Source organism: Paenibacillus sp. An7, from assembly GCF_009870785.1.
Lineage (GTDB): Bacteria > Bacillota > Bacilli > Paenibacillales > Paenibacillaceae > Paenibacillus.
Window position 1 is genome coordinate 614,091 of sequence record NZ_WTWX01000001.1, and the last position, 45,071, is coordinate 659,161.

The window sequence follows — 45,071 nt, forward strand, 5'->3', positions numbered from 1 at the left end:
GTTGAAGAAGTGAAAGAAGATGAGCAATGATTCGAAGTGAATAATTATAAGTGTATTGCTAGAACTATAACTAATTTACATGCCGATCATGTTCAACTGAATCAATATCAGCGAACATTTCATTAGTTAAACGATTGCCGCGCTCCAAGCGCACGGCAATCGTTTTTATCTAAGTCGCTGATTTATCCTCCAATACGGACCATTATCACAGCGCCTCATTCCTTACTTTTCTATGTAATTCGAAAGAGGTTCTCTCTTCTGCTCCACTACTACACTCTTTCAGCAGAAAGTTTTTGTTCTTTTGTTAACAACGGTTCAAATTCATATACCCATACTCCGTTGTCAGCTACTTTTATTTTTACGAGTCCTTTTTTACGCAATTCTTCTAGAACCTGCTCTGCCGTTTTCTGGTCCATCTCTGTATACAATACAATTTCAGAGATTGTAAGCAGCTGGTCCTGCTCCATAGCGAGCATTAAGAGTTGCTTTTCCATCCTTCTATTTTTGGTTTTCTTCATACGAGATTGTTCATATAAACCCATGCTGAGGGGAAGTACGCCAAAGATTAGAAACCCGAAATCAAGACCTGAATGGTATACGCTAAAGGAATAGATATATAGAACAGTCGAAAACAAACCAAGACAAATGAGCGTCCATAAAATCCATGCTTTGCTGTTTCCCATAGCTCTCCTCCTTCTTCCTATATCATAAGTTTACCCAAAAAAAGCGAATCAGACCATTTCTCAAGGGAATCCATTTTGTTTTTTCCGCAGTATTCCGGGGAATACTGGCATGAAAACATAGAATTGTTGTACAATAGTATCTAAATGTTAAAAACGAAGGATGGATTAATTACATGTACGCAGCTCAAGATTGGAAAGACTATGAAGTTATTGATACTGGCGGCGGAGAGAAATTGGAACGCTGGGGAGATATCATCCTTAGAAGACCCGATCCGCAAATTATTTGGCCCCTAAAAAAAGAGACCGGTGCATGGCGCGATGTGCATGGTCATTATCATCGCAGTTCTTCTGGCGGAGGAAACTGGGATATGAAAAAAACGATCCCGGACCGCTGGACGATTTCATATGATCAGCTTAAATTTTATATTAAACCTACAAGTTTTAAACATACAGGTTTGTTTCCAGAACAAGCAGCCAACTGGCGCTGGATGATGGACAAGATTCAAAATGCTGGAAGACCTATTTCCGTGTTGAACCTGTTTGCTTATACAGGTGGGGCTACGGTTGCTTCTGCCTATGCAGGTGCAAGTGTTGTTCACGTAGACGCTGCAAAAGGCATGGTACAGTGGGCTAAAGAAAACGTTCAGCTCTCCGGCCTCGCAGATCGCCCTGTTCGATTCATAACTGATGACGTATTTAAGTTCGTACAACGTGAAAAACGCCGTGGAAACCGTTATGATGCCATTATTATGGATCCTCCATCCTATGGACGCGGTCCAAACGGGGAAACTTGGAAACTGGAACAAAACCTATATCCATTCCTTGAATCTTGTACCGAAATTCTGTCGGATAACCCCTTGTTTATGCTGATTAACTCCTATACAACAGGAATCTCTCCTACGGTTCTGTCTAACATGCTGAACATGACGATGACAGATAAGTATGGCGGTAAAATATCAGCAGGTGAGATCGGTCTTCCGATTACGAAATCCGGTATGACCCTGCCATGCGGTATACTGGGACGCTGGGAATCATAAATGATGGTACATGGTCGTAATTTACCTCCAATCACCATTCTTTACGAGGACAATCACCTATTAGGTGTCGAGAAGATCGTTAATGTCCCTACACAGGCAGATGTATCGGGTGATATGGACATGCTGAATCTGCTAAAAGAAGATATAAAAATCAGGTTTAACAAACCGGGTAATGTTTATCTTGGACTTGTTCACCGATTGGACAGACCTGTTGGAGGTGCTATGGTTTTTGCAAAAACCTCTAAAGCGGCTTCCCGACTATCTGATGCAGTTCGGACCAGAAAATTTGATAAGACCTACGTAGCCGTTGTTCATGGTCATCCCCCTGCCTCCCAGGGCAGGCTCGAACATACTTTACTTAAGGATGAGAAGACGAATATCGTTAAGGCTGTTCCTAAAGGAACACCAGGCGGTAAAGATGCTGTGCTCGATTACTATGTATTAGGCCAAAATGATCGTTACAGCTTAATTCAAGTCGTTCTCCATACAGGGAGATCTCATCAAATTAGAGTGCAGTGTAAAGAAATGGGCTGTCCTTTATATGGGGATCAGAAATATGGTTCTTCTGTTAATAAGCCAGGACAGCAACTTTGCTTGTGGTCTTGTTCTGTCGGTTTTCCACATCCGGTAACAAAAGAATATACACAGCTGATCTCGATTCCCCCAAGGGAATATCCATGGAGTGAATGGCAAGAAAGTATATATCAAAGTGCTGCACTTCAGCCCTTTGTTTAAAAGGAATCAACAAAAAACCGCTCTGCTTTAGCAGAACGGTTTTTTTGTGTAGTTTTTAATTGGATTGACTTGTACTAACTTCCGGCTTACCAATAGGGAAACCTTTACTATCCTTAGGAACAGACTTTTTAATGAAGAAAGCAAAAACAAGAGCCACTACGGTAAGGACGGTAGCAATAATAAAGGCAAAGTTAATGCCATGAATGCTGGCATCCTTCATTAATTTAGCTGCAGCTGCTGCATCATTCATATTTACATCTGTATGATCAATAACATATTGTTTGAGCGAACTGCTATAAAGGGTTACGAAAACCGCTGTACCAATCGCACCGAATACGGTACGCATCGTATTCAACATTACCGTACCATGTGCATTTAACTTTTGCGGAATATCATTAAGCGCTGCCGTCTGAATTGGCATCATAAGGAGTGACATACCAAACATACGGAATGTATACATCAGAATCAGATGATTATAGGAAGTATCCATTGTTAATTTACTGAATTCGTAGGTAGTTACTACAGTAATCACTAAGCCAATAATACTCAGCCATTTCGCGCCGAATTTATCAAATAATCCACCCGTAATCGGGGACATAATTCCCATTACAATCGCACCTGGCAACATGAGAAGACCAGAATCTAATGCACTGATCCCACGTGTGGTTTGAAGATAAATGGGAAGCAAAATCATACCAGAGAACATCGCCATATTTACTACAACTAGAATTAAGGTATTCAGCGAATACATTCTGTTCTTAAAGACACGGAACTCTAGCAACGGTGTTTCTAGTTTAAACTGTCTCAAAATAAATATAAGCAGTGCAATTGTTCCGACAATAAGACAGGAAACCACAATCGGATCTCCCCAACCGCTTGAACCAGCATCACTGAATCCGTACAGCAAACCACCAAATCCAATCGTTGATAAAATAACGGATGGGAGATCTAGCTTAGGATTGCTTATAGGCGTTACATTTTTAACAAAACGCATACCGACAAGGATAGAGATCACCGCAATCGGCAAAATGATCCAGAATAAAGTTCTCCAATCATAATTTTCTACAACATAACCCGAAAGCGTAGGACCTATAGCTGGAGCCAAAATCATGGCAACCCCAATCATCCCCATTGCTTTACCCCGTTGTTCAATTGGAAAAATGTTAAGAACAACAACAGAAAGTAAAGGCATGATTATAGCAGCACCCGCTGCTTGAATGACACGCCCCGTCATCAGAATAGCAAACGTTGGACTTATTCCACATAATAGTGTACCGATCGTAAATAGACTCATACCCGAAATAAAAATTTGTCTGGTAGTAAATTTAGCCATCAGATAGGCAGTTACCGGCATTAATACACCATTAACGAGCATAAACCCGGTAGACAACCATTGTACAGTCGTTTCTGTTATATCCAAACTTCCCATAATGCTTGGCAGGGCAACGTTAAGCAATGTTTGGTTCAAGAATGCAACAAACGCACCAAGCAGCATTGCAAGTAGAATAGGACCTTTCTTTACATCACCAGCTTGAGAAGACTGGTTCACAGCAATACTACTCATAAATACAAATCATCTCTCTTTCTCCATCTTTTGAATCATAAGTGAATGAATGCGTAAAAGGCTTTCTATATCTTCCTTTGGTAAGTCCATCATTGGAGCTACCCGCTTCATAAACAAATGATACATCTTTTCTTGGGTTTCTTTGCCTTTCTCCGTTACTTGAAGCTCGAGTGACCTTCTATCCTGTAAACATCTTTCCCTCACAACCATTCCTGCTTTTACCAGACGATCTATGACTCCACTCATCGTACTGTTTCCCATGTGACAAAGTTCAGCGAGTTCCGAAAGACCAATATTCGGATGTTCAACCAGAATGGACAATACGAGGAGTTGGATCCTGGTTACTTCGATCTCCCCAGTACCCTCATCAACCCAAAAGTTACGATGAAACGTTTGTGATACTTGGCGGAAAGAGTTGAAAATATGGTACATCTCATCATAAGCCATCATTAAATTCACCCTAATTAGTTATTATATATAATATTTCGTATACGAAATATAAGGGTTACAAAGTAATATTATAACCCGATAACAAAAATAGTCAACTATTTTCATATGTAATTACTTTCTTAATTAAATATATACATAAATAAAACCAGGAATATAATATATCCCTGGCTTCAGACCATAATTTATTTAAGAAGATTGCTTCGTTGTTGCCGTTTGTGTTGTGATTTTTGTCAAAAGGTACACCAGCAATTGCTGATTATGCGATGAAATCTTACTTAATGTCTGATCAATAAATTCTTCTCTAATCGTTGTCCCGCGTACCGCTTCGAGCCTCCCTTTTTCACTTAACGTGATCCACACGACCCTTCGATCGCGGTCATCTCTTCTTCGTTCTATTAGCTCATGTTTCTCCATTCGATCAAGCAGCATCGTAACCGCTGCAGGTGTAGTAGCTAAATAAGGCGTAAATTCAGAAGGTTTCATTCTTGGGTGTTCCAGCAAAAGTTCCAGTACAGTAAGCTGAGCTTCCGTGAGTACAGGAGCCAGTTCCTGTTCCATATGTGATTTGTAATCCTTCGTTAGTATGGACCACAATTTTACAAACTCGGAAGAATGCATTCATTTCCTCCCCTTTCCATGGATTAGGTCAAATGTACATAAGTGAACTTTGATTTACATGGTCTACTATTCACCAGCTGAATTATCTTTGCTAGATGAACATTTCGCTGTTTTAGATAAGAATCCTTCCCCATTTTTGGCACTCGACCCTTATCGACGAAGGTTCTTAATCTTCCCAAAAAAGCATCAAAAAAAGTCCTCCATGCCGTAATTTGGCATATGGAGGACTTGTTATGACATCTATTTTAGTCTACTCAGATAATTGTAGAATTTTCACAATCAAATTTGTCTTATCAGCGCCTGCAATCGATTTACCGACACTTTTCTTGTCAGATATCGGTGCTGACTCTGTCGAGAACGAAAGTGTTTTTCCTTGTTCCGTCCAAGCTAGTAATGATTTCGGATCTTTCACATGATAAGCCCCAACAATTCTGGTTCCATTGGATCTTACTCTTTTTCCTTCTTTGAATTCAAAGGTAATGACTCCCTTACCTCCACGGGTTTGCAGAGGATAATCAAGCAACAAGGAACGCTTACCATACCCAAGTTCCGTAATGGTAAAGATTTCACCCTCATCTTCGTCGACCCATAGGGCTGCTATTACTTCATCATCGTCTTTTAACTGAATACCTTTGACTCCGCCAGATACACGGCCCATAGAATTAACTTCACTTTCTAAGAAGCGTATGCTCATTCCATTCTTCGTCACGAGGAGAATATGTCTATTTCCAGTACTTAATTGTACTTGAATGATCTCATCCCCTGCTGCTACTTTACAAGCTGCTACTGCGGAAGAGCGCTTTGTTGCATATTCCTTAAGCTCGGTACGTTTGACTTGACCGCGTTTCGTAACAAATACAAGACTGGTTTCTTCTTGTTCAAAATTACGAACAGGAATAACACTAATTACTTTGTCTTCTTTTGATAGGGGAATTACATTGACAATGGCAGTCCCAGGTTCCTTCCACTTAAATTCAGGAATCTGATGGACGGGAAGCAAGAAGTATTGGCCCCGCTGTGTGAAAACAAGCAAGTTATCAAGTGTATTCACGTCAAGAATGGAGGTGATCAGATCACCCTCTTTGACCCCTGAACTTGTGCGTTCTGCTCCTGATCTAGTATATGACAGCATACTGGTCCGTTTAATATATCCGTCATTGGACAAAGTTACCAACACATCTTCTGAATTTACCAATACTTCAAGATTTACTTTCAATTCTTCTACCTGTTCTTGGATGGTTGAACGACGATCGATTCCGTATTTATCACGTATTTCTTTCAGTTCCTTGCGGATGATACCAATCAATTTGCGGTCGCTCTCCAATATACTACGTAACTCTTTCACTTTTTTCTGGATTTCATCCAGCTCTTTTTGAAGCGTTGTAATTTCAAGATTTGTTAATCGGTATAATTGCAAGGTTAAAATGGAGTCCGCTTGTCTTTCAGAGAATCCAAACATCCATTCCAGATTGTTTTGTGCATCTTGGCGATTCTTGGAGGCTTTGATTGCAGCAATCACTTCATCAAGGATATTCAGAGCCTTTACCAGTCCTTCAAGGACGTGTGCTCTGTCTTCTGCTTTTTCTAAATCGTATTTGGTACGATAGGTTACCACTTCGCGTTGATGCTTAATGTAAGCTTCCAATATTGGTTTCAAGCCAAGTTGATGCGGCGCTTTATTAACAATCGCCACCATATTGAAATTATAAGTGACTTGTAGATCTGTCTTTTTGAACAGATAAGCTAAAATACCTTGTGCATCTGCATCTTTTTTTAGTTCAACAACAATTCGCAAACCTTCCCGGCCGCTCTCATCCCGTACTTCGGCAATCCCCTCGACTTTTTTCTCTAAACGGATTGTCTCCATCGCTGTAACAAGACGAGATTTAACGACTTGATACGGAATTTCCGTAATCACAATTTGTTGCTTACCGCCGCGAAGATTCTCGATATCTGTCTTGGAACGGATATAGATACGACCTTTTCCGGTACGATACGCATCAAGGATTCCTTCGCCGCCCATAATAATGCCGCCTGTCGGAAAATCTGGACCTTTAATGAAGGTCATGATCTCATCAAGCTCGATCGAAGGTTTCTCCATCACCGCAATACAAGCATCAATAACTTCTCTTAAATTGTGAGTAGGAATCTCGGTGGCAAAACCTGATGAGATCCCGCTCGCTCCATTAACCAACAAGTTTGGATAGCGAGAAGGAAGCACCACAGGTTCCTTCGCCGTATTATCGAAATTGTCTTTAAAAAGAACGGTTCGTTTCTCAATATCACGCAGGATTTCCATGGCAATGGGTGATAATCTGGCTTCCGTATAACGCATTGCTGCAGCCGGATCATCATCTTGTGAACCCCAGTTACCGTGCCCGTCAACCAGTACATGGCCCATTTTCCATGGCTGTGCCATACGTACCATCCCATCATAGATGGAGGAATCACCATGGGGATGATAATTTCCCATTACGTCCCCTACTGTCTTGGCTGATTTCCGGTACGGTTTGTCAGGCGTATTGTTGGAATCATACATCGCATACAAAATCCGTCTTTGTACAGGTTTTAGTCCATCTCGTACATCGGGAATGGCTCTATCTTGAATTATATATTTAGAATACCGGCCAAAGCGATCACCAACGACTTCTTCTAAAAATGCCGGTAAAAATTGTTCTGGTAAACTCATTCAAAGCACCTTCTATTCTTCGTACTCTGTAAAATCAACATTTTCTACAATCCAGCGTTTACGTGGATCTACTTTGTCACCCATCAGGGTGGATACTCTTTTTTCTGCTTTTGCTGCATCTTCGATCTGCACTTGCAATAAAGTTCTGGACTCCGGATTCATTGTCGTTTCCCACAATTGATCTGGATTCATTTCACCGAGCCCTTTGTATCTTTGCAGTTCAAAACCTTTTCCAAATTCTTTTAAATAATCTTGTAGTTGTTCGTCAGTCCATGCGTACCTTGAGGTCTGCTGCTTACCGGATTTACGAGAAATTTTATAAAGCGGCGGCTGAGCAATATATACTTTGCCTGCATCAATGAGCGGTTTCATGTAACGATAGAAAAATGTAAGTAAGAGGACCTGAATATGCGCTCCATCCGTATCGGCATCCGTCATAATGATAATTTTGGAATAATTGCTGTCTTCTACGGCAAATTCTGTTCCAATGCCTGCACCAATTGCTGCTGTAATGGCACGATATTCTTCATTTTTCATAATGTCGGCAAGTTTCGCCTTCTCGGGGTTCATCGGCTTCCCTTTTAGCGGCAATATCGCCTGGATCTTCGAATCTCTTCCCTGTTTGGCGGAACCACCGGCAGAGTCTCCTTCAACGATAAACAGTTCGTTTTTTGTAAAATCTTTGGACTGAGCTGGAGTCAGCTTGCCTCCTAGATTTGAACTTTCACTGCGTTTTTTACCGGTACGCATATCGTCTCTTGCCTTACGAGCAGCCTCGCGTGCTTTTGATGCCTGTACTGCTTTTCTAATCAGTGTCTGTGCAACTTGTGGATTTTCTTCTAAAAACCGCTGTAAATTCTCGGTCACGACCTGATCTACTGTACTTCTTGCTGATGCGCTTCCGAGCTGGTCTTTGGTCTGTCCTACAAATTCAACTTCAGACATCTTGACGCTGATCACCGCCATCATGCCTTCTCTTAAATCATTACCTTCTAAATTCTTATCTTTTTCTTTAATCATACTTGTTCGACGAGCATAATCATTCATCACCCGTGTGTACGCTGTTTTAAATCCCGTTTCGTGCGTACCTCCGCCTCTGGTTGGAATGGAGTTTACGAACGAAGCTATGGTTTCGGTATATCCCGCATTATATTGAATCGCAATTTCGACTTCGATATCATCCTTTTCCGCATTGAAATGGATAACTTCGTTTAAGACATCTTTGCCTTCATTCAAATATTCAACAAACTGCTTTGCTCCACCTTCGTAATAGAACTCATCCATTTTGCCAGAACGATCATCCTTCAGTACGATCCGCAGACCTGAATTCAGAAAAGCAATCTCCTGAAGACGCTCCGACAACGTATCATAGCTAAGTGCAATCCCGTTTTTGAATACCTTGCTGTCCGGTTTAAATGTCACTTTCGTTCCGGTACGGTTCGTATTTCCAAGCACCTCAAGCCCTGTTACCGGTTCACCGACATGCTCTTTACCCTTCTTGTCTACCCAGTATTCAAAGCGCATCCGGTGAATTTTACCTTCACGATAAATCTCAACTTCAAGCCATTCAGACAAAGCATTGGTAACCGATGCGCCTACTCCGTGCAAGCCACCCGATTTTTTATATCCGCCACCGCCAAATTTACCGCCTGCATGAAGAATCGTGTATACGACCTGCGGAGTAGGTACTCCTGTCTTGTGCATCCCTGTCGGAATACCGCGTCCATTATCAGAAACGGTAACTGAACCATCCTTATGTAGCGATATTTCAATTTTGTTACAATACCTAGCTAAATGTTCATCGACAGCATTGTCGACAATCTCCCATACTAAATGGTGCAAGCCTGAATTACTTGTGCTACCAATATACATCCCTGGTCTTTTCCGTACTGCAACAAGTCCTTCCAGCACCTGAATATCATCAGCGCCATAACCGGCTTCTATATCTTTGCCGGAAACTCCAGCAGATAGATCCATTTCCTGGGCCATAAATGCTCCCCCTCTTATGCCTTCACTCATTTATGAATGATCACACTTTTAGAATATTAATATATTTCACAGTACAAGCGGATCTTCTCTATAGAAATCCTTCAGAACGTCTATAGACAAATTATGGAAACCTATTCTGTTTTTACCTTAAAACTTCGAAAAATGCAAACAGATGTTTTCTTATCCTTGTCCATTTTAATTCAAGATATCCCGTTTCGTAAAGACAAGGAATGAAACAACCAGTGAAGTGAGTCCCCAAACGGTAAGAACTCCAAGTGAAAATACCAAAGTCATTCCTTCAATCGGCGGCAAAGTACCCGATAAGTAACCGGTGAGACCAAGGTTCACCATGAATAAATATTTGGCAGTGCTCCAAGAAGAAGCCATATTCGTTAAAATACTTCCTGCAATTAGTGCAGCCATCATAATGACAATACTCGCAGAAGTACTTCTTACTAGAGTAGACACCATAAAAGACAGGATCGCTACGATGATGCTGACAAACCATAAGAGCCCAGACTGCATCAGTAAATACTTCCACTGGGGCACCATATGGACCTTTGACATATCCACATCAGAACCATGGATTTGAAAACCGGTAAAGATGGGCATCGTAAATCCTTTATATCCAAAAAAGAGCCCTGCTATAAGATAGCATATAACAAATACAGCAAGAACAAGAAGAGAAACGAATAAAAATAAGGTGAGGAGTTTACTCAATAATATTTTCCATCTCCGAACAGGTCTCGTTAGTAGCATTTTAATCGTTCCCGATGTTCTCTCTCCAGATACAAGATCTGAGGCCATTGCAACCACAAGCAAAGGAATAAACAAGTTTATGGAATTGTTCATAAATACTCTTGTAAATGTAACCCCGCTAGGCTCATTCGGATTGAGATCATGCTCAAGATAATATTGAAGCTGTTGAATATAAATTCTGCGATATTTCTTCCATTCCTCCGGTACCCGGTCACTTCCGAGTGAATTCTGATTATCCGTGATTGCTTGCTGCATTTCAAGCCGCCAGTCATTTCCAAACTTTTCGCGCTTTGATTCAGACTCTTTCATCTGAGCATAGGTAAACATCGGCGTTAATACAAGCAAAACAAGTATAATTACGTAAAATCTTTTTTTCTTGATCATTTTAATGGTCTCGTTCTTAACCAAGGGCAAGAGACTATTCAATAGATTCACCTTCTGTCATTCGTAAAAATAACTGTTCAAGTGTAGGATGTACTCTTTGTACTCCCTCCACTTTCACTCCCGCAATGACCATGGTTTTCACCATTTGTGATACGAGTTCCTCCGGCATCTCAGTAATGATCGCATTAGGTCCAAGATTTGCGATCAACGTGTCATCTAACATGGTTGTATCTCGCAGTCTCTTAATTTTCGGATGATTCGTTAACCAGCGAGCTCCCTCATCCAGTGGATTTAAGTGCCAAACCGTGATATTACTATGTTCTCCAATTAGTTCATCGACTTTACCTACCGTGAGCACTTCACCGTTATTAATAATAGCCACTCGATCACACAGAAGCTGAATTTCACTAAGCAAATGACTGCTGACAAGAACGGCTAAACCTTCCTCAGCCAGTTTTTTAATAAAAGCCCTCAGTTCCTTGATCCCTTTGGGATCAAGACCATTCGTCGGTTCATCTAATATAAGTAGTTTTGGATTTCCTAGAAGCGCTTGAGCGATACCTAAGCGTTGGCGCATCCCCAAAGAGTATGTGCTTACTTTATCATGTATTCGCTGATCCAGTCCCACTGTCTTCGTAACATCATAGATCCGCTCCTCCGTAACGTCCGGAAGCATTCGTGCAAAGTGTTCTAAATTCTCAAACCCTGTTAAATAATTATACATCTCGGGGTTTTCGACTATAGATCCTACATACCTTAGTGCTTGCTCAGGTTTTTGGTGGACAGGGTATCCACATACCTCCACAACCCCTTCTGTCGGTTTAATCAAATCAACAAGCATTCGGATGGTCGTTGTCTTCCCCGCTCCATTTGGACCTAAAAACCCGAAGATTTCGCCAGCATGCACTTCAAAAGTAACATCTTTAATAATCCACTTACGCCCTATCTTTTTTTTCAGATGCTTTACAGATAATACGATTTCCTCTGACAGATATTCACTCATCGCCCATCTCCACCTTTTTTCCATGTTGATCAGTGATGCCAAGTACCTCTACGATTCGTTCTGCCATCTCTTCATAGCCCTGTGCATTCGGATGAAAATGGTCACTGGCAAGCAGCTGCGGCACATTGTTCTCAAACAGGTCAAATGTAGGCGCAAGTGCCATCTGATCATAGGTGCTTATCAGCTCAAGCACTTTACTATTCCATGTGGTTACTACAGCATTCCCAACTTGTTTCAGATCTTTCAAATCATTAAAAGGATTATATAAACCAACATAAACAATCTTGGCATTAGGATTAATCTCCGCTATTTTTTTCAGCACTTTTTCGAGCGAATCGGAAGCTTTGGTTAAAAGCTCAAAGAGTGCAGCCGTGTCCGGAATATTGATATCTGCTGCTTGACCCGCCTGAGCACCTTGAAACAGATCATTTGCACCGATGGAGAGCAGAATAAGGTTAGATTGTTCCAGCGTATATTTCACCCCTGCTTCGTCTAGCTCAGGAAAAAGTTTCTCCGCTGTAAGTCCGTTGATCGCTAAATTTGCTGTTACTCTAACTTCTTTTCCATCTTCTTTAAGCATACTGACAACCCGGCGAACAAATCCCTTTCCCTCATCATCTCCTGTACCTTTGGCAAGCGAGTCACCAATAGCAGCAATTTTAATTTCTGTAGATTGTTCGATAGGGGAAGTGGTAGTTGTCTCTTTTTGTTCAGATATAAAATCAGTGTTACCTGAAGGGTTCACTATATCCTGAACGGCTATAATAAAGCCATAAATAAGCACGCATGTCACAATGATGGATACCGTACTCACAGTGATCCAAATTCTATTTGATGACTTCACAAAAACATTCCCTTCACGCTGTATTTACTTACAGTAACCATAAAACTTCCCGTCCTTATTTGCAAATCAATGCCTTTCTCCTCTTTACTATCTGCCATTAAATGAAAAAAAGACCTCCAACAATCGTGGAGATCTCAAAATAACTTCAAAATAGGATAGCACCTAAAAAATATGGCATCTTGCATGTAAAGGTAAATCATAAGGTTATGATATTAGTCAAAGGTTAGAAATGTATTATTTTCCGACAAAAGCTTGCACCCAGTACCCGTTAACATATCCTACACCAATCAATGTAAAATTCTTATTCATAATATTTGCTTTGTGACCTGGGCTGTTCATCCAAGCTTTTACTACTTCTGCAGGTGTTTTTTGCCCTTTGGCAATGTTTTCACCCGCATATTTATAAGTAATACCAAACTTCTTCATCATATCAAATGGAGATCCATAAGTGGGAGAAGTGTGACTGAAATAGTTGTTATCATTCATGTCTTGGGCTTTGGCTACAGCCATTTTAGTAAGATTCGTGTGAATAACAAGCGGTTTAAGGCCAGCCTTCGCACGTTCTTTATTTACCAGTGACACGACTTCTTTTGCATAAGCAGATACGACAGAAGAACTGCTTTGATCTTGACTTGTGCTGTTATTGCCCGTACCACTGTTCGAATTGTTATTACCCGAACCTGATTGGGGTTTTTGCACGGCCCCCCCTATGTAACCATTCTGCTGCAACCATTGCTGAATATATTTGCTATAACTTTGACCTTTTTGCGTAGATAGAGAATGAGCGGAAACAAGTCCTGCTCCGGGAATCAACATTCCAGCTGCAAGAACAGCGGAAAGACTTCCTGCAATAATTGTTTTTTTAAGAACGTTCTTCTTCAAAATAATTCAACTCCTACATTAATTATTACAATTTTGTAACTGTAATGATTAGGATTATATCAGCGATTTTTAAATTTGTTAACCCGTAAATAATGGAAATAGTTAAAAAGTCGTAACTTTTTGATAGAATAGCATCAGAATCGCTTTGTAATAAAAAACACAGAAAAATATTCCAAATTAAACGATGATATAACGAAATAGAAAGCATAAAAAAACAACCTAATGGAAAAAACCATTAGGTTGTTCATTATTTTTTAATATGAATTCATTAAAAATGGAGTCTGTCTCGTATATATAGATTAAAGCGACTTGCTGAACCGATACCCATGTTTGATAAAACCGATATGCTCGTAAAATGGATATGAGGACTTATGCTCATCCCGATTGCCTTCGATAATAAGCAATTTTTCGCTTCCATGTTCACGTGCCCAACTCTCAGCCAACTCCAGTAGTCTACGCCCAATTCCTTCACCTCGGTGTGAATGACGGACAATAAGAGAAGTAATTTGTGTTGCTTGATTACGGCTTGCATGAGATTGAATACACTGCAAACCTAGTAAACCAACTACTTCCTTTTCTACTTCCGCTACCAACATACAAGCTTTCTCGCTCGTTTGACTCATCTGAATGCGTTCCCTCATGACTCCAGGAGTAGCTGGATATCTGACCTCATGCATCAGACTCGTTACCGAATCCACATCGTGCAGTTCGCATGCTCGAATCGTCAGTACTGGGGCCTCTACATTACTTAACATGGTTAACCTCCACTTTCAACATATTTGCGGCTTGTTTTGCCGTATCTCGTGCTCTCTCTACATTGGGTGATGCACTTAATGCTACTGCCATTCTTCTCCCTACTTTAGTCTCAGGTTTTCCAAACAAACGGACCTGAGTTCTTGGTAAAGATAGTGCTTCAGACACGCCAAGAATTTTGTAGGATGCTGTCTCTAAATCTGCTTTTAGTGTAGCAGAAGCACCGGGTGTTAACAACTCCACACTGGTAACTGGAAAACCAAGAATTGCCCTTACATGGAGTGCAAATTCAGATAGGTCCTGCGTAACCATGGTTACCATTCCGGTATCATGAGGACGCGGAGAAACCTCACTAAATACAACTCCATCCTTCGTTAGAAAAAGTTCAACCCCAAATAAACCGTAACCCCCAAGTTTATCTGTAATCCGCTTTGCGATTTCTTTTGCTTCATTCAGCTGCTCTTCGCTCATCGGATGCGGTTGCCAAGATTCTATATAATCCCCATCCTTTTGGATATGTCCAATAGGTGGGCAAAATACCGTGCCAGATACAGAACGGACAGTCAGCAGGGTAATTTCACTTTCAAATTCAACAAATGCTTCGACAATAACTCGAGTCGTTTTTGCTCTAGCACCCTCCAAGGCAGCATTCCAACTAGATTCAGCATCCTCATAGGTACGGCATACACTTTGTCCTTTACCTGAAGAGCTCATCAGCGGTTTTACAACACATGGAGTTCCCAGTTCACGAACTGCGGCTTGCAGTGTTTCCAAACTATCTGCAAATCGATAAGCAGCAGTAGTAATCCCAAGTTCCTCTGCTGCCAGGCGCCGGATTCCTTCCCGGTCCATCGTCAGCTTTGTTGCTCTAGCGGTTGGAACGACACAAAATCCTTCTTCTTCAAGCTGAATTAGTGCATCGGTTGCAATTGCTTCAATCTCAGGAACGATTATGTCGGGTTGCTCTTTCCGGATGATCTCTTTTAACAATTCTCCATCCAACATATTAATACAGTATGACCTATGGGCGATTTGCATCGCAGGTGCATTATCGTAGCGATCAACTGCTATGGTCTCCACACCAAGTCTTTGGGCTTCGATAATGACTTCTTTTCCTAACTCTCCGCTGCCAAGCAGCAGCAACTTTTTGGCTTCAGCCGAAAAAGGAGCACCCCACATTCTCTCCCATCCCCCTATGTGAGAAATCTATTACATTTCTCTATTTTCAGGGTTATTGCGGCAGAATGCAAGAGTGCTCGACTTTTTTCTTGTGAATATTACATGGATTTTCGTTTTCTGACGATCAAAATTTACAAAAATCTGAATTGTGCTTCAATCAATCCATTATAAATTCCTTTTTGTTGGATGAGTTGTTGATGATTTCCTTGTTCTTTAATTTCACCATGATCCAGCACAATAATATTATCTGCATTCCGGATTGTCGAAAGACGGTGAGCGACCATAAAGGAAGTCCTGCCTTTTAGAAGCACTTTCAGTGCTTCTTGTATTTTCAGTTCTGTCTCCGTATCAATACTCGCGGTTGCTTCATCAAGGATTAAGATTCTCGGATCTGCCAGCAAGGCTCTCGCAAAGGACAACAGCTGACGTTGGCCCATGGATAATACATTTCCCCGCTCTTCCACTTCTGTATCATATCCGCCGGGAAGTTTCACAATAAATTCATGAGCATTAACAGCTTTCGCAGCTGCTTCTACCTCTTCATCGGTCGCATCCAGGCGCCCGAACCTAATATTATCCCGAATGGTACCGGAGAAAATAAAGGTATCCTGAAGCACAATACCAATTTGACTGCGCAGACTGCGAATTGTCACATCCCTGATATCATAGCCATCAATCGTCAGCTTGCCATCTGTCACATCGTAAAATCTGCTAAGCAGGTTAATAATGGTACTTTTACCGGAACCGGTATGGCCAACCAGCGCAATAGACTGCCCTGCTTTGACATCAAGATCAATTCCTTTGAGCGCCTGACGTCCTTTTTCATATTCAAAAACAATATACTCGAATTTAATATCGCCCTTGATTGATGGAATCGGAACCGCATTTGGCTTATCGGCAATGCCAGGTTCTTCATCCATAAATTCAAAAATACGTTCTGAAGATGCCATGGCAACAAGAAGCTGATTATACATCTGACCTAATCGGTTAATCGGATCCCAAAAGTTTCCGACATAGTTAGCAAAAGCGACCAGAAGACCAATGGTGAGTTCACCTGATTGGATAAGAAACGCCCCGTACCAGAATAAGATTAAGGAGCCTACCCCGCCTGTTATTTCGATCAGCGGTCCGAATGCTTGGTTCATTGTCGAAGCTCTATTCCAGGATTTACGGCTCGTCGCATTCATTTGGTCAAAGAACTTCATGTTCTCATCTTCTTGTGTGTAAGCTTGAGTAACACGAATCCCTTGAATGGATTCATTAAGATGTGAATTAATCCGTGAATTTTTCATACGTACATCTTGCCATGCCCGCCTGATTCGAACTCTCAGTTTCGTCGATATAAGGAACATTACCGGTACCGTTAGAATCACGGCGAGCCCCAGTTTCCAGTTAATAAAGAGTAAAATGATCATAATTCCAACGAGCTGAACGCAGTCAATCATGAGGTTAACAACCCCGTTGGTGAATAAATCTTGCAAGGAGTTGATATCGTTGGTTATCCGAACCATGACGGAACCAGCTGGTCTTTTATCAAAAAAGGAGAATGATAATTTCTGTATATGTTTAAATAAATCCGTTCTAAGGTCGTAAATAACCCGTTGTCCTATGATATTCGTATATTTAATTCGGTAAGTAGCTGCTGCCCACTGAATAATATATAGAAGCAAAATCCCCCCTGCAATCCAGTATAGCAATTTGAGACTCGGCGACCCTTCAGCCGGTGCGATCGCTTTATCGATGGCAAGACTCGTCAGATAAGGCACGGTCAATTTTGTAATGGTTCCGAGGATCATCATAACAATAACGATTGGCAGTAACTGTTTTGCATAAGGTTTCATATACGAGAACAACCGAGTGAACTCGCCCCAGTTAAACGGCTTCTCGATTACCTCATCATCTTGATAGACAAATCGTTCTTGGTTTTTATTTTCCTTTGCAGATGGAATCTTCTTTCTTTCTGCTGCTGTATCTGCACTCATGAGTTCACCTGCTTTCCGGGTGCCTGCTGCTCACGAGCGATATGATCCGCATACTGAATATGATAGACATCTTGGTATTGACCAGGAACTCTAATCAGTTCGTCATGCGTCCCCCGTTGAACTACGTGACCTTCATTCAGCACCAATATTTCATCCGCATGTCGTAATGAAGAAATTCGATGGGCAATAATAAATGTTGTTCTTCCTCGCATCACTTCCTGGAATCCTGACTGGATTTCATGTTCTGTCTCCATATCAACCGCACTTGTCGCATCATCAAGAATGAGGATTTTGGGATTCTTAAGCAGTGCCCTCGCGATCGCAATTCTTTGCTTCTGACCGCCAGATAAGCCCATCCCCCGCTCACCAACAATCGTATCGTAGCCAAGTGGCATCTCCATTATGAAATCATGAGCTTTAGCAAGTTTAGAAGCGCGAATGATCTCCTCCATAGACACGTCTTTTAAACCATATGAGATATTATTACGAATACTGGATGAGAACAGGAACGTCTCTTGGAATACGGCCGCAATCTGGCTGCGTAAACTTCGAATATTGATATCCTTGATCTCCATGCTGTCAATCTTGATTGAACCTGAATTAATATTATAGGCGCGCATTAACAGCTGAATAATCGTGGATTTACCCGATCCAGTCCCTCCCAGAAAACCAATAACCGTTCCCGGGGGTGCATCTAGATTAATATCTGTAACGGCAGCTATTTTGTTTCCGTAAGCAAAAGTCACATGCTCAAAAGAGACATGCCCCTTCACCTGCTCGGGCGCAAGGATAATAGAATCCTCTGTATCCTGAACATCAATAGGCTGATTAAGTAACTCCAGTACACGTTCACCGGAGGCTTTGGACTGTGTATAGTTATTGATATGGAAGCCAATATTCCACATCGGTCCGATTATGTACCAAATTAAACTAAAGAAAGCAACAAGTTCGCCTAATGATAATTCTTTTTGTATGACTAATCTGCCGCCAACAACAAGAAGTAAGATGACACTCATTGAAGCCAGAAGTTCCATGATTGGGAAAAACTTAGCCCATAAGGAAGAAGCAAAAATCTGATTCGTCTTGTAGCGTTCGTTCCGTATGGAGAACTTATCTACCTCATGCGGCTCACGAGCAAACGACTTAACGGTACGCACTCCTGTCACGTTTTCTTGAACCGCTGTGGTAAGTGAACTCATTGCGAGCCGCATCTCTTGGAAAGCAGGGTGAATTTGTGTTTCAAATTTTAGAGCAACGATCACAAGGATCGGCATGAAGATCATCGTGATTAAGGTCAGCTGCCAGTTAATGGAGAACATCATAATCGACCCAAACAGAACCATGAGAACCATATTTAAAATCTGGGCAAAACCAAACCCGATAAAGTTACGAATGGCTTCGAGGTCACCGGTTAACCGTGACATCAGATCCCCTGTCTTAGCCGTATCATAATAGCGGAAAGACAAAAACTGTAGTTTTTCGTAACACGCATTACGTAAACGATAAGCAAGATAGTTACCAAGCCTAGCGCCAAAAAAGCCGTGCAAGAACTGCAATGATGACTTTAAGATGACCACTCCGAGTACGGTTAGGGCAAGCATGGGAACGCCTTCAAAATTACGAGGCGTTATCATATCATCAATGAGTACCCTCAGTAGATTCGGGTATATAAGCCCGAGTGCAGTCGCTAAGGCCAAGCAAAGTATTGATAAAAACAACAAAATACGTTTGGACCAGAAGAAGCTCTGCAGCTGCCTGAGAACATCCATGTTTCTCCTCCTTCAAAATATTTACTTTTTTACGAACATTAATGAAGTTTATCACCGCATTACCAACCCGGCAAAGCGAGAATCAACTCATATTTCGCCTTCTTTTCGTATGATTGGGCATTAACAGGAATTAATCACCATCTCTCAATTAAATGGTCAGCAATCCTCCCCTATTCAGGGTCATAGGCACAAAAAAACACCCCCGCTGCGAAAAAAGCTTAGGAAGGGTGTTTTCTGTACTCTTAATTATGTGATTCCTGTTCGAGTGAAGATAAGTTTTGAGCAAGCAGGACTAACTTCTCTGAATCATCTGCTAAATCCAGCGCTGCAACTAGTCCAGTAATATTCTCTTTCCACTGCTCACTGAGATCAAGAGAAACCTCATGAAACGATGTCCGAATAAGTGATTGATAGTAGTCTTTAAGCAGAGTCTCATTCCCCAGTAACTGTTTACTAATGAATTGTTTAAGCTCTGGCTCAAGGACTTGCTGTAATTCTTTTCTACCGTTGCCTTCAAAAAAGGACTTTGGGTTCTTGAAATATTTCCAAAACAGTTTGAATTCTATGCTCTCCTGTTCTCCCCCCGACCGTAGAGACGGAGTTTCCCATCCCTTCGATGAACGGACCGAGAGTGTGATGCCTGGTGTCAGCCCACTGAGTTCGTCAGCCATTTCCTCTGCAGCGAAAGTCACCAGCTGTTTTCCTTTGTTCTCTAGCCTAATGGAAGTTGCAAGGAGTTCTTGCTGCATTTCTAGATTCAGCATTCGAAGCAGTTCCCGGCCTGATGAGATAAATATAGATTTCAAGTCCCCTGCGTCTTCTCGAAGTACAGAGGGGTGAAAGGCTTCGGACATAAACTCTGAAATGCGGTAACCAATACGCTGACCTGTATGGAAAATTAATTCCTGAGTCTCCTGTGCGATCTCGTGGTCTTTAGATTGATTTGATAGCCGCTGAAGAAGTTGCTCCCCCTGTGCGAGTGCCTTTTCTAGTTCTTCTTTACGGCGCTCTCTCACTTCTGCTCCCTGACGCGCATCTTGCACCCACTGTTCTACTCTTTTGCGGGCAATGTGAATATCTTTATTTGCTTCAAGCAGAGCAATATCTAGTAACTCTTCCCCAGCAAATGTGCTGAATGCTTGTTCAAATTCCGTAAAACCTGACTCAGCAAGCTTGTCTTCATTCCCCGTTTGTTTGGCATCCAAAGCTTGCAGACTAGAAACAGCATATAGGTGGGGAGACCGCACCCCATTTTGTTGCAAATTCTCACTGACATGCTCTTTAACTAGTTCCAATTCTTCAGAAGAAGCTGCAAGATCGGCGGCATTGATCACAAAAAACATATTATCAAGAGACTTCGTGTCCTTAACCCGGCCCAGTTGATTCAGGAACTGCCTGTCTCCCTGAGAAAAAGCATGGTTGTAATACGTTACAAACACGAGAGCATCTGCATTCTTCATATAGTTAAATGTAACCCCGGTATGCCTTGCATTAATGGAGTCTGCTCCCGGTGTATCAACGATGATGATTCCTTGATTGGTTAGATTACAGCTATAATACAAATCAATCGACTCTACAAAACAAGATTTCGATTCTTCAGCAACATAAGCACGGTATTCTTCCATATTCACTACAAAAGATTGTCCCAGCTTGGACAAAGCATCATCATATCCACTGGCAGCTGCCTTCAAAAAACTATAATGCGGACGGCCCGCCGGATGTACTTGCTGCGGAGTTACCGTACTTACAGCCGCCCTCCATGTCTTCTCTTCTGGAACACCAAGTCCCAGCAGATTAAAAGAAAACGTCAGATCTGCCCAGACGCTGGCTTGGGATTTCATCGTCACTTGTGCTGTCCGGTGCGTCATGCCTTCCGGCGGCGCCATAATCCGGTTTATCGCTGCCGTGGTTGGATGCGGTGAGACCGGAAGTATTGCCTCACCAAGCAAAGCACTGGCAAATGATGATTTGCCGGCACTAAAAGCACCAAACAGAGCCAAAGTGAATGTTCCCTTGTCAAAAGATGCCGCACGTGTATTCAGCCCACGTACTGCTGAGTTCATAGCGGAATAAGGGGCTAGATGAGCTGCGGCCTTGCGTAATCTAGTTGCAGCCGCAGATAAACGCTCATACCTACGAGCAGCAAGAGCCGGTCGCTCCTTGCGCATAGTCAGGGAACCCGTCTGCTCGGAGGCCGTAACATTACGATCTACACCGGTTCCCGTTAAATCTGCTGCTTGTTCCATCGGAACAGTCCTATGATTGACCTCTGGTAATAGATCCGAGCTCCATGTTGTCACTTCCGGGAGCATCACACGCACAGCTGCAGCCGTATCCTGAATATCCTGCTCCAACCGGGATAACCGATCAGCAGCCTTATTTTTCACATCCAACTGTTTTCTTTGTTCCTCTAAAGCCACAAGGAGGGGTGCATTTTTCTCAGCCAGCTCATGAAGCAGATCATCTACCAATGCAAGAGCAGACCTCCGGTAGGATGCAATTAGGTCTGCCCGCAGATCTTTACAATAATTAAGTACATATTCCCCCGTGATCTGCGTATCAGGCGCTTGACGTTTCTTAATCAATTCTATCTCAGGAGTGTACAGATTCGCTTCTAGTTTCTCGTTCCACTCTTCATTCCAGAGTCCATGAGACTGCCCGAGCCCTCTTAACAAACTCCGAAGATGGAAGGCAATTTGCCCATCTGCTTGTCTCGTAAAGAGATTCCAAAATTGCTGCAGACGTGCCTCTTTTTCTTGCTCCGTCTTCCCTGAACTAAATAAAAAACCAACTTTAAACCCTGGGCGCCGGCTTTCTAAATAACTCTCGGCAGCTGACCTCACGTCTGCGGGCGTGATATTGGCAGAAGACAGCAACTGATCTGTCTCCGTTCGAAATTGTTTTCTTTCTTCCGCTGTCACTTCCCTTATCTGTGCAATCTCTTGATTAAAGCGTGCAGTCTCTGAAGCCAGTCTTGCCGCTCCTTCTTCTCCTCCAAGCTCATTTCGTATCTGTTCTTTCCTATTTTCATGCTTGGCTTCCCAATTCTTGATAAATTCTTCTCCGACATGACGTGCTGACGAGGCAATACTATGCTGAATAAGATCTGACCTAAGATCTGGAATTGTTTTAACCAGCTCAACTAGCTCATTCCACTGATTATATGGATGACTTTTTTGTTTCAACGTCGTAAATAAGAGACCCGCATAGGTAACTTCCCACGCAGCAAACACATCCTCTACCGCACTTCGGTACGCTGAGAAGCTAAGCTCTTGTTCACGATGTTTATCAATCTGCGTCACAACTAGATAAAGAGGCTTACCCCAATCGGACAAGCTTTTTGCAAAAGATAAATTATTCTCCGATTGCACATGGTTATAATCCATCACATAGAAAACAGCATCAGCCAGATGTAAAGCTGAATCCGTTGCTTTCTTGTGAGCGTCGTCGGTCGAGTCTACACCAGGTGTATCCAGTAAAGCAGCATGCTCTTGCAAAAGGGGAACCTCATCCCACACCTCGATATAAGAGTACTGTTCACCATTCTTACAATACTCATCTAATTCTTCAGGCATTGCTACGATAGGATTCCTTTCCTCGGAAGAGAATTGTCCTTCCCCTTCTTGAAATGTTTGATATATTTTAGCTAACTTTGGTCCATTACGAATAGCCACTACATTGGCACTCGTAGGTACAGGACTTGCTGGGAGTACTTTTTTTCCACATAGACTATTAATCAAACTTGATTTACCGGCTGAAAAATGACCGCAAAAAGCAATCGTCACCTCATCTACGGACGCTTTCTGAAGTAAATCTTCCATGGCAGATGATGCTGTCTTGTCTTCGTGCTGAATAAAAAACTGTTGCAGTTCTTGTAAACGCTCTCGCATTTCTTCATTCTGTCTGCTCCTGTGTGTCAGCATGTCCTAGTCAGGCTCCTTCTCAACTATTCTTTTCAACCAAATATGTACATTTTATCACTCAGAACTGGAGATTTGAACCTAATTTCGCAAAATCTTTCAGAATAAAAATAAAACCGACTCCCTCGCTCGATAAGAAAGATCAATTTCTTATCGGAACGTGGGACTCGGTTGATTCGCTGAATCATCCGCTTTAATCGAATACTCAGCTAATTTGATTGGGTTTTAGACATTCATTATTGAACTGCATTCTCAAGTGTAGGAAGCAAGATTTCGAATACTTGTCCATGCTGCAGAATGGTGATATTTCTAAGCTTATCTTTCATTACAACCACTTCAGTTTTTTGAGACATACGCTCAAGATAATGCTCAGGAACATCGCCGGAATGACTTACTGTAATTCCTTCGATTTCTTTTTCCTCATTTTCACTCATTTCAGTTGTCACTACTTCTTCAAAAATATCAGAAAAAGCGTCAAATTTGTCTGTGTACACGGAAATGCATTTCATTTTTCTCATCCTCTACTATTCGTTTACTATTTTCTTTAGGTTAAAGCAGATGATCCTCGTTCCTTATCTTTCCTGATTTGGGACGTTTTCATACGCTTCTTCCCTTCACGACAGACGTCCAAAAGCGGACAGACCTGACATTTAGGTGACTGTGCCTTACAATGATATCGGCCAAAAAAGATGAGTCTGTGATGGGTGATCGTCCATTCATCCATGGGTACTCTTTTCATCAGCTTTTTCTCCACTTCAAGAACGGAATCTTTCCATCCTGCAAGGCCCAATCGTTTCGATACACGCTCTACGTGGGTATCCACTGCAATCGCTGGAACTCCAAAAGCATTGGAGACTACCACATTTGCCGTTTTCCGCCCTACTCCTGGTAGTTGGACCAGGCGATCGTGTTCACTTGGCACTTCTCCTTCATACTGCTCTATCAAAATACGGCACATATTCTGTATATGCTTCGCCTTGTTGCGATACAAACCGATTCTTCTGATATCTTGTTCCAGTTCTTCTAGAGGAACAGCAATATAATCTTCAGGAGTTTTATATTTTTGGAACAGGTCCACTGTCACTTTATTTACCGTTTCATCCGTACACTGTGCAGACAACAAGACCGCAATGGTAAGTTCGAATGCGTTGCTGTGCTTTAGTTCACAATGTGCATCGGGAAACATGTTTGCGATCGTATCAAGAATGTGACGTACAGTCGCTGCATTCATTGATGAGCTTACCTCCTACAAAAAAAACGTCTTGATACGGCTAGTCCGTATCAAGACGGTCATTCTTCTTACTGCTTAAAGAAATGACTACGGTTTGGAAATCTCAACTACTACGTTATTGAGCAGATACAATACAATATTATCATTATCTTTGAGAGATTGCACGCTCAAAGTATGATCACCTTGATGAATGTAAACATTCGGTGACAATTGAAAGCGATAGTTAGTGTCTGTCGTAGAAGTACGTTTCACTTGTAGTTCATTGGTAGAAGCACTATATGTCCAAAATGCTTTGGATACAGGTGAAAGCACATGAAAAACGGCTGTTCCATCTGCATCTTGGGTCAAAATGACATGATCGGCTGCAGTAAGCGAACTAAGCGTGGTAGACGTACTGCCATTCTTAACTACTTTCACCTTATTTGTATTCACAGATTCACTAGAACCCGAAGCAGTATTATAAGTTACTGTATTTCCACTGATGCTGCTAATCTCGGCCCATGTTTGTTTTACAACTTGGATAGACTGCGGCGTATTACCATCAAAAGATACATTGATAAGTGAACCTAATTTTAGATCAGCTGGTTTCAACGCTGCTCCATTATCACCTGTAATGGTTAGTTTGTCTACATAAATTTGGCTTGTAGCTCCATCTTTTTTCACCTCAGCACGGTAGGTAGACAAATTCAGGGATTGCAGTTCAAATTGCACTGCGGATTTCACATAAATCTTACTAATAACGTCCTGATTTGCGCCTAACATAGCTGTAATCTGATCGCCTGCTTTTACATCAGATAAGGAAGCACTGCCCTTTCCATATAACTCAACAGAAGGAGTTGTTTGGTAAGGCAAAGTGATACTTTCCCCATTCGTCTGAAGCAGTTTCACGTTCTTCGCGCTTGTACTTAGTTCCGTAACTGTTCCTTCATACTTGTAAACGATCGACAATGACAAAGCGCGTGTCCCAATTGTATTAAGGTTCACTTTACGGCCCTCTGTCAGATAAGGCTCAATACCAGTAAGCGTTGGAGACGTTGTATTGTACTCAAGTTTTGTTTTTTCATCCAGTGTAAACACCTGAGGTTTCTTGTTCGCATCAAGTACGGTAAGCAGTTTTGTTTTATTGTTGTATGAAACAACCGTAGCCAAATTCACTCGTTCCATCTGGCGATTGAGTACTTCAATTTTAGTAACCTCTTCATTACTATTCAGTGTGATTTCTACCACATCACCTGATTTTCCATCTGCCAGCAGATCGCTGATAATCGGCTGCTCAATTCCACTGATAACAATCTGAGGATTTGAAGCTAGAATCTTCACTTCTAGTGAGCCGCCATCTCTCATATAGGTAACCGTGGAATGATTCGCACCAAGCTCATACAGAGTACCTCGCACCGTACGTTCTACACCTGCTGTAATTTCAATCGATTGAGCGATACTATCTTTAATTGTATATTTCACTGCGGTTCCGATCTTCAACTCAGATAGAGCTACGATCTCATTTTGATATCTAATCACACTGATTCCATCTTGAATTTTGAGTACATCGGTTGTTCCAGAGTCGTTCACCACGGTAACTGTTTTTGATGTGGAATCCACAGATTGAACTTTACCCGTAGCTGTCTTATTCACCACACCAGATTTCACACGAACAGCAACTGGATTTTTTTGTGCAGTAAACGTTTCTCTCTGAATCTCTATAACGCTTCCCGCAGTTAAGTCTGCGGCTTTAACTACATTTTCATTTTGATCGTAGAATACCGTTTTATCTGTGAAAGTGTATTCTTGATACGTATCTCCAGCAAATAACCATAGTTTGTTACCAGACAGACGTTCAAAACTGCCTTCTACGGATTCCGTCTTCGGTGTATTATCTAAGCTCTCTACATAAGTTGCTGTTTGGTTTTTACCGGCTACCATGACTTCGCTGTATAATGCAATGTCAGCCGCATTAATCCTCAGCTCAGAAGCACTCGTAAAGAAAGGCGTATTTGCATCTCTTGTGTATGTTACATATGTACTGCCGGTGTACAAGGTTATTTTGCTGTCTGTCAGTTCGGTTATGTATCCCTTGTGTTGTCCTGCATAAGAATAATCTTTGTAGCCTCCGCCACGGCTAAAGAACGTCGCTAACTGAGCACGAGTTACATTACCCTGTGGATTGAATTTATTTCCTGATATTCCCTGGGCAATATTCAAATCAACCGCTACACTTACGTAGCCTTTCACACCATCCGATATTTTGTCATTATCCGCAAAATCGGTAGGCGCATTTCCTGCTGCCTTCGCTTGTGCTTCTTTATCGATGGCTCTAATTAATAACTTTGTAATCCATTCACGAGAAGCTTTTTTCTCTCCCCATGTCCCTTTATCAATCTTTGCATTAGCTTCTTCCTTCTCATTAACTAGACCAAGGTCAAATGCTAAGGAAACATAGGATTTAAAATAATTGCTTGTAGAAATACCTGTGGGAAGTTTTGCTTTATCAGCGGCAGGAAGCTCTGATTCTTTATTCACAAATCGAATGGCCATCGTAATCGCTTCTTGCTGAGTTACTGCATCACCCGGTCTAAACAATCCGTTGTTACCCAAAAGAATATTCTGTGATGCTAACTTGTAAATATGTTTTTCTGCCCAATACCCGCTTTTCACATCACTGAACATACCTGTTGCCGCTTTCGCCGTAACAGAAACGGGAGCTGTTTCAGCTCCCGCTACTCCTGCGTAGGCACTAAGCGCCATCAGGCTGGCGAGCATGGCAGATACCATTTTTTTAGAAGGAATGGAATTGATATTGCTAGGTTTGAAAGTCAAAGTAATTTCTCCTCTCTTATGTGCACATCAAATCTTTTGCCATGTCGGCAGCCGAACAAACGATTGTCCTGCTCCCTATTCTCTTGTCATGGGATGTTCAAGTTCCACATGTCCCATCAAACTTTCTTTCTGTTCACCATCGACGAGCAGTTCAAGGGAGGTAACCTCTTCAAACTGGAAGAAGGTTTGTTTAAGTGCATCAAGTGCAAATTGTTCTCCGCCTGAACCGAGATTAGCCGTTGCTGGAATTTTAAGGTCAAGGGTAATCTTTCCGCCATCTACTTCGAGTTTATTTATGGTAATCTCTTCGGACCAAAGAGGAATGAATTCCTCACGATCACTTTTCTGTAGTGCTTTGAAAGCCGACTCATATTTACTCCAGTCTGTTTTAAAGGTGATTTCCCCTTTTGTTTCTTTTAATTCCAACTGTTCGGGATCTGTGTAAAAGAGTGTGATTGTTTCTTGCTTAGTCTCTTCCGAAGGAGCTATTGCCCCGCCGTTCGCTTGTCCCTCCGCTGAACCTCCAGTAACAGGTGTACCCTCTGTATCCCCGTTTATTACATCATCATTCGGTTCTTCTGTATCAACGGGATCTTCTGCCGGTTGTAAATCATCTGCTGGGACATCTGAATCTCCTGCACCGCTGCCTTGCTGCCCGGATGGAGCTAACGGAGGTTTGTCGGCTCCACAAGCCGTTACTACCAAGAGCATTGCTGCAAGAAGAGTGATCATCCACCACTTTTTATTGTCCATAAGTCAAATCCCCCTTCACTTCTCTTATTTCACGTTTAAGTATTCCTTCATGCCTTTGACAACACCTTCAGCAACTCGGTTCTGGAATGTTTCATTAAAGAGAGCTGCTTCGTCATTCTTGTTAGATAGGAATCCAACCTCTAGCAAAATAGCAGGCATGGTTGTATCACGGATAACCGCAAAGTTTCCTGTTTTTACGCCGCGGTCTTTAAGTCCTGCCGCCTGTACCATATATTTGTGGACAGTGCTTGCAAGTGATTTACTGTTTGCACGATAGTAATAGGTTTCAGAACCCGTCGCAGCTGCCGGTCCGCTATTCGCATGAATAGATAGGAAAAGATCTGCTTTCGCTTTATTCGCTAGACTTACACGTTCAGATAGTTTAAGAAAATTATCATCATCCCGTGTCATAACAACGTTAATAGCCGGCTCTTTTTTCAATAGTTGTTCAATTTTGAGTGCAAGGGATAGATTAAAATCCTTTTCTCTCTTGCCAGTTACCCCAATAGCACCTGGATCTTGATTCCCATGACCTGCATCAATAACCACCGTTTTCTTCACAGTTGGAGTCGGCGTTGTCTCTCCTCCGCTTGTGTTAAACGTTACGGTAATGAGACCTGCTGAGGTTGTTGAGAGCTTGTACGTCATGGCTTTGCTCAGATCCACTACAACACGAACGGTTGATGGACTTTCACTAAAGAGGGCGTACCTTACTTTTTCCACACCTGGATAGCCATCCACAATAATCTGCCCTGCTGTACTTTGAGTCAGATCGAGCGCCTGCGTCCCTTCAAAAAGACTGCTGAATTTCGCATGAGGAATATCAACGACAATTCGATTTGGTGAAGTCATTGCGAAGGCAGAAGGTACAGCTCCTCCGCTGGTTGCGATCATAAGTTTACTGTCTGAAAAGCTGATCCCATTCACCTGAGTTAAATCGGATTCATTACCTGCAGCAGGGGGCTGAATGGTTTCACCGCCAGATCCGCTATTTTGAGATTCAAGATATACGGATTTGGTTTGGTTGTTCCAACTCACCTTCATTCCCATTGCCTCAGCAACGAAACGAATCGGAACAAGCGTCGTCCCTTGTTTAATGATTGGAGCAATATCGAGACTAATTTTAGAACCGTCAACGGTGGCAGTCTTTTGTCCTACTACCATTTTTATTACTTTTTTATCTTGAATTATAGTAACCGTCTTCGTCTTCTGTTCCCAACCGACGCTGTATCCTAGTTTTTCTGAGACGACACGAATAGGTATCATGACTTTGTTACTGATGAGCTCAGCACTTGCACCAGAAGATAAGCTTACCTGACTACCATCGAGATAAATCTTGATGTTGGCGGCTGCTTGTCCATATCCAGGAAATAACCATACAAAACAGAGCAACGCGACCAAAATTTTTAACTTTTTCATCCTTCACCCTTCCAATTCTGTATTATTTCGCTCTAGTAAACATTTGCTAATAAATTAGCTAAATTTACTAATAACTTAATAATAGACGAGAGAAAAGTGTGAAAGTTGCGAATTATTACCACTTTTTTTGAAATAATTAGAGGAATCATCCGGTCTTACTGTAACATTTTATCATATTTTTTAACATTTTCCGATAAAATATTGAAATTGTCCTTTGTTAGTTGCACATTCTATAGAGAATAATTAAAATCGATTCAATTCACGTAAAATAAAAAAAGATCTGAGGATCACATGGACCATCAAATCTTTTCTCAGTTTTGAAAAAATTAGCCGAACAAAATGGAAGAGTGCTTGTTTTCATACTCCGAAATGGCATCTGCATGCTGTAAAGTCAAACCGATATCATCAAGCCCTTGCAAAAGGAACTGTCTGCGGTGCTCATCTAGATCAAAATGAATCTCTAATCCGTAGGCATCCGTAATCGTTTTATTCTCTAAATCAATGTTTAACTGATAGCCATCATGCTGACTTGTACGCTGAAATAGATCTTCGACTTGTTCTTCAGATAATTTGATCGGAAGAATCCCATTTTTGAAACAGTTATTATAGAAGATATCGGCAAAAGAAGGGGCAATGACACAGCGAAATCCAAAGTCCATAATAGCCCACGGCGCATGTTCACGAGAAGAACCACACCCAAAGTTAGCTCGGGAAAGGAGTACTGAAGCTCCCTTATATTCCGGCTGGTTCAATGAAAATGAAGTGATCTCATTGCCTTCTTGGTCAAATCTCCATTCGTAAAATAGAAATTGTCCAAATCCTGTACGCTCAATTCGTTTCAAAAACTGTTTTGGGATAATCGCATCTGTATCCACGTTTACCCGATCAACGGGTGCTACAATACCTGTTAATTTTGTAAAAGCCTCCATGTTAATAGCTCCTCTCCGCGTTAGTTCGCAACTTCTGATTTCAGTTTCCAATCCCTAACATCTACAAAACGTCCTTTAATTGCAGCTGCTGCTGCCATTGCTGGCGATACCAAATGAGTCCGTCCGCCTCGGCCTTGACGACCTTCAAAGTTACGGTTAGATGTGGAAGCACACCGTTGTCCGGGTTGAAGCACATCTGGATTCATAGCAAGACACATACTGCATCCCGCTTCACGCCATTCAAAACCAGCCTCTATAAATACTTTATCCAGCCCTTCTTCTTCTGCCTGGATTTTCACTCGGCCTGAACCTGGTACAACAATTGCGGTAACACGATCAGATACTTTGTATCCTTTCGCGATATCGGCTGCTGCCCGAAGGTCTTCAATACGGCCATTTGTACAGGATCCAATAAATACGTAATCAATCTCAATATCAGCCATCGGAGTTCCTGGGATAAGTCCCATATATTCAATTGCTTTTTCAGCAGCTTTACGTTCGTTTTCCGTCGGAAGTTCAGCTGGAACTGGAACACGAGAGGAAATATCTGTTCCCATACCAGGGCTTGTTCCCCAGGTTACTTGTGGAATAAGGGACTCTACATCAAACTCCAGAACCGTATCAAATTCTGCTCCTTCGTCCGTTGTAAGTTCATCCCATCTAAGTTTAGCAGCTTCAAAATCCGTGTCTTTCGGTACATACTGACGACCTTTAAGATAATTATAAGTCGTTTCATCTGGAGCGATCATTCCTGCTCTTGCTCCGCCTTCAATCGACATATTACATACGGTCATACGCTCTTCCATGCTGAGAGAGCGAATGGCTTCTCCTGTATACTCGATAACATACCCTGTAGCAAAATCGGTACCGTATTTAGCGATAACACCCAAAATCATATCTTTAGCCGTTACACCTGGTTTACGCTGGCCGACAAAGCGAACTTCCATTGTCTTTGCTTTTGCTTGCTGTAAACATTGGGTAGCTAGTACGTGTTCTACTTCACTCGTTCCAATACCAAAGGCAAGTGCACCAAAGGCACCATGTGTGGAAGTGTGACTATCACCACATACAATTGTTTTTCCAGGATGAGTTAAACCGAGTTCAGGGCCCATTACGTGAACGACCCCTTGATCGAGGGTATCCAGGTCATAGAGCTTAACGCCAAATTCACGACAGTTTGCAGAGAGGGTATCAATCTGCTGTTTTGAGATCGGATCCGTAATATTATAACGATCTTTCGTCGGTACATTATGGTCCATCGTAGCAAAAGTAAGCTCAGGGCGGCGAACCTTGCGTCCGCTGAGACGCAGACCCTCAAATGCTTGCGGAGAGGTAACTTCATGTACGAGGTGCAAATCAATATAGAGAATGCTTGGCTTTCCTTCTTCTTGCGTAATCACATGATTATCCCAAATCTTTTCGAACATCGTCTTTTTGCTCATTATATTCACCTCAGCTAAATTTTCGTTCTCTATTTAGAAGGACATCGCATGTCGCATCTATTAATGAACTCAATATAGCATGAGAGATATATATTGTTCCAAGATATAAAAACTATAGAACTGATAGGATTACCCTATAGACTATTTCGTGGTGCCATGTACAAATTCCATAGGTTAAGTGATAAGTGCATCTTATATAACTTTGCACCATCACTTAACCTTGATCTTCAAATATTTTTTCTTCCTTCACCGCTAGCGAACAGCTGTAAAATCAACATTTGATAATTCATCGGTTTTCGGGTTAAATCGGACGGTAACCTCAACAGTCAATTCCTTATTATCTTTTTTTATTAATAGACGAAATTTTTCCTCCGCTATAGATTCTGATATAACGGTTCTTCCTATGTGAGCGTAATCCTTCACAGGAGCACCGTATTTGGTCTCGGCTTTCTTTACAGCAATGACGCCCCACTTTGCATATGCAGGTTCAGCATAGGCAGAAGGCATTTGATATGGAAACCCTATGCTTGAGAAACATAGAATGAGCAGGAGTGAACCTGCAGCAAGCTTTCGCTTTATTTTACTGGTAACTGAACTTTTCAAGGTTAGCATCTCCTTTTTTATTCTCTTCTATAGAGATTTCATGTCCCTCTCATTATTCAACAATGGCTGGCACGCTATGCACTTATTGTTTATTTCAATAAATTAGCTATATCATTAGAGGAAAAACCTATATAATGAATACAGAACATTTCTGGAATATGTATTCTTTTATAAACATGAGGTGAACCATTATGGAACTGAGACAACTACAATACGCACTGCAAATCGCAGCAGAAAAAAACTTTTCAAGGGCTGCTGAAAAACTTCACATTGCTCAGCCCTCCCTAAGTCAACAGTTGTCTAAGCTTGAGAAAGAACTAGGGGTTTTACTTTTCCAGCGCAACACTAGTTCTGTAGAGTTAACTCATGCAGGTGCTTCTTTTGTATCCAAAGCAAGTGACATCCTTGATGCTGTTGAACTTCTTAAGCAAGAGATGTCGGATATCTCTCAGCTTCGTAAAGGAAAAGTCATTGTTGGGAGTATGCCGATTACAGGCTCCCATCTGTTGCCGCATGTTCTTCCTACCTTTCGTGAAAATTATCCTGATATCGAAATCACCTTGCTGGAGGACTCTTCTATGAATCTTGAAAAGTTAACAGCCAGCGGCAAAAGTGACCTCAGCTTGTTATCCCTTCCTCTTCAAGAGCCTTCCCTCTCTTACATTGAGATTGGGGAAGAACGGATTGATCTAGCCGTACCCAAAGATCATCCTCTCGCACTCCGTGATCCCGCTTCTTCGTCTCAAGTGAGATTAGAAGAACTTGCTGAGGAATCTTTTGTGGTACTAAAAAAAGGCCAAGGTTTTCGCAAACTGACCTTTGACTTGTGCCAAGCAGCGGGATTCGAACCTAAGGTGGTCTTCGAGAGCAATAACATGGAAACCGTACAATCCCTTGTGGCTACTGGCATGGGAATCACTCTTGTTCCGAGATTTATCGCAAGGGCGCCGAGCAGTGAATTTGTTCCTGTATACCTGCCAATTGAAGATACTCCAAGTCGTACACTGGTGATTGCTTACCGTAAAGGCCGCTATCTATCTGGAGCTGCGGAAGCTTTTATAGAGACCTTTCGAACTACGATTAAGGAAATGTCTACCGAATGGGAAAAATGAACACAAAAGCAGCCCGGATGATCCGGGCTGCTTTCGCTGTCTTTTTACAGTAATGATTCACTACAAAAAGGACCAAATATACTTTGTACGCTTACGCTTTTACTGTTTTACATGTTTGTTAGGTTCATGCATTGGAATCCAGCCTGCTTGACTTACCTGTCGCCAGTCTCGGTCAATCTCTGGGGGGAGATAAATCTCCGTCTCTGCTTTCTAGAAAAGGTCTTTCTCTGTCATCCCTCACATACTTGTGAACTTGTCGCCTGAGTTTCTCTTCCAAATGGTTAGCCTTACGGTCATCCATGGTGATCATCTCCTTTTGGTGACGGGATATTACTTATTAACCTTCTACCCAGGGTATGAAACAATTTAATTCAGCTTTTTCAAGAAAAATAAAGGTTTGGTCTGCGATCTTCAAACACCGGAATTCTTCCACGCACCTCATCTACCAGCGCCGGATCAATCGTACCCGTAAGAATTTCCTCTTGATCTCCACCTTCAATTACAACTTCCCCCCACGGATCAATGATCAAAGAGTGTCCAAAAAAATCGGTATCTTTACTAACGCCAACCCGGTTGCACGATACCACATACATCTGATTCTCAATCGCTCTAGCCATAAGTAAGGTACGCCAGTGATGCAACCGTGGATGCGGCCATTCTGCCGGCACAAATAATACCTTTGCCCCAGCTAAGGCAAGCGTCCTTCCAAGTTCAGGAAAACGGATGTCATAACAAATCGAAGCTCCGGCAGTCCAGTTACCATCAAAACTGAAAGTAATCGGCTCTTCCCCGGATGCAAGGTACTTCTCTTCATCCATGAGCCTAAATAAATGCATTTTTGCATAACGTGCCACTTCTTTTCCTTCTTTATTAAATACGTACATACTGTTATAAATTTTTTCATCTACGATTTCTGATATAGAACCTGCCACAATATTCACTTTATAGCGTGCAGCATATTCTTGCAGCCACTCTCGTTCCTTCTTCCCATGTGGGTCCGCCAGTTCATGAACCTCTGTCAGTGCATATCCTGTATTCCACATCTCAGGCATTACAATGATATCCGTATTCGGATTCTTCTCCATCGCCTGCTGTATAAGCTCTTGCATGTGTTTACGGTTAACATCTGGCTTTCCAATCTGAATATCACTCTGAAGCAGTACCATCTGAAGGAATGAATTTTTCGCTTCTTCCGGCACATTACTAATCTCACGATTTAGGTTTGTCATCATCTATTCTCCTTTTACACTTTAACGAGATTCATATAAAATAAGTTCTTCCTATCATAGACGTTTTCTTCCAAATCAGACAAGTCATCTATACGAACTCCATCTATACAGCTAGGAAAAATCATGATAGATTTATAATACTTTTTACTATGATGAAACCGGAGTGATGAAATGAACTCTTCTCATGCTCGGCCTGCAAAGTCCAGATTTACGATCGAACCTGCTGAGATTATGAATCATCTGCCTACTCAGTTTTTTGCTGCGCTAGTTCAGAATGTAAACCGTGAGATCATGGCAGGACATGATGTCATTAATCTGGGACAAGGAAATCCGGATACACCTACTCCAAAGCATATCGTATCTTCCTTGCAAGAAGCAGCGGACAATCCGCTTTATCATAAATATTCACCTTTTAGCGGCTTTCCCTTTCTAAAGGAAGCGATTGCCCACCGGTATAAAGAGGACTATGGTGTTCAGCTCGATCCTGAAACGGAAGTAGCCATTTTATTTGGAGGAAAAACAGGGCTTGTTGAACTTCCCCAAGTTCTACTTAATCCCGGAGATGTGTGTCTCGTTCCTGACCCAGGTTATCCTGATTACTGGTCCGGAGTTGCTCTTGCCAAGGCTGAAATGTCATTTATGCCGCTGCTTGCGTCCAATGACTTCTTACCTGATTACAGTGCGATTTCAGAGCAAGATGCCAATAAAGCAAAACTAATGTTTCTCAATTATCCGAATAACCCGACAGCTGCTATTGCTCCAAGCTCTTTCTATGAAGATACGGTAGAATTTGCGGCTAAGAATGGAATTGTGGTGGCAAGTGACTTTGCCTATGGCGCTATTGGTTTTGACGGGCATCGTCCTATCAGTTTTTTAGAAACACCAGGAGCCAAAGAAGTAGGCGTTGAATTCTACACTTTATCCAAAACCTATAATATGGCAGGATGGAGAGTTGGTTTTGCTCTTGGAAATGCCGAGATTATCAAACTTATTAATCAACTACAGGACCATATGTATGTAAGCTTATTCGGGGGCATTCAGGCAGCGGCACAGACGGCACTGACTTCTTCTCAGAACTGTGTAACTGAGCTTGTGGCCCGCTATGAATCACGGCGAAATGCCCTGTTTAGTGAACTCGGAAACATAGGATACAACGCAAACAAACCAGGCGGTTCCTTCTTTAGCTGGCTTCCTGTGCCCAAAGGCTATACTTCAGCTTCGTTCGCTGACCTTCTGCTTCGAGAGGCAAAAGTAGCGGTAGCACCGGGCATTGGTTTTGGACAACATGGGGAAGGTTACGTGCGTATAGGACTGCTGAGTGATGAAGAAAGACTGAGGGAAGCAGCTAGACGAATTGGTAAGCTCGGGTTGTTTTAGGAATACTGCAAAATCTGCGTTTATTTCTCTTTGCAACGACCTATCTTCCATGGTATCCTATCTGTAATTTAAAATCGTAAACGTGTTGACGGGACCAGTAAGAAAGCTCCTTCGTGTTTAGAGAGTAAATTCCAAAGGCTGGAAGAATTTACCACGGACATTTCTGAAACCTACCCCTGAGCGGCCTAACTATGAAAATAGGACGTTTCCCTTAACGTTATAAGGTCTACGAGTTGGATGATCTAGATCATCAACAAAGGTGGTACCGCGGAAGATTTAACTTTCGTCCTTTGCATTATAAGGACGAAAGTTTTTTTGTTTTTCTATAGTAATCAAAATTGATAAGGTTAGAAAGGAAGTGAACTACAGGCGTGTCTTCTCGCATTGTTATTAAAATTGGCAGTAGTTCTTTAACCACGGATACAGGATCATTACATAAAGAAGCCGTATCATTCTTCGCAGCAGAGATTGCTGCACTCCACGCCGAAGGCCATGAAGTGCTTCTTGTCACTTCTGGAGCCGTCGCTGCCGGATTCGGTCACATTGGCTATACATCTCGGCCCAAGCTGCTACATGAAAAACAAGCGGCTGCGGCTGTTGGGCAGGCTCTTCTTATGCAAGCTTATCAACAAGCATTTGCTGGTCATGAAATCAAGACAGCACAAATCCTGCTTACAAGAACCGATTTCCTAAACCGCAAACGGATGGGAAATGCCATCATGACGATTGATGAGCTGTTAAAACAGCGAGTAATCCCAATCATCAACGAAAATGATACCGTATCTGTGGATGAGCTGAAATTCGGGGATAATGATATGCTGTCAGCGCTTGTCGCTGGATTTATTAAAGCAAGTAAACTCCTTATTTTAACCGATACCGATGGTTTATATTCTGCTGACCCTCGGAAACAGGCGGATGCAGTCAAATATGATCGAATTGATGAAATTACAGATGAAATCTATGCAATAGCAGGCGGAAGCGGTTCTGCCGTCGGTACTGGCGGTATGCGTTCCAAAGTTGATGCAGCCAAGGTTGCTACTAGAGGCGGAGTACCCGTCTTTGTGGGACGTGTTCTCGAACAGGGGGACATGAAAGCAGCTTTTTATGATAGAGGAAAAGGCACTTATTTTGATACACGCCTAAATTCTCTCCCTCGAAAAAAACAATGGCTTGGATTTATGTCATCCCCCCTCGGCTCTGTACAGGTCGATCTTGGAGCAGAAAAAGCACTGCTTCACGACGGTCACAGCCTGCTCCCTGTAGGGGTACAAGAAGTTCAAGGTCATTTCCAAGCTGGTGATGTCATTGAAGTTATTAATATGACAGGGGATATCATCGGACGCGGTATCGTAAATTACGATGAGGAACAACTGCGTATGATTAGAGGACTTTCAAGTCAGGAAGTTCTTAAAAAACTTGAAGGAAACATGAGCCGTTTGGAAGTAGTTCATCGTGATGAATGGATTACACTGAAATAACGGATGAATGTTCCATAGAACTTTTTCTGGCTTACAATTAACTAACAACACCTTAAATTAACTAAAGGAGTGATTTTCAATGAGCGAAGTACAAACGAAAGCATTAAAGGCAAAAGAAACGACCGCACTACTAGCAAGTCTATCCTCTGACGTTAAGAACGCTGCCCTTCTTGTCATGGCAGATGCACTGATTCAGGAACAGTCTTCTATAATTGAAGCCAACAAGCTCGATCTTGCACGTGGTGAGGAAAATGGTACTCCTGCTGCCATGCTTGATCGCCTCAGCTTGAATGAAGAACGGATTCACAGTATTTCAGAAGGGCTTCGGCAGATTGCTGAGCTGAGTGACCCTATCGGAGATATTCTCGAAGTCATTCATCGTCCTAACGGTCTTCGCATTGAAAAGGAACGTGTTCCGCTTGGACTGATTGGAATCATTTACGAAGCTAGACCCAATGTTACGGTGGATGCAATTGGACTAAGCCTCAAGACAGGAAACGCTGTGGTGCTGCGGGGCGGCTCCTCTGCTCTTTCATCAAACCAAAAGATTGTAGAAGTATTAAAACAGGCGCTGAAATCTACTCCGGTCCCATCTGAAGCGATTCAGCTGATTGAAGACTCAAATCGTGCATCAGTAAATGAAATGTTAAAATGCAAAGGTCTGCTTGATGTCATTATTCCTCGAGGCGGCGCCTCTCTCATTCAAAATGTGGTTGAAAATGCAACGGTTCCTGTTATTGAAACGGGTGCTGGAATCTGCCATACCTATATTGCTGCTGACGCTGATGAGCAAATGGCTACTGATATTGCTCTTAATGCAAAAGTGCAACGTCCATCGGTATGCAACTCAATGGAGACACTTTTAATTCATAAGGATTATGGAAATGAGAAAATTGTAAAACTGGCAGAAGCATTTCAGAATTCTTCTGTTGAGCTTCGCGGTTGTCCTGCCTTTGTTAAGCTTGTTCCGTGGGCAGTACCCGCTACTTCGGCTGATTACAGTACGGAATATAACGATTATGTCCTAAATGTGCGGATTGTTGCTGATCTAAGGGAAGCGCTGGATCATATCGCGCAGTATAGTACGATGCACTCCGAGTGTATTGTTACTGAGGATGAGGCTACTGCGGCGAAATTCATGCAAGATGTAGACGCAGCAGCCGTCTATCACAATGCATCAACACGTTTTACGGATGGGTTCGAATTCGGTTATGGTGCAGAAATCGGAATTAGCACTCAAAAACTGCATGCACGCGGACCTATGGGTCTTCCTGCACTAACCTCAACAAAATATCGTATTTACGGAACTGGACAAATCAGACAATAAAATTACAGAGGGTCAGGAGGAATTAGATCTATGAGCGGAATTCGTACACTCATTCAGAAAAAAGTAGCTTTTTACGGAGCTGGGTCTATGGCAGAAGCCATTGCAAGAGGGCTCATATCAAGGGGTGTGCTCTCTCCTTCCTCCATCACCATGATGAACCGCAGCAATCAAGAACGACTTCAGGAACTTGAAAATAAATATGGCGTCATTACGGCACGTGAAACGGCTGCCAAAGAAGATGTACTGCAAACGACGGATGTCATTGTCCTTTCAATGAAACCCAAAGATGCAGCAGAAGCTCTCCGTTATCTAGGACCGCTTCTATCTCCAGGGCAACTCGTGGTGTCGGTTATAGCCGGAATGACTATAGAAACAATGCAGACGCTGCTCGGCAAAAAACATCCCGTTGTCCGCACGATGCCAAATACGTCCAGTACGATTGGTCTTGGTGCAACCGGAATCGCTTTTTCAAAAGAAGTTAGTGACGAAGATCAGCAGTTAGTCCGTACTTTATTTGAAGCGGTAGGCATTGTCACGATCGTCGATGAATCTACAATAGAAACCTTAACGGGAATCTCAGGAAGCGGGCCTGCCTACATCTATTACATGATGGAAGCCATGATCGAAGCTGGTGTAAGGGGCGGACTCACTTCTGAACAAGCTCGTGATTTAACGGTTCAGACCGTACTTGGTGCAGCTCGAATGGTACAGCAAACGGGTGAAAGTCCGCAAGATTTACGCAAAAAGGTAACTTCCCCTAATGGATCAACGGAGGCGGCTATCGGTGTGTTAGCTAATGGCCATTTCAAAGAGACTGTTCATGCTGCGGTGGATCGCTGTGCAGAGCGTTCCCGGGAAATGGGCAATGCCTTGAAGGAGGAAATCAATTGAGTTATTGTACAGCAACGTACCGGATTTACGATGATAAAGCGAATTTTCACAAAAAGGCAGAGTCCATTGCCGTTGGTATGACAGTGGGAAGCTGGACAGAATTACCGGAAGCAAAAAGAGACGCAATGAAGCAACATTTAGGACAAGTGCTTGAAGTTAAGCTCCATGAACCTGAAAATGCGCAGCCTGGAGAACGCTACGGAGAGGTTACCATCGCTTATCCCGATATAAACTTTAGCAAGGACATTCCGGCACTGCTCGTTACCGTATTTGGAAAAATATCAATGGACGGCAAAATTAAGCTCATGCAGCTCGGTTTCTCCGATGCTTTTGCCTCTCATTTCCCTGGTCCAAAGTTTGGTATACAAGGCGTACGGGATCTTCTAGGTGTACCGAATCGGCCGCTTTTGATGAGTATTTTTAAATCTGTTATCGGTCTCAATGCTACAGAACTGCGCGAACAATTCTTACGCCAAGCACTTGGCGGTGTCGATTTAATTAAAGATGATGAAATCCTTTTTGAGAATGAACTGACTCCCATTGAAAAACGAGTGGAAGTATGTATTCGGGCCGCAGAAGAAGCAAGCAAAGAAACCGGTAAAAAGTTGCTTTATGCGGCCAATCTGACCGGTCCGACTTCCCGTCTGCATGAGCAAGCTCGAAAAGCGATTGACGCAGGCGCTAACGCTCTTCTCTTTAACGTATTATCTTACGGGTATGACGTCCTGCACGAACTCAGTAAAGATCCAGAGATTACCGTACCGATCATGGCCCACCCAGCCCTTGCGGGTGCCTACTATCCTTCACCTTATCATGGTATCTCTGCATCTGTCCTGCTGGGGCAGCTCATGCGTCTTGCGGGAGCAGATCTTGTCCTCTTCCCTTCACCTTACGGTTCAGTAACGATGCCGCGTGAAGAAAATATGGGAATTAAAGAACAGCTGTTAACTTCAGCGCTGTCCATCAAACAAAGTATGCCTGTACCGTCAGCGGGAATCCATCCTGGGCTTGTTCCGCTGATCTTACAAGATTTTGGTACAGATGTTATTGTAAATGCAGGCGGTGGAATTCACGGTCATCCCATGGGTACTGAAGCCGGAGGACGTGCATTTGTTCAAGCCATTGAAGCAGCACAGCAAGGAATTTCGCTTTCAGAATATGCTTCTGCTCATCCGGAACTTGCAAGTGCCCTGCAGCTTTGGGGAGGAGAAAAATAAGTGAGTAAAAAAACAGTTATATTCTGCGATTTTGACGGAACAATTACGCTATCCGATAACATCGTAGCGATCATGAAGCACTTTCAGCCTGCCGGTTATGAGCCGATAATGAAAGATATAGTCGATCAGAAAATTTCTTTACAGCAAGGGGTAAGTGCAATGTTCGCCCTGATTCCTTCAGAGAAAAAGAATGAAGTGATCGATTTTGTTCTTGGACAAGCGGGAATTAGGGATGGCTTTGCTGAGTTCCTTAGCTATGTACGTAACGAAGGTATCGAGTTTTATGTAACGAGTGGCGGAATGGATTTTTTTATTGATCCCCTGCTTGCTCCGTATGGGATTGCAAACGATCATGTTTATTGTAACCGTGCAGATTTTACGGGAGATCATATTCGAATCCTGTGGCCGCATCCTTGTAAAGCCCCATGTACGAATGATTGTGGAATGTGTAAAGCAACCATTATGCGTAATTTCGATCCTGATTCTTATGAACGTATACTCATCGGTGACAGTCTCACCGACTTCCAAGGTGCTAAAATTGCTGACCTAGTGTATTCTCGTTCGATCTTAACGAAGAAATGCGAAGAACTGCAGGTTCCTCACGTACCGTTTACTACTTTCTTCGATATTTTAGAAAACTTACAATCGAAACGCGCTCAGGAGGTAGTAAAATGACTTTTTCAGATATCACCACAGAAGAAAAAAACCGTGTTCTCTCCGAATTAGCCGATGTAAAAGATGACTTTGCAAAAAGAGGCTGGTTCCCCGGCACCAGCGGTAATCTTTCCATGCGTATTGGAAATTTTGATGCAGAAGAGTTCCATTTTGCAGTTACCGCCAGTGGTAAAGATAAAGCAGCCCGCACACCCGAAGATTTCCTCTTTGTAGATAAGGATGGGAAAGCTTGCGAAACAACGAGCTTAAAACCGAGTGCGGAAACATTAATCCACTGCGAAATTTATCGCTTAACTGGATGCGGGGCAGTCTTTCATGTACATACCGTGTTCAATAACCTGATCAGTGAATATTATGGGGATCAAGGTCATGTACCTATCCAAGGGATTGAACTGATTAAAGCTTTTAACATTTGGGAAGAGAATGCTGCTATTGAGGTACCTGTTCTTCCTAACTATGCGCATATTCCTTCCATTGCCGAGCTGGTGCCTGGTGTGCTTCAAGAGAAAGTTCCTGGGATTCTGCTTCGCAATCACGGCATTTATGTATGGGGAAAGAATGCGTTTGAAGCAAGAAAGCATCTAGAGGCGTTTGAATTTTTATTTGAAGTGATGTACCGCGGACTTTTACTTAAAAAATAAAACATAGAAAAACCGTAGAAACGCCTACTTCGGCAAATCTACGGTTTTTAATATTTCTCTCAAGAACAGTATGAATCTATAACTCTCTGTCTTGATAAGGAGATAGATCCATATCACGCTCAAGCTCTCTGAGCAGACGCTCCCCTTCATCCTCTTTCCGTGGTGGAGAGAATAGCAGCTTGATACCGCCCCCGATGAAGATCAATGATATGACGATCGTGTTCATATGAGACTCCAAGACGTAGAAATAATGAACGGGTTTAAAATAGTTTTCCAGCTCTGGAACTACCAGTCTCAGCAAAATATAATAAACACCAAGGAATAATAGTGCTGCACCGATCCACCGCTGATAACGCGTCCACGCTTCAACTACCGGTTTATCATATAAGGGTTCTCTGCCGTACTTGCTTGCCTGCTGAAGTCCGTCAAAGAAACTATAGAACCAGATAACGGGGATTAGAAAAAGAAAGAGGGACAAATTCAGCAAGTCCAAAATATAAATACTCCCTAGGAACAGCATCATAAGCTGAAGTCCTCTTTTTTGTAGCCCCAGATACATCTGGCCTGCCCCAGGGATAATCGCAAGTAACGTAGCAATCACTTTACTCCGCTTTCCATGACTACGGCCATGTTCCATCTGTTCAAACAGTGTTTTATCCTCTAAAATTTCCCCCGCTTGCTTGCGATGTACATGCTGAACCGCATCAAACATACAGTACAGCCACATCACCGGCAGTAGAAGCAGGAAAAGAAGTATGACCTCTTCGCCCGAAATGACCGCTACGAACAGCAGCATAATAGCGAGTCCGAAGAATCCAATTAGAAAAGATAGTCCGCGTTGCAACAGTCCCATATGCAAGTGTCCAAGTCCTGGCACGAACGATAAGAGAATCGTAAAGAATCGTTCCTTTTCTTTCCCTATTCCCTGATTTGGATACACATACCCTTCATGCGGCGGAAAACCAAAAGGAGGTTCCATGCCAGGTTTTTGATCGTGCTGCATGCCGTAAAAGGACTCATGAGGGTCTACGTTTGGATCTACTGCGGGTCCCATTTGCCCGTACGTCTCCGCATTTGGAGCATAGTTAGGATAACCCGGCGGATAGGAAGAATGTTCGGGTGCACGAAGCAGTTTAATAACTAGACTAAACATACTGACCATCCATAGAAAGGCAGCCCCTAGTAACAAAACTAGAGCAAACTCCATTTCATTTCCGAGAGCAGCTAAAAAAGCCAATCCTACGATTCCAAAAAATAGCAATCCATAGATAAAACCCTTTACCCGGCTCTTATAGTAATAATGTCCGAGTCCCGGCACAAAGTTAAGCAAAAAGGCAAGCAGCTTACTTCTGTCTTGCTCCATATTCATCTCATTGTCTTCCTTTCTTAGATCAAATGTAAATCTATTCATTATGGTTTAGGCTTTAACGTATCTAACCAGCCTGTGGCCTTTTTCACCATAATCTCACTATAAGGTTCTGCTGTTTGGGTCTCGCTCTTGTATACATTGCTGGGAGCTAGCCGATCAAATACACCTGTAGAAATAAAAAGGACTGTTATTGAAGCAGCTACCGTATAGTGAATCATTTTATGACTAAGAAGATGCTGCCACGAAAGTTTGCCTAATTGCTTCTTCTTTCCTTCTCTTCTCACCGTTGAATCAACTTGTTTCATGATCCGCTTGGTAAATTCCGTTTGACTATGGATTTCCGGGAAAGTAAACGTCTCGTTGTTGTTTTGATGAGCCAAACCTTCGTTTTGATTCAATAACTGAAGAGACATCAGATAGGAGGCAAGCGCTTCTTCATCCGTAAGGAGCTGCTCATCTATCTCTTCTCTCTCCGCTTGGGTTAGTGTCCCTTTGATATAAGCCGTAAAGCGGTCCTCATTTCGGTTATTCACGCCATTCTTCCTCCTTCCAATGTTGCCTTATCCATATTCTTGCTCGGTATAATCTCGATTCTACGGTTTTCACAGCAATACTGCATTCCTTCGCTATCTGCTCATAATTGTTTTCCTTTAGGTAATAAAGAATGATAATATCACGATACTTGGGAGGAAGCATTCTGATTTTTTTCAGCAATTCTTGTTTTTTTTCTTTCTTAAGCAATTGATACACCGTATCCGCCTGCCGGTCAGGTATATGTATTACATCGTTCTCATGTCCCGCTTCGGTTATGACTCTTCGGTTTGCTTTCCTTTTCATATCAATCGCTTTATTCAGTGCAATTCGTGTAATCCAAGTCTTAAACCCTTCCGATCGGTACTGGGGGAGAGATCTAAAGATTTGAACGAAAGCTTCCTGCGCAGCATCCTCCGCATCCTGAACATGATGAAGAACAGAATACGTTACTTGAAAAATATGTTTACTGTATTGATTAATAAGTTCACGGTATTTCGCATGATCTCCTTGCACAATATCTTTAATCAATCTTGCTTCATCAATGGTCTCTCTCCTCCTTCCCCATATAAATAGACGTGTGAACGAAGCGCACCCCTGCAGTTTCCATATAAAATATTTATTTTTTTTGAATTCGATCCATCTTTCCTTCTTATTATCGCGAATAGAACAAAAAAAGGCACCCCTTATAAAGGAGTGCCCAGACTGTAGACAAACTAGCTTAAACTAGTTTGCCTACAGTCTTTTTTATTTTACAATAGAAGTAACTACTTTATTTGAGGTGACAATCATG

The 45,071-nt window shown here is 42.3% G+C and carries 38 protein-coding genes and 1 other annotated feature (1 of these 39 only partly in view); of the genes, 11 read left to right on the plus strand and 27 right to left on the minus strand.

Features of this window, described 5'->3' with window-relative positions; translation table 11 throughout:
• Positions 1-30 carry the end of a 4-hydroxyphenylacetate 3-hydroxylase family protein gene (locus tag GQY27_RS02765; protein WP_160031963.1) on the plus strand. It extends 1,470 nt beyond the left edge of the window, so 30 of the gene's 1,500 nt are visible here — the last part of the coding sequence; the start codon falls outside the window, past its left edge; it ends in the stop codon at positions 28-30.
• 239 nt (positions 31-269) lie between these two features.
• Here GQY27_RS02765 and GQY27_RS02770 read toward each other — a convergent pair whose 3' ends face one another.
• On the minus strand, positions 270-683 hold the full coding sequence (locus tag GQY27_RS02770; RefSeq protein WP_160031964.1) for an Rrf2 family transcriptional regulator: 414 nt from the start codon (positions 681-683) through the stop codon (positions 270-272).
• 173 nt (positions 684-856) lie between these two features.
• Here GQY27_RS02770 and GQY27_RS02775 point away from each other — a divergent pair, with 173 nt between their 5' ends.
• Both GQY27_RS02775 and GQY27_RS02780 read left to right on the plus strand, forming a co-directional pair.
• Positions 857-1,720, plus strand: a complete 864-nt coding sequence (locus GQY27_RS02775; RefSeq protein WP_160031965.1) for a class I SAM-dependent methyltransferase — start codon at positions 857-859, stop codon at positions 1,718-1,720.
• Entirely contained in the window at positions 1,721-2,455 is a 735-nt protein-coding gene (locus tag GQY27_RS02780) for an RluA family pseudouridine synthase (RefSeq protein WP_160031966.1), read from the plus strand. It abuts the gene before it with no gap.
• Positions 2,456-2,510: 55 nt separating this feature from the next.
• On the opposite strand, the gene GQY27_RS02785 is transcribed toward GQY27_RS02780, so the two are convergent.
• From GQY27_RS02785 to GQY27_RS02890, 22 genes are all read right to left on the minus strand, one after another.
• Entirely contained in the window at positions 2,511-4,019 is a 1,509-nt protein-coding gene (locus tag GQY27_RS02785) for a DHA2 family efflux MFS transporter permease subunit (RefSeq protein ID WP_160031967.1), read from the minus strand.
• A 9-nt stretch (positions 4,020-4,028) separates the two neighbouring features.
• Positions 4,029-4,469, minus strand: coding sequence for a MarR family winged helix-turn-helix transcriptional regulator (locus tag GQY27_RS02790; RefSeq protein ID WP_160031968.1), 441 nt, complete (start codon positions 4,467-4,469; stop codon positions 4,029-4,031).
• A gap of 186 nt (positions 4,470-4,655) precedes the next feature.
• Positions 4,656-5,087 (minus strand): MarR family transcriptional regulator, encoded by a 432-nt coding sequence (locus GQY27_RS02795; protein ID WP_160031969.1) that lies wholly within the window; start codon positions 5,085-5,087, stop codon positions 4,656-4,658.
• A gap of 250 nt (positions 5,088-5,337) precedes the next feature.
• The gene (gene gyrA / locus GQY27_RS02800; RefSeq protein WP_160031970.1) at positions 5,338-7,776 is read right to left on the minus strand and encodes a DNA gyrase subunit A; all 2,439 of its coding nucleotides are present in this window, start codon (positions 7,774-7,776) and stop codon (positions 5,338-5,340) included.
• Positions 7,777-7,788: 12 nt separating this feature from the next.
• A complete protein-coding gene (parE, locus tag GQY27_RS02805; protein ID WP_160031971.1) occupies positions 7,789-9,765 on the minus strand; it encodes a DNA topoisomerase IV subunit B in 1,977 nt (658 codons plus the stop codon).
• Positions 9,766-9,960: 195 nt separating this feature from the next.
• Positions 9,961-10,950, minus strand: a complete 990-nt coding sequence (locus tag GQY27_RS02810; protein ID WP_160031972.1) for an ABC transporter permease — start codon at positions 10,948-10,950, stop codon at positions 9,961-9,963.
• Positions 10,943-11,911, minus strand: coding sequence for an ABC transporter ATP-binding protein (locus GQY27_RS02815; RefSeq protein ID WP_160031973.1), 969 nt, complete (start codon positions 11,909-11,911; stop codon positions 10,943-10,945). The genes GQY27_RS02810 and GQY27_RS02815 overlap by 8 nt, the downstream gene beginning before the upstream one ends.
• Positions 11,904-12,755 (minus strand): GDSL-type esterase/lipase family protein, encoded by an 852-nt coding sequence (locus GQY27_RS02820; RefSeq protein WP_160031974.1) that lies wholly within the window; start codon positions 12,753-12,755, stop codon positions 11,904-11,906. The genes GQY27_RS02815 and GQY27_RS02820 overlap by 8 nt, the downstream gene beginning before the upstream one ends.
• 234 nt (positions 12,756-12,989) lie before the next feature.
• The gene (locus tag GQY27_RS02825) at positions 12,990-13,637 is read right to left on the minus strand and encodes a YkwD family sporulation-associated protein (RefSeq protein WP_236570443.1); all 648 of its coding nucleotides are present in this window, start codon (positions 13,635-13,637) and stop codon (positions 12,990-12,992) included.
• Between the two features lie 299 nt (positions 13,638-13,936).
• Positions 13,937-14,392, minus strand: coding sequence for a GNAT family N-acetyltransferase (locus GQY27_RS02830; RefSeq protein ID WP_160031975.1), 456 nt, complete (start codon positions 14,390-14,392; stop codon positions 13,937-13,939).
• Positions 14,382-15,569, minus strand: a complete 1,188-nt coding sequence (purT, locus tag GQY27_RS02835; protein WP_160031976.1) for a formate-dependent phosphoribosylglycinamide formyltransferase — start codon at positions 15,567-15,569, stop codon at positions 14,382-14,384. The genes GQY27_RS02830 and purT overlap by 11 nt, the downstream gene beginning before the upstream one ends.
• 131 nt (positions 15,570-15,700) lie before the next feature.
• Positions 15,701-17,551 carry an ABC transporter ATP-binding protein gene (locus tag GQY27_RS02840; protein WP_160031977.1) on the minus strand — a complete coding sequence of 617 codons (1,851 nt, stop codon included), beginning with the start codon at positions 17,549-17,551 and terminating at the stop codon, positions 15,701-15,703.
• Positions 17,548-19,320 carry an ABC transporter ATP-binding protein gene (locus tag GQY27_RS02845; protein ID WP_160031978.1) on the minus strand — a complete coding sequence of 591 codons (1,773 nt, stop codon included), beginning with the start codon at positions 19,318-19,320 and terminating at the stop codon, positions 17,548-17,550. Before GQY27_RS02845 ends, GQY27_RS02840 begins: the two co-directional genes overlap by 4 nt.
• 242 nt (positions 19,321-19,562) lie before the next feature.
• Positions 19,563-23,243, minus strand: a complete 3,681-nt coding sequence (locus GQY27_RS02850; RefSeq protein ID WP_160031979.1) for a dynamin family protein — start codon at positions 23,241-23,243, stop codon at positions 19,563-19,565.
• Between the two features lie 233 nt (positions 23,244-23,476).
• Positions 23,477-23,749 (minus strand): NAD/NADP transhydrogenase alpha subunit, encoded by a 273-nt coding sequence (locus GQY27_RS02855; RefSeq protein WP_160031980.1) that lies wholly within the window; start codon positions 23,747-23,749, stop codon positions 23,477-23,479.
• A gap of 35 nt (positions 23,750-23,784) precedes the next feature.
• Positions 23,785-24,471, minus strand: a complete 687-nt coding sequence (gene nth / locus GQY27_RS02860) for an endonuclease III (RefSeq protein WP_160031981.1) — start codon at positions 24,469-24,471, stop codon at positions 23,785-23,787.
• Positions 24,472-24,558: 87 nt separating this feature from the next.
• Complete coding sequence (locus GQY27_RS02865) at positions 24,559-27,285, minus strand: S-layer homology domain-containing protein (protein ID WP_160031982.1); 2,727 nt, start codon at positions 27,283-27,285, stop codon at positions 24,559-24,561.
• A 75-nt stretch (positions 27,286-27,360) separates the two neighbouring features.
• Complete coding sequence (locus tag GQY27_RS02870; RefSeq protein ID WP_160031983.1) at positions 27,361-28,038, minus strand: GerMN domain-containing protein; 678 nt, start codon at positions 28,036-28,038, stop codon at positions 27,361-27,363.
• Positions 28,039-28,062: 24 nt separating this feature from the next.
• Positions 28,063-29,457, minus strand: coding sequence for an N-acetylmuramoyl-L-alanine amidase family protein (locus GQY27_RS02875; protein WP_160031984.1), 1,395 nt, complete (start codon positions 29,455-29,457; stop codon positions 28,063-28,065).
• Positions 29,458-29,783: 326 nt separating this feature from the next.
• Complete coding sequence (gene leuD, locus GQY27_RS02880) at positions 29,784-30,386, minus strand: 3-isopropylmalate dehydratase small subunit (protein ID WP_160031985.1); 603 nt, start codon at positions 30,384-30,386, stop codon at positions 29,784-29,786.
• A 20-nt stretch (positions 30,387-30,406) separates the two neighbouring features.
• Positions 30,407-31,828, minus strand: a complete 1,422-nt coding sequence (gene leuC / locus GQY27_RS02885) for a 3-isopropylmalate dehydratase large subunit (protein WP_160031986.1) — start codon at positions 31,826-31,828, stop codon at positions 30,407-30,409.
• 252 nt (positions 31,829-32,080) lie between these two features.
• A complete protein-coding gene (locus GQY27_RS02890; RefSeq protein ID WP_160031987.1) occupies positions 32,081-32,431 on the minus strand; it encodes a DUF3889 domain-containing protein in 351 nt (116 codons plus the stop codon).
• Between the two features lie 191 nt (positions 32,432-32,622).
• On the opposite strand from GQY27_RS02890, the gene GQY27_RS02895 reads away from it, so the two are divergent.
• Entirely contained in the window at positions 32,623-33,543 is a 921-nt protein-coding gene (locus GQY27_RS02895; protein ID WP_160031988.1) for a LysR family transcriptional regulator, read from the plus strand.
• Positions 33,544-33,923: 380 nt separating this feature from the next.
• On the opposite strand, the gene GQY27_RS02900 is transcribed toward GQY27_RS02895, so the two are convergent.
• The gene (locus GQY27_RS02900; RefSeq protein WP_160032056.1) at positions 33,924-34,709 is read right to left on the minus strand and encodes a carbon-nitrogen family hydrolase; all 786 of its coding nucleotides are present in this window, start codon (positions 34,707-34,709) and stop codon (positions 33,924-33,926) included.
• A gap of 234 nt (positions 34,710-34,943) precedes the next feature.
• Between GQY27_RS02900 and GQY27_RS02905 the strand changes: the two genes are divergently transcribed.
• From GQY27_RS02905 to GQY27_RS02935, 7 genes are all read left to right on the plus strand, one after another.
• Positions 34,944-36,149 (plus strand): pyridoxal phosphate-dependent aminotransferase, encoded by a 1,206-nt coding sequence (locus tag GQY27_RS02905; RefSeq protein ID WP_160031989.1) that lies wholly within the window; start codon positions 34,944-34,946, stop codon positions 36,147-36,149.
• Between the two features lie 76 nt (positions 36,150-36,225).
• Positions 36,226-36,443, plus strand: a binding site (T-box leader).
• Positions 36,444-36,520: 77 nt separating this feature from the next.
• Complete coding sequence (proB, locus tag GQY27_RS02910; protein ID WP_160031990.1) at positions 36,521-37,627, plus strand: glutamate 5-kinase; 1,107 nt, start codon at positions 36,521-36,523, stop codon at positions 37,625-37,627.
• Between the two features lie 79 nt (positions 37,628-37,706).
• Positions 37,707-38,954 (plus strand): glutamate-5-semialdehyde dehydrogenase, encoded by a 1,248-nt coding sequence (locus GQY27_RS02915; protein WP_160031991.1) that lies wholly within the window; start codon positions 37,707-37,709, stop codon positions 38,952-38,954.
• 30 nt (positions 38,955-38,984) lie between these two features.
• Positions 38,985-39,845 (plus strand): pyrroline-5-carboxylate reductase, encoded by an 861-nt coding sequence (proC, locus tag GQY27_RS02920; RefSeq protein WP_160031992.1) that lies wholly within the window; start codon positions 38,985-38,987, stop codon positions 39,843-39,845.
• The gene (locus tag GQY27_RS02925) at positions 39,842-41,062 is read left to right on the plus strand and encodes a 2,3-diketo-5-methylthiopentyl-1-phosphate enolase (RefSeq protein ID WP_160031993.1); all 1,221 of its coding nucleotides are present in this window, start codon (positions 39,842-39,844) and stop codon (positions 41,060-41,062) included. The genes proC and GQY27_RS02925 overlap by 4 nt, the downstream gene beginning before the upstream one ends.
• Positions 41,063-41,737 carry a 2-hydroxy-3-keto-5-methylthiopentenyl-1-phosphate phosphatase gene (locus tag GQY27_RS02930; protein ID WP_160031994.1) on the plus strand — a complete coding sequence of 225 codons (675 nt, stop codon included), beginning with the start codon at positions 41,063-41,065 and terminating at the stop codon, positions 41,735-41,737.
• Complete coding sequence (locus GQY27_RS02935; RefSeq protein ID WP_160031995.1) at positions 41,734-42,378, plus strand: methylthioribulose 1-phosphate dehydratase; 645 nt, start codon at positions 41,734-41,736, stop codon at positions 42,376-42,378. The genes GQY27_RS02930 and GQY27_RS02935 overlap by 4 nt, the downstream gene beginning before the upstream one ends.
• Before the next feature lie 76 nt (positions 42,379-42,454).
• Here GQY27_RS02935 and GQY27_RS02940 read toward each other — a convergent pair whose 3' ends face one another.
• From GQY27_RS02940 to GQY27_RS02950, 3 genes are read right to left on the minus strand one after another with little or no spacing between them, the layout of a single operon-like run.
• Positions 42,455-43,747 carry a multi-tm2 domain protein gene (locus GQY27_RS02940; RefSeq protein ID WP_236570444.1) on the minus strand — a complete coding sequence of 431 codons (1,293 nt, stop codon included), beginning with the start codon at positions 43,745-43,747 and terminating at the stop codon, positions 42,455-42,457.
• Positions 43,748-43,788: 41 nt separating this feature from the next.
• Positions 43,789-44,280, minus strand: a complete 492-nt coding sequence (locus tag GQY27_RS02945) for an anti-sigma factor (protein WP_160031996.1) — start codon at positions 44,278-44,280, stop codon at positions 43,789-43,791.
• The gene (locus tag GQY27_RS02950) at positions 44,273-44,809 is read right to left on the minus strand and encodes an RNA polymerase sigma factor (RefSeq protein WP_236570445.1); all 537 of its coding nucleotides are present in this window, start codon (positions 44,807-44,809) and stop codon (positions 44,273-44,275) included. The genes GQY27_RS02945 and GQY27_RS02950 overlap by 8 nt, the downstream gene beginning before the upstream one ends.
• Positions 44,810-45,071: the final 262 nt, after the last annotated feature.

Bases quoted from the DNA above. Each gene is read 5' to 3' on its own strand.
- gyrA (WP_160031970.1), bottom strand. From the start codon at position 7,776: ATGAGTTTACCAGAACAATTTTTACCGGCATTTTTAGAAGAAGTCGTT.
- GQY27_RS02770 (WP_160031964.1), bottom strand. From the start codon at position 683: ATGGGAAACAGCAAAGCATGGATTTTATGGACGCTCATTTGTCTTGGT.
- GQY27_RS02935 (WP_160031995.1), top strand. From the start codon at position 41,734: ATGACTTTTTCAGATATCACCACAGAAGAAAAAAACCGTGTTCTCTCC.
- GQY27_RS02795 (WP_160031969.1), bottom strand. From the start codon at position 5,087: ATGCATTCTTCCGAGTTTGTAAAATTGTGGTCCATACTAACGAAGGAT.
- GQY27_RS02905 (WP_160031989.1), top strand. From the start codon at position 34,944: ATGAACTCTTCTCATGCTCGGCCTGCAAAGTCCAGATTTACGATCGAA.
- nth (WP_160031981.1), bottom strand. From the start codon at position 24,471: ATGAATGCAGCGACTGTACGTCACATTCTTGATACGATCGCAAACATG.
- GQY27_RS02895 (WP_160031988.1), top strand. From the start codon at position 32,623: ATGGAACTGAGACAACTACAATACGCACTGCAAATCGCAGCAGAAAAA.
- leuD (WP_160031985.1), bottom strand. From the start codon at position 30,386: ATGGAGGCTTTTACAAAATTAACAGGTATTGTAGCACCCGTTGATCGG.
- GQY27_RS02900 (WP_160032056.1), bottom strand. From the start codon at position 34,709: ATGGTACTGCTTCAGAGTGATATTCAGATTGGAAAGCCAGATGTTAAC.
- GQY27_RS02785 (WP_160031967.1), bottom strand. From the start codon at position 4,019: ATGAGTAGTATTGCTGTGAACCAGTCTTCTCAAGCTGGTGATGTAAAG.
- GQY27_RS02940 (WP_236570444.1), bottom strand. From the start codon at position 43,747: ATGAATATGGAGCAAGACAGAAGTAAGCTGCTTGCCTTTTTGCTTAAC.
- proC (WP_160031992.1), top strand. From the start codon at position 38,985: ATGAGCGGAATTCGTACACTCATTCAGAAAAAAGTAGCTTTTTACGGA.
- GQY27_RS02875 (WP_160031984.1), bottom strand. From the start codon at position 29,457: ATGAAAAAGTTAAAAATTTTGGTCGCGTTGCTCTGTTTTGTATGGTTA.
- GQY27_RS02915 (WP_160031991.1), top strand. From the start codon at position 37,707: ATGAGCGAAGTACAAACGAAAGCATTAAAGGCAAAAGAAACGACCGCA.
- GQY27_RS02850 (WP_160031979.1), bottom strand. From the start codon at position 23,243: ATGCTGACACACAGGAGCAGACAGAATGAAGAAATGCGAGAGCGTTTA.
- leuC (WP_160031986.1), bottom strand. From the start codon at position 31,828: ATGAGCAAAAAGACGATGTTCGAAAAGATTTGGGATAATCATGTGATT.
- GQY27_RS02830 (WP_160031975.1), bottom strand. From the start codon at position 14,392: ATGTTAAGTAATGTAGAGGCCCCAGTACTGACGATTCGAGCATGCGAA.
- GQY27_RS02780 (WP_160031966.1), top strand. From the start codon at position 1,721: ATGATGGTACATGGTCGTAATTTACCTCCAATCACCATTCTTTACGAG.
- GQY27_RS02790 (WP_160031968.1), bottom strand. From the start codon at position 4,469: ATGATGGCTTATGATGAGATGTACCATATTTTCAACTCTTTCCGCCAA.
- parE (WP_160031971.1), bottom strand. From the start codon at position 9,765: ATGGCCCAGGAAATGGATCTATCTGCTGGAGTTTCCGGCAAAGATATA.
- purT (WP_160031976.1), bottom strand. From the start codon at position 15,569: ATGTGGGGTGCTCCTTTTTCGGCTGAAGCCAAAAAGTTGCTGCTGCTT.
- GQY27_RS02870 (WP_160031983.1), bottom strand. From the start codon at position 28,038: ATGGACAATAAAAAGTGGTGGATGATCACTCTTCTTGCAGCAATGCTC.
- GQY27_RS02840 (WP_160031977.1), bottom strand. From the start codon at position 17,551: ATGAGTGCAGATACAGCAGCAGAAAGAAAGAAGATTCCATCTGCAAAG.
- GQY27_RS02845 (WP_160031978.1), bottom strand. From the start codon at position 19,320: ATGGATGTTCTCAGGCAGCTGCAGAGCTTCTTCTGGTCCAAACGTATT.
- GQY27_RS02815 (WP_160031973.1), bottom strand. From the start codon at position 11,911: ATGAGTGAATATCTGTCAGAGGAAATCGTATTATCTGTAAAGCATCTG.
- GQY27_RS02855 (WP_160031980.1), bottom strand. From the start codon at position 23,749: ATGAAATGCATTTCCGTGTACACAGACAAATTTGACGCTTTTTCTGAT.
- GQY27_RS02775 (WP_160031965.1), top strand. From the start codon at position 857: ATGTACGCAGCTCAAGATTGGAAAGACTATGAAGTTATTGATACTGGC.